51 protein-coding genes (2 of these 51 cut by a window edge) are annotated in these 56,806 nt (G+C 62.8%); 34 read left to right on the top strand and 17 right to left on the bottom strand.

Annotation, left to right across the window (positions count from 1 at the left end; genetic code table 11):
* Positions 1-140, bottom strand: the start of a protein-coding gene (locus tag AC3WJE_RS02770; protein ID WP_493729246.1) for a phasin family protein. It extends 244 nt beyond the left edge of the window; 140 of the gene's 384 nt are visible here — the first part of the coding sequence; it begins with the start codon at positions 138-140; its stop codon lies beyond the left edge, outside the window.
* 186 nt (positions 141-326) lie between these two features.
* A complete protein-coding gene (gene queD, locus AC3WJE_RS02765) occupies positions 327-680 on the bottom strand; it encodes a 6-carboxytetrahydropterin synthase QueD (RefSeq protein ID WP_493729245.1) in 354 nt (117 codons plus the stop codon).
* A 153-nt stretch (positions 681-833) separates the two neighbouring features.
* On the opposite strand from queD, the gene AC3WJE_RS02760 reads away from it, so the two are divergent.
* Both AC3WJE_RS02760 and AC3WJE_RS02755 read left to right on the top strand, forming a co-directional pair.
* Entirely contained in the window at positions 834-3,467 is a 2,634-nt protein-coding gene (locus AC3WJE_RS02760; RefSeq protein WP_493729244.1) for a TonB-dependent receptor, read from the top strand.
* Between the two features lie 28 nt (positions 3,468-3,495).
* Complete coding sequence (locus AC3WJE_RS02755; RefSeq protein WP_493729243.1) at positions 3,496-5,772, top strand: transferrin receptor-like dimerization domain-containing protein; 2,277 nt, start codon at positions 3,496-3,498, stop codon at positions 5,770-5,772.
* A gap of 219 nt (positions 5,773-5,991) precedes the next feature.
* Here AC3WJE_RS02755 and AC3WJE_RS02750 read toward each other — a convergent pair whose 3' ends face one another.
* On the bottom strand, positions 5,992-7,377 hold the full coding sequence (locus AC3WJE_RS02750; RefSeq protein ID WP_493729242.1) for a DEAD/DEAH box helicase: 1,386 nt from the start codon (positions 7,375-7,377) through the stop codon (positions 5,992-5,994).
* A gap of 430 nt (positions 7,378-7,807) precedes the next feature.
* On the opposite strand from AC3WJE_RS02750, the gene AC3WJE_RS02745 reads away from it, so the two are divergent.
* Positions 7,808-8,797, top strand: coding sequence for a fumarylacetoacetate hydrolase family protein (locus AC3WJE_RS02745; protein WP_493729241.1), 990 nt, complete (start codon positions 7,808-7,810; stop codon positions 8,795-8,797).
* A 14-nt stretch (positions 8,798-8,811) separates the two neighbouring features.
* Positions 8,812-9,465, top strand: a complete 654-nt coding sequence (maiA, locus tag AC3WJE_RS02740) for a maleylacetoacetate isomerase (RefSeq protein WP_493729240.1) — start codon at positions 8,812-8,814, stop codon at positions 9,463-9,465.
* Between the two features lie 135 nt (positions 9,466-9,600).
* On the opposite strand, the gene AC3WJE_RS02735 is transcribed toward maiA, so the two are convergent.
* Entirely contained in the window at positions 9,601-10,734 is a 1,134-nt protein-coding gene (locus AC3WJE_RS02735) for a PilT/PilU family type 4a pilus ATPase (protein WP_493729239.1), read from the bottom strand.
* A 117-nt stretch (positions 10,735-10,851) separates the two neighbouring features.
* Between AC3WJE_RS02735 and AC3WJE_RS02730 the strand changes: the two genes are divergently transcribed.
* From AC3WJE_RS02730 to AC3WJE_RS02645, 18 genes are all read left to right on the top strand, one after another.
* Positions 10,852-11,211: a DUF4398 domain-containing protein gene (locus AC3WJE_RS02730; RefSeq protein WP_493729238.1), complete on the top strand. Its 360-nt coding sequence runs from the start codon at positions 10,852-10,854 to the stop codon at positions 11,209-11,211.
* Positions 11,211-12,095 (top strand): hypothetical protein, encoded by an 885-nt coding sequence (locus AC3WJE_RS02725; protein ID WP_493729237.1) that lies wholly within the window; start codon positions 11,211-11,213, stop codon positions 12,093-12,095. Before AC3WJE_RS02730 ends, AC3WJE_RS02725 begins: the two co-directional genes overlap by 1 nt.
* Positions 12,096-12,441: 346 nt before the next feature.
* A complete protein-coding gene (locus AC3WJE_RS02720; protein ID WP_493729236.1) occupies positions 12,442-12,660 on the top strand; it encodes an HP1242/YdcH family protein in 219 nt (72 codons plus the stop codon).
* Positions 12,661-12,928: 268 nt separating this feature from the next.
* Positions 12,929-14,299 carry a pyridoxal-phosphate dependent enzyme gene (locus AC3WJE_RS02715; RefSeq protein WP_493729235.1) on the top strand — a complete coding sequence of 457 codons (1,371 nt, stop codon included), beginning with the start codon at positions 12,929-12,931 and terminating at the stop codon, positions 14,297-14,299.
* 103 nt (positions 14,300-14,402) lie between these two features.
* Complete coding sequence (locus AC3WJE_RS02710; RefSeq protein WP_493729234.1) at positions 14,403-15,590, top strand: cystathionine gamma-synthase; 1,188 nt, start codon at positions 14,403-14,405, stop codon at positions 15,588-15,590.
* Between the two features lie 179 nt (positions 15,591-15,769).
* The gene (locus tag AC3WJE_RS02705) at positions 15,770-16,564 is read left to right on the top strand and encodes an ABC transporter permease (RefSeq protein WP_493729233.1); all 795 of its coding nucleotides are present in this window, start codon (positions 15,770-15,772) and stop codon (positions 16,562-16,564) included.
* On the top strand, positions 16,561-17,859 hold the full coding sequence (locus AC3WJE_RS02700) for an ABC transporter ATP-binding protein (protein WP_493729232.1): 1,299 nt from the start codon (positions 16,561-16,563) through the stop codon (positions 17,857-17,859). Before AC3WJE_RS02705 ends, AC3WJE_RS02700 begins: the two co-directional genes overlap by 4 nt.
* 53 nt (positions 17,860-17,912) lie before the next feature.
* Entirely contained in the window at positions 17,913-20,198 is a 2,286-nt protein-coding gene (locus AC3WJE_RS02695) for a methyltransferase domain-containing protein (protein ID WP_493729231.1), read from the top strand.
* Positions 20,198-22,744 (top strand): glycosyltransferase family 4 protein, encoded by a 2,547-nt coding sequence (locus AC3WJE_RS02690; RefSeq protein WP_493729230.1) that lies wholly within the window; start codon positions 20,198-20,200, stop codon positions 22,742-22,744. The genes AC3WJE_RS02695 and AC3WJE_RS02690 overlap by 1 nt, the downstream gene beginning before the upstream one ends.
* A 120-nt stretch (positions 22,745-22,864) precedes the next feature.
* The gene (gmd, locus tag AC3WJE_RS02685; protein ID WP_493729229.1) at positions 22,865-23,905 is read left to right on the top strand and encodes a GDP-mannose 4,6-dehydratase; all 1,041 of its coding nucleotides are present in this window, start codon (positions 22,865-22,867) and stop codon (positions 23,903-23,905) included.
* Positions 23,905-24,816 carry an NAD-dependent epimerase/dehydratase family protein gene (locus AC3WJE_RS02680; RefSeq protein WP_493729228.1) on the top strand — a complete coding sequence of 304 codons (912 nt, stop codon included), beginning with the start codon at positions 23,905-23,907 and terminating at the stop codon, positions 24,814-24,816. The genes gmd and AC3WJE_RS02680 overlap by 1 nt, the downstream gene beginning before the upstream one ends.
* A gap of 204 nt (positions 24,817-25,020) precedes the next feature.
* Entirely contained in the window at positions 25,021-25,944 is a 924-nt protein-coding gene (locus AC3WJE_RS02675; protein ID WP_493729227.1) for a UDP-glucuronic acid decarboxylase family protein, read from the top strand.
* Positions 25,941-26,897 (top strand): glycosyltransferase, encoded by a 957-nt coding sequence (locus AC3WJE_RS02670; RefSeq protein ID WP_493729226.1) that lies wholly within the window; start codon positions 25,941-25,943, stop codon positions 26,895-26,897. The genes AC3WJE_RS02675 and AC3WJE_RS02670 overlap by 4 nt, the downstream gene beginning before the upstream one ends.
* Positions 26,881-27,279 (top strand): GtrA family protein, encoded by a 399-nt coding sequence (locus AC3WJE_RS02665; protein ID WP_493729225.1) that lies wholly within the window; start codon positions 26,881-26,883, stop codon positions 27,277-27,279. Before AC3WJE_RS02670 ends, AC3WJE_RS02665 begins: the two co-directional genes overlap by 17 nt.
* A complete protein-coding gene (locus tag AC3WJE_RS02660; protein ID WP_493729224.1) occupies positions 27,276-27,875 on the top strand; it encodes a hypothetical protein in 600 nt (199 codons plus the stop codon). Before AC3WJE_RS02665 ends, AC3WJE_RS02660 begins: the two co-directional genes overlap by 4 nt.
* Before the next feature lie 22 nt (positions 27,876-27,897).
* On the top strand, positions 27,898-29,958 hold the full coding sequence (locus AC3WJE_RS02655) for a hypothetical protein (protein WP_493729223.1): 2,061 nt from the start codon (positions 27,898-27,900) through the stop codon (positions 29,956-29,958).
* A gap of 34 nt (positions 29,959-29,992) precedes the next feature.
* A complete protein-coding gene (locus AC3WJE_RS02650; protein WP_493729264.1) occupies positions 29,993-31,318 on the top strand; it encodes a hypothetical protein in 1,326 nt (441 codons plus the stop codon).
* Between the two features lie 83 nt (positions 31,319-31,401).
* On the top strand, positions 31,402-32,568 hold the full coding sequence (locus tag AC3WJE_RS02645; protein ID WP_493729222.1) for a nucleotide sugar dehydrogenase: 1,167 nt from the start codon (positions 31,402-31,404) through the stop codon (positions 32,566-32,568).
* A gap of 59 nt (positions 32,569-32,627) precedes the next feature.
* Here the strand turns inward: AC3WJE_RS02645 and AC3WJE_RS02640 are convergent, their stop codons facing one another.
* Both AC3WJE_RS02640 and AC3WJE_RS02635 read right to left on the bottom strand, forming a co-directional pair.
* Positions 32,628-33,575, bottom strand: coding sequence for an electron transfer flavoprotein subunit alpha/FixB family protein (locus AC3WJE_RS02640; protein WP_493729221.1), 948 nt, complete (start codon positions 33,573-33,575; stop codon positions 32,628-32,630).
* A complete protein-coding gene (locus AC3WJE_RS02635) occupies positions 33,575-34,321 on the bottom strand; it encodes an electron transfer flavoprotein subunit beta/FixA family protein (RefSeq protein ID WP_493729220.1) in 747 nt (248 codons plus the stop codon). Before AC3WJE_RS02635 ends, AC3WJE_RS02640 begins: the two co-directional genes overlap by 1 nt.
* 223 nt (positions 34,322-34,544) lie before the next feature.
* On the opposite strand from AC3WJE_RS02635, the gene rfbB reads away from it, so the two are divergent.
* Genes rfbB through rfbD form a run of 4 tightly spaced genes read left to right on the top strand, consistent with a single transcriptional unit; the run spans position 34,545 to position 37,998 of the window.
* Positions 34,545-35,600: a dTDP-glucose 4,6-dehydratase gene (gene rfbB, locus AC3WJE_RS02630; protein ID WP_493729219.1), complete on the top strand. Its 1,056-nt coding sequence runs from the start codon at positions 34,545-34,547 to the stop codon at positions 35,598-35,600.
* 60 nt (positions 35,601-35,660) lie between these two features.
* The gene (gene rfbA / locus AC3WJE_RS02625; protein WP_493729218.1) at positions 35,661-36,548 is read left to right on the top strand and encodes a glucose-1-phosphate thymidylyltransferase RfbA; all 888 of its coding nucleotides are present in this window, start codon (positions 35,661-35,663) and stop codon (positions 36,546-36,548) included.
* Positions 36,545-37,102 carry a dTDP-4-dehydrorhamnose 3,5-epimerase gene (gene rfbC / locus AC3WJE_RS02620; RefSeq protein ID WP_493729217.1) on the top strand — a complete coding sequence of 186 codons (558 nt, stop codon included), beginning with the start codon at positions 36,545-36,547 and terminating at the stop codon, positions 37,100-37,102. Before rfbA ends, rfbC begins: the two co-directional genes overlap by 4 nt.
* A complete protein-coding gene (rfbD, locus tag AC3WJE_RS02615) occupies positions 37,099-37,998 on the top strand; it encodes a dTDP-4-dehydrorhamnose reductase (protein ID WP_493729216.1) in 900 nt (299 codons plus the stop codon). Before rfbC ends, rfbD begins: the two co-directional genes overlap by 4 nt.
* Positions 37,999-38,091: 93 nt before the next feature.
* On the opposite strand, the gene AC3WJE_RS02610 is transcribed toward rfbD, so the two are convergent.
* Both AC3WJE_RS02610 and AC3WJE_RS02605 read right to left on the bottom strand, forming a co-directional pair.
* Positions 38,092-39,495, bottom strand: coding sequence for a mannose-1-phosphate guanylyltransferase/mannose-6-phosphate isomerase (locus tag AC3WJE_RS02610; protein WP_493729215.1), 1,404 nt, complete (start codon positions 39,493-39,495; stop codon positions 38,092-38,094).
* A gap of 17 nt (positions 39,496-39,512) precedes the next feature.
* A complete protein-coding gene (locus AC3WJE_RS02605; RefSeq protein ID WP_493729214.1) occupies positions 39,513-40,859 on the bottom strand; it encodes a phosphohexomutase domain-containing protein in 1,347 nt (448 codons plus the stop codon).
* Between the two features lie 140 nt (positions 40,860-40,999).
* Here AC3WJE_RS02605 and AC3WJE_RS02600 point away from each other — a divergent pair, with 140 nt between their 5' ends.
* Positions 41,000-41,734 (top strand): CoA transferase subunit A, encoded by a 735-nt coding sequence (locus tag AC3WJE_RS02600; protein ID WP_493729213.1) that lies wholly within the window; start codon positions 41,000-41,002, stop codon positions 41,732-41,734.
* Positions 41,734-42,360 (top strand): 3-oxoacid CoA-transferase subunit B, encoded by a 627-nt coding sequence (locus AC3WJE_RS02595; protein WP_493729212.1) that lies wholly within the window; start codon positions 41,734-41,736, stop codon positions 42,358-42,360. The genes AC3WJE_RS02600 and AC3WJE_RS02595 overlap by 1 nt, the downstream gene beginning before the upstream one ends.
* A gap of 117 nt (positions 42,361-42,477) precedes the next feature.
* Here the strand turns inward: AC3WJE_RS02595 and AC3WJE_RS02590 are convergent, their stop codons facing one another.
* Positions 42,478-44,127 (bottom strand): electron transfer flavoprotein-ubiquinone oxidoreductase, encoded by a 1,650-nt coding sequence (locus tag AC3WJE_RS02590; RefSeq protein ID WP_493729211.1) that lies wholly within the window; start codon positions 44,125-44,127, stop codon positions 42,478-42,480.
* Between the two features lie 138 nt (positions 44,128-44,265).
* Here AC3WJE_RS02590 and AC3WJE_RS02585 point away from each other — a divergent pair, with 138 nt between their 5' ends.
* Positions 44,266-44,823, top strand: coding sequence for an alpha-ketoglutarate-dependent dioxygenase AlkB family protein (locus AC3WJE_RS02585; protein ID WP_493729210.1), 558 nt, complete (start codon positions 44,266-44,268; stop codon positions 44,821-44,823).
* Positions 44,824-44,917: 94 nt separating this feature from the next.
* On the opposite strand, the gene AC3WJE_RS02580 is transcribed toward AC3WJE_RS02585, so the two are convergent.
* The 4 genes from AC3WJE_RS02580 to AC3WJE_RS02565 all read right to left on the bottom strand — a co-directional run bounded on the left by AC3WJE_RS02580 (position 44,918) and on the right by AC3WJE_RS02565 (position 48,606).
* Positions 44,918-45,556, bottom strand: a complete 639-nt coding sequence (locus AC3WJE_RS02580) for an ABC-type transport auxiliary lipoprotein family protein (RefSeq protein ID WP_493729209.1) — start codon at positions 45,554-45,556, stop codon at positions 44,918-44,920.
* 5 nt (positions 45,557-45,561) lie between these two features.
* Complete coding sequence (locus tag AC3WJE_RS02575) at positions 45,562-46,488, bottom strand: MlaD family protein (protein WP_493729208.1); 927 nt, start codon at positions 46,486-46,488, stop codon at positions 45,562-45,564.
* Positions 46,489-46,553: 65 nt separating this feature from the next.
* Entirely contained in the window at positions 46,554-47,405 is an 852-nt protein-coding gene (locus tag AC3WJE_RS02570; RefSeq protein WP_493729207.1) for an ABC transporter ATP-binding protein, read from the bottom strand.
* Between the two features lie 88 nt (positions 47,406-47,493).
* On the bottom strand, positions 47,494-48,606 hold the full coding sequence (locus AC3WJE_RS02565) for an MlaE family ABC transporter permease (protein ID WP_493729206.1): 1,113 nt from the start codon (positions 48,604-48,606) through the stop codon (positions 47,494-47,496).
* Positions 48,607-48,758: 152 nt separating this feature from the next.
* Here AC3WJE_RS02565 and AC3WJE_RS02560 point away from each other — a divergent pair, with 152 nt between their 5' ends.
* Positions 48,759-50,018, top strand: a complete 1,260-nt coding sequence (locus AC3WJE_RS02560; RefSeq protein WP_493729205.1) for a threonine/serine exporter family protein — start codon at positions 48,759-48,761, stop codon at positions 50,016-50,018.
* A gap of 378 nt (positions 50,019-50,396) precedes the next feature.
* Here AC3WJE_RS02560 and AC3WJE_RS02555 read toward each other — a convergent pair whose 3' ends face one another.
* From AC3WJE_RS02555 to AC3WJE_RS02545, 3 genes are all read right to left on the bottom strand, one after another.
* Positions 50,397-50,828: an H-NS histone family protein gene (locus AC3WJE_RS02555; protein ID WP_493729204.1), complete on the bottom strand. Its 432-nt coding sequence runs from the start codon at positions 50,826-50,828 to the stop codon at positions 50,397-50,399.
* Positions 50,829-51,018: 190 nt separating this feature from the next.
* Positions 51,019-52,713: a proline--tRNA ligase gene (locus tag AC3WJE_RS02550; protein WP_493729203.1), complete on the bottom strand. Its 1,695-nt coding sequence runs from the start codon at positions 52,711-52,713 to the stop codon at positions 51,019-51,021.
* 285 nt (positions 52,714-52,998) lie between these two features.
* A complete protein-coding gene (locus tag AC3WJE_RS02545; protein ID WP_493729202.1) occupies positions 52,999-53,385 on the bottom strand; it encodes a DUF4124 domain-containing protein in 387 nt (128 codons plus the stop codon).
* A gap of 114 nt (positions 53,386-53,499) precedes the next feature.
* Here AC3WJE_RS02545 and pssA point away from each other — a divergent pair, with 114 nt between their 5' ends.
* The 4 genes from pssA to AC3WJE_RS02525 all read left to right on the top strand — a co-directional run bounded on the left by pssA (position 53,500) and on the right by AC3WJE_RS02525 (position 56,547).
* Complete coding sequence (pssA, locus tag AC3WJE_RS02540; protein WP_493729201.1) at positions 53,500-54,264, top strand: CDP-diacylglycerol--serine O-phosphatidyltransferase; 765 nt, start codon at positions 53,500-53,502, stop codon at positions 54,262-54,264.
* Positions 54,261-54,722: a hypothetical protein gene (locus tag AC3WJE_RS02535; protein ID WP_493729200.1), complete on the top strand. Its 462-nt coding sequence runs from the start codon at positions 54,261-54,263 to the stop codon at positions 54,720-54,722. Before pssA ends, AC3WJE_RS02535 begins: the two co-directional genes overlap by 4 nt.
* Positions 54,719-55,201 carry a ribosomal protein S18-alanine N-acetyltransferase gene (gene rimI, locus AC3WJE_RS02530; protein WP_493729199.1) on the top strand — a complete coding sequence of 161 codons (483 nt, stop codon included), beginning with the start codon at positions 54,719-54,721 and terminating at the stop codon, positions 55,199-55,201. Before AC3WJE_RS02535 ends, rimI begins: the two co-directional genes overlap by 4 nt.
* A 215-nt stretch (positions 55,202-55,416) precedes the next feature.
* Positions 55,417-56,547: a pectate lyase family protein gene (locus tag AC3WJE_RS02525; RefSeq protein WP_493729198.1), complete on the top strand. Its 1,131-nt coding sequence runs from the start codon at positions 55,417-55,419 to the stop codon at positions 56,545-56,547.
* 157 nt (positions 56,548-56,704) lie between these two features.
* Here the strand turns inward: AC3WJE_RS02525 and AC3WJE_RS02520 are convergent, their stop codons facing one another.
* Positions 56,705-56,806 carry the 3' end of a valine--tRNA ligase gene (locus tag AC3WJE_RS02520; RefSeq protein ID WP_493729197.1) on the bottom strand. 2,904 nt of this gene lie beyond the right edge of the window, so 102 of the gene's 3,006 nt are visible here — the last part of the coding sequence; its start codon lies off the right edge, out of view; it ends in the stop codon at positions 56,705-56,707.

Here is a 56,806-nt window from a genome sequence, read left to right as displayed (position 1 = left end):
GCGCTGACGTTCCGTTCCAGCACCTGCAATTGCAGGCCGAAGGCACTTTCAGCGTTTTCCAGGGCCAACTGGTTGGCGCGGGTCGCGAGGGCGGCGAACTGCTGGGTATAGCGGTCGAAACCTTCGAACTGCGCGGACATCTTCAACCCCGAGGGACTGTGTTTACCGATGTTGCGTCGCAGCATACTCGCTTTTTGCTGCGACGCAACAGGTTTTTGGCAAGTCCGTTCGACGGAGCCAATTTCCTTTATTCGTCAGTCAGTTGTATGACAGCGGGACGACGGTTTCGTGCCCGGTGCAGGCGCCGAACCGGCGATCCGCGCGGCTCAGCCGCGGTAGCGGCAGCCCGAGGTGCAGGTCTCGTGGACGACGATTTCGCTCAGCAGCGGCAGCGCGGGCTTGAGCCGGTCCCAGATCCACGTTGCCAGCCGTTCGCTGGTCGGGTTCTCCAGGCCTTCGATGTCGTTGAGGTAGTGATGGTCCAACTGGTCGTAGATCGGCCGGAACGCGGCCTTGATGTCGCCGAAATCCATCACCCAGCCGGTGTCCACGCCCGGCTCGCCGCTGACATGCAGCTCGATGCGGAACGAATGGCCGTGCAGGCGCGCGCACTTGTGCCCGGGCGGGACGTTGGGCAGCCGGTGGGCCGCTTCCAGGGTGAAGACTTTGAAGATTTCCATCGGCCAATTGTAAGGCGCGGGGCCGTGCGGCGGGTTTCGTGTCGCCTAATCGCACGACTTGTCGCTATATGACATATCGGTATGCGGATAGGTGATTTTCGTTGACAGCAGGCCCGTGGCCCACTTGCCGGCCCCCATTCACGGATGCCGCACGTGTCGTTGCCCAAGCCCCATCTGTTGTCGCTCGCGATCCCGCTCCTGCTGCTCTCCAATCTCTCTCATGCGCAGGACGGCGCCGCCGGCAAGACGCTGGCGACGGTCACCGTCACCGGCTCCAACATCAAGCGCAGCGACAGCGAAGGGCCGAACCCGGTGCAGGTGATCGAGCGCCAGCAACTGGAGCAATCGGGCAAGCAGACCGTGGCCGATATGCTGCGCTCGATCTCGGCCAACACCGGCAACGCCACCAACGAGACCACCAACAACGGCTGGGCATCGGGTTCGGCGGGCATCGGCCTGCGCGGTCTGTCGCAGAAGAACACACTGGTGCTGCTCAACGGCCGGCGCCTGGCCAACTACGGTTTCCCGGCCAACGGACTGGGCGACACCTTCGTCAATCTCAATGCGTTGCCGCTGGCGGCGGTGGAGCGGATCGAGGTGCTCAAGGATGGCGCCTCGGCGGTGTACGGCTCGGATGCAGTGGCGGGCGTGGTCAACATCATCACCCGGCAGAACTTCCAGGGCGCCGAGCTGGGCATCAGCGGCGGCACCTCCGATGAGGGCGGGCTGGACACGCAGCGCGCCAAGTTCGTTGGTGGCATCGGCGATCTGGAGCGCGACGGCTACAACGTGCTTTTCAGCTTCGATGCCTACAACCGCGACCGGCTCGACCAGGATCAACGCAGCCTCACGCGCTCGGGCATCTACAGCGACCAGCCGGGCGGTCGCTGGAACGGTTGGTCGGCCAAGGGCGCGCGTTATCTGGTGAATGGCGTGTCGGTGCCGATGCTCGATGCCAATGGCCATTGCCCCGAAGGCACGGTGTTGACCGCCAGCGCGCCGATCGACGGCCTGGCCGGCAACACCTGCGCCTTCAACCAGGCGCCGTACACCACGCTGATTCCTTCGACCAAGCGCTATCAGGGCTATACCACCGGCACCTTCCGCCTGAGCGACAACGTCGAGCTGTTCGGCGAGGGGCTTTACAGCCAGATCAAGGGCACGTCGATCTTCGGTTCCAGCCCGTACTTCACGCTGGAAGGCGGCCGCTTCGCACTCAACGCCGATACCGGTCTGGCCGAGCCGGTCTCCAACCTGTTGCCGGCATCGAGTCCATACAACCCGTATGGCGTGGCGGTGCCGATCGAGTACACCTTCTTCAACCTCGGCCAGTCGCTGAAGATCAACTACTCGCAGTCCTATCGCTTCCTCGGTGGCGTGCGCGGCAGTGGCGAGCGCTGGGACTGGGAAGCGGCGGCGTTCACTGCGCGCAGCGTCGAGGACGAACGGGTCGTGGCCGGCTTCGCCAATCGCTGGGCGCTGGCCGATGCCCTGGCTGATGGCAGCTACAACCTGTTGAATCCTTCGGCGACGCCGCAATCGGTGCTCGATGCGATCAACCTGAGCACGCTGCGGCGGGCGCGTTCGAGCTTGAGCGGGGTCGATGCCAAGGTGTCCGGGCATCTGTTCGAGCTGCCGGCGGGCGAGGTTGGCTTCGCTGCGGGTGCCGAGTGGCGGCGCGAGGAACTGGTCTCGCGCAATCCCTGGCAGATCGATGCCGGCCTGCAGATCCGCCCGGCGATCGCCGAGGTCGATGGTGAGCGCAAGGTCTCGGCGTTGTATGCCGAATTCAACGTGCCGCTGCTGCCCTCGCTGGAACTGCAACTGGCAGGTCGCGGCGACCACTACAGCGATTTCGGCAATGCGTTCTCGCCGAAGGCCAGCCTGCGCTGGCAGCCGTTCGACACGCTGCTGGTGCGTGCAGCGGCCTCGCGCGGATTCCGCGCGCCGTCGCTGTCGGAGAACTCGGCCAGCACCAACATCTCCTACGGCACCGTGGTCGATCCATACGACCCGGACGTGCCCGGTTCGCGCCAGAGCCCGACCTTCTTCACCGTCGGCAACACCAACCTGAGCCCGGAGCGCACCCGCAGCTACAACTTCGGCGTGGTGCTCTCGCCATGGTCCGACACCAGCCTGAGCGTGGACTGGTACAAGATCGAGCTGAGCAACCTGATCGGTACCGGCAACAGCACCACGATCGTGCAGAACAACGATCCGAACGATGTGATCCGCGATGCGCGCGGCAAGCTGGTGGCGGTCTACAACCGCTACCAGAACCTCAGTGAGCTGACCACGTCCGGCTTCGACGTCGAACTGGGCCAGCGCTGGCGCACCGATGGCATCGGCGATTTCGGCATCTCCAGCGCCTACACCCACGTACGCGACTACCGTCGCCCGGGCACCGTTGGCGGACCGCTGGTGGACTACGCCGGCGGCAACCTGCTCGGTGTCTCGTTGCCGCGCAACAAGGCCACCACCACGCTGGACTGGAACTGGCGCGGCTTTACCACCGCGATCAGCTGGTACTACACGGGTGGCTACGACCAGAAGGCCAGCGCTGCGGCTGCGGCGGTGCAGTCGCGGGTGGATGCGTACAACCAGTTCGATCTGTACCTGGGCTACAACGGTTTCGAACGCTGGAATCTGTATGCCAAGATCGAGAACGTGGCCAATGAGCAGCCGCCGTACGACGCATCCTTCCCCGGCATCCGCGCACCGTACGATTTCACCCAGTACGACCTGCGCGGGCGCTACTTCACGCTCGGCTTCGACTACCGCTTCTGATCCCGCCCATTCTTCAAGGAGCATCCCGATGACGCCTGTTCCCCGCGCGCTGCTGCTGGCGCTGTCCCTGGTTCCCGCATTGGCGGCCGCGCAGAGCACCGCACCGCTGCCGGGCTACGACGCCACCTCGGCCGAGGCCCAGCGCGCGCTGGAGGCGCGTTTCGACAGCCTGGTGAAAGAGGCCGACTACGCCGGCTGGCTGAAGCAGTGGTCGTCCAAGCCCAATCAGGTCGGCGCGCCGCACAACCTGGAGAATGCCCGCGACATCCAGGCGCGCTTCCGCGAATACGGCTGGGACGCGCGCATCGAGACCTTCGAGGTGCTGTGGCCTTCGCCGAAGTCCTCCGCGCTGGAGCTGCTCGGTGCACATCCCTACGTGGCGAAGTTGAAGGAGCCACCGCTGCCGGGCGATGCCACCTCGACGCAGACCGAGAACGTGTTGCCGCCCTACGTGATCTACGCCGGCAATGGTGATGTCACCGCCGATCTGGTCTACGTCAACTACGGCATCGCCGAGGACTACGAGGCGCTGGCGCGCAACGGCGTGGACGTACGCGGCAAGATCGTCATCGCCCGCTACGGCAAAGGCTGGCGCGGATTGAAGCCGCGTCTGGCGCAGGAGCACGGCGCGATCGGCGCGATCATCTATTCCGATCCGCGCGATGACGGCTTCTACCAGGACGTGGCCTATCCCGATGGGCCGGCGCGCAACCAGTGGAGTGTGCAGCGCGGCTCGGTGGCGAACTTCGCGATCTATCCCGGCGATCCGCTGACGCCGGGCGTGGGTGCGACCGCCGGCGCCAAACGCCTGAAGATCGAGGAGGCCGGCAGCATCCTCAAGATCCCGACCCTGCCGATCAGCTGGGGCGATGCGCAACCGCTGTTGGCCGCACTGCGCGGACCGGTGGCACCGGAGGACTGGCGCGGCGCGTTGCCGATCACCTACCGCATCGGCGGCGATGGTGCTGCGCAGGTGCACCTCAAGGTCGATGCCGACTGGGGCCGCAAGACGATCTACAACGTGATCGCAACCTTGCCCGGCAGCGAGTATCCGGATCAATGGGTGGTGCGCGGCAATCACCGCGATGCCTGGGTGTTCGGCGCGGCCGATCCGCTGTCGGGCACCACCGCGTTGCTGGCCGAGGCCAAGGCGATCGGTGAACTGGCCAAGCAAGGGCAGCGGCCGAAGCGCACGCTGGTGTACGCCAGCTGGGATGGTGAAGAGGCCGGTCTGCTAGGTTCCACCGAATGGGCCGAGCAACACGCCGATGAGCTGCAACGCAAGGCGGTGCTGTACGTCAATTCCGACGGCAATGGCCGCGGCTTCCTCAACGCGGGCGGCAGTCATGGGCTGCAACGGCTGATCAACGGTGTGGCGGCCGATCTGCGCGATCCGGATACCGGCGTCACGGTGCTCGACCGCCAACGCGCACGCGCGCAGCTGGACGCGCTGGGACCCAACGCCAAGCCCGCGCAGAAGGACATCGCCAGGAAGGCCGCGGCCGGCGAGGACCTGCCGATCAAGGCCTTGGGTTCGGGCAGCGACTACAGCCCGTTCCTGCAGCATCTCGGATTGGCGACGCTCGACCTGGGCTACGGCGGGCAGGGCGATGGTCGCGGCGTGTACCACTCGCTCTACGATTCCTACGACTACTACGCGCGCTACATCGATCCCAAGTTCGAGTACCTGCCGTTGTTGGCGCAGACCGCCGGACGCGCGGTGCTGCGGGTGGCGAACGCGCCCGTGCTGCCACAGCGGCCCGGTGACTTCGCCGATGCGGTGGATGGATGGGTGAAGGAGCTGAAGCAGCAGGCCGACAACGACCGCACGTCGGCCAAGACCCGGGCCGAACTGGTTCGCAGCGGTGCCTACCGTGCTGCCGACAATCCCAATCGTCCGTTGCAGCCGCCGGCGCTCAAGGCGGACGTGCCGGCGATCGATTTCGCGCCGCTGGAGCAGGCCGTGACGCGATTGCAGGCGAGCAGCAAGCGCTATGACCAGGCGCTGGCCGCGCACGGCGCGAGTCTGGACGCCGCCAGGCGGCACAAACTCAATGCCTCGCTGCAGCAGCTCGATCAGACCTTGTTGGCCAAGGAAGGGCTGCCGGGTCGGCCGTGGTACCGCAACCTGATCTACGCACCGGGTCTGGCCACCGGCTATGAAGTGAAGACCTTGCCGGGCGTGCGCGAAGCCCTGGAAGACCAGCGCTGGGATGACCTGCGCCGCTACATCGGCCGCACCGCGGCCGTGCTGGATGCCTATCGCGCCGAGGTGGAGCGCAACACCGCCCTGGTCGGCGGCTAACCAAGGCCCGGAAACACTGTAGGAGCGGCGTCAGCCGCGATGGGGCGTTCCCATCTGAATCCCCGCACATGGATGTGCGGGCATTTGCAGAAGGATCTGCATGCACGCCCCATCGCGGCTGAAGCCGCTCCTACAGATCAATCGATATCTCGTGTCATCCCCACCCCGGCGGATGACTGAGCGCCTTCGCGATACACGAAGGCGCTTCCAGCAGAGGCTTTACCGGCCAGCGCTCGGACGCTGCCCACCGCCACCACCACGCCGACGATCGCCCTGGCCTTGACCCTGGCCCTGACGGCGTGCGCCACCCGGTCCATTGCCACCGGCCGGACGCGCCGCGCCTGCATGCGCATGACGCGGTGCATCGCCGTGCGGACGACGTGCATGCTGCGCCTTGCGCGGCGGACGCTGCCCACTCGGCTGCTCGGCCTTGCCCGGAGCGCTGTTGCCCCAGCGGATCGGCACCTGCGGCTCGTAGCCCGGCACGTCACGGATCTCGACGTCGCGGTCGAGCATGCGCACGATCGCGCGCAGCAGCTTGGCCTCGTCCTGCGCGACCAGCGAAACCGCTTCGCCGGTGGAGCCATTACGGCCCGTACGGCCGATCCGGTGCACGTAGTCCTCGGCGACCATCGGCAGGTCGTAGTTGATGACCTTCGGCAGCTCGTTGATGTCGATACCGCGCGCGGCGATGTCGGTGGCCACCAGCACGGTCACCCGGCCGGCCTTGAAGTCGCTCAGCGCGCGCAGGCGCTGGCCCTGGCTCTTGTTGCCGTGGATCGCCGCGGTCTTGATGCCGGACTTCTCTAGGAACGTGGCCAGCTTGTCGCTGCCGTGCTTGGTGCGGGCGAACACCAGCGTCTGCATGCGCGAGTCCTGCGCCAGCAGGTGCAGCAGCAGATCGCGCTTGCGGCCGCCATCGACCGGGTGCACGCGATGGGTGATGGTTTCGGCCACGGTGTTCTGTGCGGCGACCATCACTTCACGCGGCTGGCGCATGAACTCCATCGCCAACTGCTTGATCGAATCCGGGAAGGTCGCCGAGAACAGCAGGGTCTGGCGGTTCTGGCGCGGCAGCTTGGCCAGGATGCGCTTGATCGAGGGCAAGAAGCCCATGTCGAGCATGCGGTCGGCCTCGTCCAGGATCAGTACCTCGATCCCGGACAGGTCCACGCTGCGGCGCTCCATGTGGTCGATCAAGCGGCCCGGGCAGGCGATCAGCAGGTCCACGCCACGACGCAGTGCGTCCAGCTGGTTGCCCATGCCGACGCCGCCGTAGATCACCGCGCTGGGGATGCGCAGGTACTTGCTGTAACCGCGCAGGCTGTCGTGGACCTGGGTGGCCAGCTCGCGGGTCGGGGTCAGGATCAGCGCGCGCGGCTTGCGCGGGCCGTTGACCGCCTGCGGCGAAGTGCCCAGGTGCTGCAGCAACGGCAGGCCGAACGCAGCGGTCTTGCCGGTACCGGTCTGCGCGCCGGCCAGCAGGTCGTGGCCTTCCAGCACCAGCGGGATCGCCTGCTGCTGGATCGGGGTGGGGGTCTCGTAGCCCTGTTCGGCAAGCGCACGCAGCAGGAAGGGCGCGAGGCCCAGTGATTCAAATGACATTGGATAACTCCGGTGTGCCCCGCGCAGGCCATGGGCCAGTACGCGAAAGGCGTGGGCGTCTCGGAGCGTTCCCGTGAACCGCGCTGCGAGGATCGATGGCAGCCAGCGCCAGCAGGCGTGACCGGTATGCATGAACGAAAGGCGTCGGGTGGGGCGGGCGAGCGGGAGAGAGTCCCTACACGCCGGCGGTCCCAAAGGGAAACGGACGGCCGCTTGCAGACTGGCGAACTATAACGAACTTTGTGGCGATGCACAAAAGGACATTCCTGAACGGGCCTGCTGGCGCCGCAAGCGCTTGTTTAGCCTGGGGATGCGAGCGGGCCTGATGTACATCATGTTTCATCTGAAACAATGTGGGCGGGCCGGTCGTACAATCGGGTGTTCATGCCGGGTGCTCGTGCCAGGTGCTCATGCCAATAAGGGTGGATCGATGAAGCTGGGTTCGTTGAAGGAAGGCGGTCGTGACGGCACCCTGGTGGTGGTCTCGCGCGATCTCACCCGCGCAGTGCGGGCCACCGGCATCGCCGCGACGCTGCAGCAGGCGCTGGAGCAGTGGGATCAGCTGGCGCCGCAGCTCGAGAAGCGGTTCGCCGCGCTGCAGGCCGGCCACGCCGAAGGCGCCTTCGAACTGGACGCCGCCGCACTCGCCGCGCCATTGCCGCGTGCCTACGAGTTTGTCGACGGCAGCGCCTACCTGCCGCACGTGGAGCGGGTCCGACGCGCCCGCGGCGCCGAAGTGCCGGCCAGCTTCTACAGCGACCCGCTGATGTACCAGGCCACCAGCGCCGGTTTCTACGGCCCGCGCGATCCGGTGCAGGTGCCGAGCGAGGACTACGGCATCGATCTGGAGGCGGAGATCGTCGTGATCACCGACGACGTACCGATGGCGGTATCGCCGCAGCAGGCCGCCGCGCGTATCCAACTGGTCGGGCTGGTCAACGACGTCTCGCTGCGCAACCTGATCCCGGCCGAGCTGGCCAAGGGCTTCGGCTTCCTGCAGTCCAAGCCGCGCTCGGCGCTGTCGCCGGTGTTCGTCACCCCCGATGAGCTGGGCGATGCCTGGCGCGACAGCAAGCTGCACCTGCCGCTGCTGACCCACGTCAACGGCGCCTGGTTCGGCGCGCCTGAAGCCGGCGAGGACATGCAGTTCGATTTCGCACAACTGATCGCGCACGCCGCCAGGACCCGGCCGCTGAGCGCCGGCACGATCGTCGGCTCCGGCACCATCGCCAACCATGACACCTCGCGTGGCGCCTCCTGTTTCGCCGAGCAGCGCGTGGTCGAGACGCTGCGCGATGGCAAGCCGAGCACGCCGTTCATGTCGTTTGGCGATGTGGTGCGGATCGAGATGCTCGACCGCGACGGCGCCAGCATCTTCGGCGCGATCGAGCAGCGCATCGAGCGCGCATCGGCCGCCTGAGCGGAGCAGCATCGATGACCGCGACGCTGGAACTGTTCTCCTACTGGCGCTCCAGCGCCGCCTATCGCGTGCGCATCGGCCTGAACCTCAAGGGACTGGCGTACACGCTGGTGCCGGTGCATCTGCTGCGCGATGGCGGCGAGCAACATGCACCGGACTATGCGCGGCTCAATCCCCAGCAACTGGTGCCGGCGCTGCGCCACGACGGCCACGTTCTGACCCAGTCGCTGGCGATCCTCGAATACCTCGACGAAACCTGGCCGGCCCCGCCGCTGCTGCCGGCCGATCCGGTCGGACGCGCCCGGGTACGCGCGCTGGCACAACTGCTCGCCTGCGATGTGCATCCGCTCAACAACCTGCGGGTAGTGCAGTACTTCGAGCGCGAATGGCAGATCGATCCACCGCGCCGCGAGGCCTGGATGACTCATTGGATGCGCGGCGGCTTTGACGCACTGGAGCAGTTGCTGCAGACCGGCCCGGAAGGGCGCTTCTGCCACGGCGACCTGCCCGGTCTGGCCGACTGTTGCTTGCTGCCCCAGCTCTACAACGCCCGGCGTTTTGGCGTGGATCTGTCCGCATACCCGGCGATCCTGCGCATCGAAGCCGCCTGCCAGGCGCTGGGGGCCTTCGATCGAGCCCGTCCCGAGAACCAGCCGGACGCGGCCTAGCCCACGTAGGAGCGGCTTCAGCCGCGATGGGGCTGTCCCTTTTGACCCCCCGTACATGGATGTGCGGGCTCTTGCAGAGGGATCTGCTTGAAAGCCCCATCGCGGCTGAAGCCGCTCCTACGGGCCGGTGTTAACTCAAAGAAAACCCTGGCTGATCTTCGGTGCGCCAACACTTTCATAGTCGGCATACGGGTCATGCTCGCCGGTCGAGCCTTCGGACAGGCGGAACTTCAACGCCAGGCCATCACGCGAATCGGCCGCGCGCAGCGCCTCCTCCTGCTCGATCTGACCGGTCTTGGTCATGCGGAACAGGCACTGGTCGAAGGTTTCCATGCCTTCCTCCAGCGATTCCTCCATCGCCTGCTTGATCTCGTGCACCTGCCCGCGTCGCAGCAGGTCGCGGATCATCGGCGTATTGAGCAGTACCTCGGCGGCTGGCCGGCGGCGCCCTTCCGTGCCCTTGACCAGACGCAGCGAAACCACCGCGCGCAGGTTCAGCGCCAGGTTCATCAGCACGTTCTTGTGCGCGCTCTCGGGGAAGAAGTTGAGGATGCGCTCGATGGTCTGGTCGGCGTTGTTGGAATGCAGCGTGGCCAGGCACAGGTGGCCGGTCTCGGCGAAGGCGATCGCCGCCTCCATCGTCTCCGCATCCAGGATCTCGCCGATCAGGATCACGTCCGGCGCCTCGCGCATCGCGTTCTTCAGCGCGTTGTGGAAGGCGTGGGTGTCCAGGCCGACCTCGCGCTGGTTGACGATCGACATCTTGTGCTTGTGCAGGTACTCGATCGGATCCTCGATGGTGAGGATGTGCCCGGTCGTGGTGCTGTTGCGGTGGTCGATCATCGACGCCAGCGAGGTGGACTTGCCCGAGCCGGTCGAGCCGACCACCAGCACCAGCCCGCGCGGGGTCATGATGATGTCCTTCAGCACCTGCGGGAGGTTGAGCTCCTCGATGCTGGGAATCTTGCTGCGGATCGCACGGATCACCATGCCGACCTCGCCGCGCTGCTTGAACACGTTGACGCGGAAACGCCCGGCGTCGGGAAGGGCGATGGCCATGTTAAGTTCCAGGTCGCGTTCGAACTGCGGTACCTGGCCCTCGTCCATCAGGGAGTAAGCGATCTTCTTGACCATCCCCGGCGGCAGGCCGGTGTTGCCAAGCGGATACAGCTTGCCCTCGATCTTGATGTACACCGGAGCTCCGGTGGTCAAGAACATGTCCGAGGCCTTCTTTTCGGTCATCAGCTTCAGGAAATAGCCGATATCCATGCGCAATGTTTCCCCAACGAACTGCCGCGTCCCGTTGCAAGCGCGCCGCAGGCTTCCGACAATGGCCGCGATCGATTTACTCGCTACGGCTCCCCTATGACGGCTAGCTTCGCACAAATGCCGCGATCCCTGTATGTGATCGCCTGCGCATTCGCACTCTCCGCACCGGCTTTCGCGCAAGTTGCGCTGCCGGAACTCTCATCCGCGGAGCAGGCCGTGCAGCAGGCCACCCAGGCCGACGCCGACCAGTACGCGCCGGACCTGGTGAATCTGGCCCGGCAGGAACTGATGCAGGCCCAGCAGGCTGCCCTGGATCGGCGCGAGCGCAAGCAGGCGCCCCAGCTGGCACTGCGTGCGGCTGCCGACGCCGATCTGGCCCGCGCCCGCAGCGAGGAAGCCGTGGCCCAGGCCCAGCTCGAACAGCGCCGCGCCGAGGTGGCCAGGTTGCAGAGCAGCTTGAATGCGGAGGGCAACTGATGAAGAAGCTCCGCTGTTTCCTGGTGGCCGGCCTGTTGGCGATGCCGCTGCTGGCCCTGGCCAAGGACGACCCGGAAGTGATCGCCCTGTCGAACCGGCTCAGCGCGCTGCAGGCCAACCCGCAGACTGCCGACGTCGCCCGTTTTGAGCGGTTGCAGGCCCAGCAGGCGATCGGCGCATTCGCCGAGGCCAAACGCCGCGATCGTGACGAGATGCGCTTTCTGGCCGATCGCCGGGTCGAAATCGCCGAGACCGCCGCCCGTGCCGCCGCTGCCCGGCGCCAGCTGGAGCAGGTGGAGGGCACCCGCAGCGAACTGCTGATCGAGGCCAGCCGCCGCGAAGCCGCGCGTGCGCGCCAGGAGGCCGAGCGCCTGCGCATGCAGTCGCAGATGCAGGCCGAGGAAGCCGATCAGCTGCGGCAACAGGCCGAGGCCGAGATGCTGGCCCGCCAGGATGCCGAGCAGGCGCTCAGCAGCGTCGCCAGCAAGCAGACCGCCAAGTTGAGTGCGGCCCAGCAGAAGGCGGCCCAGCTTGCCCGCGAGGAAGCCGAGCTGACCTCAGGTGCCAAGTTGCCGCCGTCGAAGTTCGATGCGCGTGGCGAGGTGTTTGCGGTTGCCGCCAGCGCATTCGATGGCGGCAACGCCACGTTGTCCAGTGATGGCGGCGGCCAGGCCAAGGCACTGGCGGACTACCTGCAGATCGGCAAGAAGGGCCGGGTCAGCATCGTCGGCTATGCCGGTGACGCAGCGGCTGCGCAGAAGCGTGCCGAGGCGTTGAGGGATGCCCTGGTGGCCGCCGGCGTGAGTGCCAGCCGGTTGCAGGTCAGTGCCGGCAAGGGCGCTGCTGGCAAGGGGCGATCGGCTGAAGTGGTCGTCGCTCCATAACGCTAATTTACTGATTCTTAATTGATTTTTAGCATTGTCATGGTGGCCGGGCATGCCCGGTCGCGATGAATGCGCGGTCGATGAGGAAAGTGTGCGCTGGACTATTGCCGGGACGTCGGGAGCGGCGTAGCGTCTGTTACCCAGGTGGCAGACCGGTCGCCTGGAACGAACGGAGGGCCGGGCTGATGAAGCAGTGGCACGCACCAGAGAACGAGACCCGTGGAGGTTGTGATTCCGCGCGGTGTTCCTGGTTTGGCATGCCGCCGCTCGTGCCCTCCCATCCAAGCAGCGCCCCGTGCCGTAACGGCCGGGGCGTTCTTGTTTCCAGCTGAAGGAGGCAACGCCAATGTTCGAAGGGCAACCGCAGTCCGAAATCGATGCTTTGATCAAGGCTGATCCGGAGTTCAAGCAGCTCTATCAACGCCACAAGTTTCTGGACAAGAAATGCATGGATGCCGAACTCAGGGTGCTTCCCATCGATGACGTGACGCTGGGGCAGATGAAGCGCGAGAAACTGCGTGCCAAGGAAAAGCTCACCCGCATGTACGACCAGATGACGCACTGAGCCGCTCTCGAAAATTCATAAAGTTCACCGTCGCGGGCGGTGGCGGCCTCCTCGTCGGCCAGCCACCGTCCGCGTCGCCTTTTGAGGGAACCCCGCGCGGTAGAGGGGTGTTCATATAAATGAATTCCAAGGGCGGATCCGCTGCGGTAGCCCGCGTATCGCAGTTGTGGACCTGCCACATCCACGCCGGGTCGAATGTACAGATGGGCTATTAGTGCTGCGTTCGTCGGATAATGGCGCACTCAGTCACCGCGAACCCCAGGTACCCATGGCAATCCACTACTCGGTCCTTGAGCTGATTGGCGAAACGCCGATCATCAAGGCGCAGCATCTCGACACCGGCGTCTGCGAGCTCTATCTCAAGCTGGAGAGCGCCAACCCCGGAGGCTCGATCAAGGACCGGATCGGCCTGTCGATGATCGAGGCGGCCGAGAAGCGCGGTGACATCGCTCCCGGCGCTACGCTGGTCGAGGGTACCGCCGGCAATACCGGGCTCGGCCTGGCGCTGGTCGCACAACAGAAGGGCTACCGGCTGATCCTGGTGGTGCCGGACAAGATGAGCCGCGAGAAGATCTTCAATCTCAAGGCGATGGGTGCCGAGGTCGTGCTGACCCGCTCGGACGTGGCCAAGGGGCACCCGGAGTATTACCAGGACCTGGCCGCGAAGATCGCCGCCGACACCCCCGGTGCCTACTTCATCAACCAGTTCGGCAACCCGGACAACCCGGCCGCGCACGAGTTCGGCACCGGCCCGGAGATCCTGCGGCAGATGGACGGCCAGCTCGACGCCATCGTGTTCGGCTGCGGCAGCTCCGGCACGATGACCGGCCTGTCGCGCGCCTTCGCCAAGGCCTCGCCCGGCACCGAACTGGTGCTGGCCGATCCGGTCGGCTCCATCCTCGCCGAATACATCAACGACGGCCGCCTGAACGACAAGTCCGGCAGCTGGCTGGTCGAGGGCATCGGCGAGGACTTCCTGCCGCCGATCTCGGACTTCAGCCGGGTCAAGAAGGCCTATGCGATCAGCGACGCGGAGAGCTTCCACACCGCACGCGAGCTGCTGTCCAGGGAAGGCATCCTGGCGGGCTCGTCCACCGGCACGCTGCTGGCCGCCGCGTTGAAGTATTGCCGTGAGCAGACCACGCCCAAGAAGGTGCTGGTGCTGGTCTGCGATACCGGCAACAAATACCTGTCGAAGATGTACAACGACTACTGGATGCTGGACAACGGCTTCCTGGAGCGCCCGCAGTACGGCGACCTGCGTGACCTGATCCTGCGCCCGTACAGCCAGCGCGACACCGTCGTGGTCGGCCCCAACGACCTGCTGACCACCGCCTACCAGCGCATGAAGCTGTACGACGTCTCGCAGCTGCCGGTGATCGATGGCGGCGAGCTGGTCGGCATCGTCGACGAGAGCGACGTGCTGCTGCATGTGTATGGCGACGAAGCGCGTTTCCGCGATCCGGTATCGACCGCGATGGTCAGCAAACTGGACCGGCTGGACGTCAAGTCGCCGATCGAGGCGCTGCTGCCGGTATTCGACCGCGGCCAGGTCGCGATCGTGATGGACGGCAAGCAGTTCCAGGGCCTGATCACCCGTATCGACCTGCTCAACTACCTGCGCCGCCGCGTGCAGTGACCCGCCCGAATGGCGATGCGGACGGCCATTTGTGTCATGCCGCGTCGCACAAACAGGTGGCCATGGCTTGATACACTTTGTGACTTTGCCGGGAGTTCCCCCGATGTCCGACAGTAATGAAAGCGCCCCGGATGGCGCCCGCGAGCTCTCGCTCGCCACGCTGGCGATCCATGGCGGGCAATCGCCTGACCCCAGCACCGGCGCGGTGATGCCGCCGATCTATGCGACATCGACCTATGCCCAGTCGAGCCCGGGCGAGCACCAGGGCTTTGAGTACTCGCGTACCCACAATCCCACGCGTTTCGCCTATGAGCGCTGCGTGGCAGCGCTGGAAGGCGGTACCCGCGGCTACGCCTTCGCTTCAGGCATGGCCGCGACCTCCACGGTGATCGAGCTGCTGGACAGTGGCGACCACGTCATCGCGATGGACGACCTGTATGGCGGCAGCTACCGCCTGTTCGAGCGCGTGCGCCGACGCAGCGCCGGCCTGGATTTCAGCTTCGTCGATCTGACCGACCTGAATGCGTTCGAGGCGGCGATCACGCCCGAAACCCGCATGGTCTGGATCGAGACCCCGACCAACCCGATGCTCAAGATCGTCGACACCGCCGCCGTTGTGACGATCGCACGCAAGCACGGGCTGATCGTCGTGGTCGACAACACCTTCGCCTCGCCGATGCTGCAGCGTCCGCTCGAACTGGGCGCGGACATCGTCGTGCACTCGGCAACCAAGTACCTCAACGGCCACTCCGACATGGTCGGCGGCATCGCGGTGGTCGGCCACGACACCGACCTGGCCGAGCGCATGGCATTCCTGCAGAACTCGATCGGCGGCGTGCAAGGGCCATTCGACAGCTTCCTCGCCCTGCGTGGACTGAAGACGTTGCCGCTGCGCATGCGCGCGCACTGCGAGAACGCGCTGGCACTGGCACAGTGGCTGGAGACGCATCCGGCGATCGAGAAGGTGATCTACCCGGGCCTGGCCTCGCACCCGCAGCACGAGTTGGCAAAGCACCAGATGAACGGCTTCGGCGGCATCGTCTCGATCGTCCTCAAGGGCGGCTTCGAAGCGGCCAAACGCTTCTGCGAGCGCACCGAACTATTCACCCTGGCCGAATCGCTTGGCGGCGTGGAGAGCCTGGTCAACCATCCTGCCGTCATGACCCACGCCTCGGTGCCAGTGGAGCGGCGCGAGAAGCTCGGTATCAGCGATGCGCTGGTGCGGTTGAGTGTGGGGGTTGAGGCGATCGAAGACCTGCGCACCGATCTGCAGTTGGCGCTTGCTGGATGAGGGGCGACGACATGCCTGTCTGCGTCCGGAGCAATCACGTCAGTGTTTGATACCGCTCTTCGTATTTGGATGGGGTTTGCCCGCATGTCGCTTTGGCTGCGCCGATACGCTCGGTGTCTGCGTCCCGTTTTAGTTAGTGGATATGCGGCCATCGGCTCCGCCCCCGGGAACCTTCCTGCATGAAAGACATGTTTCGGGCCCTATGGGCATATCGCCACTTCATCTTGTCATCGATCAACAACGAACTGCGGGCCAGGTTCGTTAGGAGCAAGCTTGGTGCCCTATGGATGATCATTCATCCGATGATGCAGGTGCTGATCTTCGCGACGATCCTGTCCGAAGTACTGTCGGCCAAGCTTCCGGGGGTCAACAGCAAATACGCTTATGCGCTGTACCTGATGTCGGGCACGCTGTGTTGGAGTCTGTTTTCGGAGACCATCTTCAAATGTGTTGGGTTGTTCGTGGACAACGGCAATCTCATGAAGAAGGTCGCGTTCCCGAGGATCTGCCTGCCTTTCATCGCCGGTGGAGCGATGCTCGTCAACAACGTCCTGTTGCTGGTCGCGATCTTCGTGGTGTTTGCGGTGCTCGGGCACTTTCCTCAGATACAGGCTCTCTGGCTTCCGTTACTGATTCTGCTCACATTGTGTTTTGCCATGTCGGTGGGATTGCTGTTGGGGGTGATGAACGTTTTCATGCGTGATATCAGTCAGGTCGTTCCAGTCGTGTTACAGGCCCTCTTCTGGTTCACTCCGATCGTATACAACATCCAGATATTCCCCGAAGGCGTCCGGCATTGGTTCCAGTTCAATCCGCTCTATCCGCTGGTAACCAGTTATCAGAACGTGCTGCTCTATGACACGCCGCCGCTTTGGGCCGATCTGGCTTGGATGATCGTGGCTACTGCCGTGTTGGCCTTTGTTTCACTCGTAATGTTCCGACGGGCGAGTGCCGAAATGGCGGATGCACTATGAGCGGCGAGTTGCATGTTGACGGCGTTGGCAAGTCCTATCGCGTATGGGGGAGCGAATGGTTGCGTATGGCTACCTGGTTCGGACTCTCGGCCAAGCCACGCGAAGAGCATTGGATCCTGCGCGACGTCTCGTTCTCGATCGGGCCGGGTGAATCGGTTGGCGTGGTTGGACGCAACGGTGCCGGTAAGAGCACTCTGCTGAAGTTGATCACTGGGACGACACAACCGACCGAAGGTCAGGTGCACCGGCGTGGCCGGATTGCCGCGATCCTGGAATTGGGCATGGGGTTCAATCCCGATCTGACCGGGCGTCAGAATGCCTACCATTCTGCGGGTCTGATGGGTTATGCGCAGGAGCAAATCGAAGCAGCGATACCGTTGATCCAGGAGTTCGCTGAGATCGGCGAATATTTTGACGAACCTGTCCGCACCTACTCCAGTGGCATGCAAGTGCGGGTGGCGTTTGCTGTGGCGACCGCATTTCGCCCCGATATCCTCATCGTGGACGAGGCGCTGTCGGTGGGCGACGCTTACTTTCAGGCCAAATGCTTCAAGCGCATCCAGGAGTTCAAGGAGCAGGGAGCCACGTTGATCCTCGTAAGTCACGCGATCGGTGACATTGTTAAGCACTGTGAGCGAGCGATTTTCATCAAGGATGGTGGTGTGTTTGCCGATGGACCATCGCGTGAAGTATCCAACCTCTATCTGGATGAATTGTTCGGGAAGAAGCGCAACGCCAAAGCGATAAGCGGAAAGGCTGACGCCGAACCCTCTGCCGTGACCCGTGCGCTGGATCAGGAGGCAATCGATGCTTACCACCTGCGTCCCTATTACAACAAGGGCGAGCATCGGTGGGGAGAGGGCGGTGCCAGGATAATCGACTTCGCGATCACGCGTGACGAGGAAGTATTTCCTGCACAACTGGTCAGTGGCGACGTTATCGATATCATGATCAAGGTCCAGTTCGACGCGGATGTCGACAGCATCGTGCCGGGTCTGCTCATCAAGACCCTGGAAGGCATCTTTCTTTACGGCACAAACTCGTTTCTATCGTCCAAAGGGCGCGAGCGGTTGGTGGGGCGGGCAGGAGAGATCGCGATCTATCGCTTCACCGTGCCGTTGACGCTCAATGCCGGACATTATCTTCTCTCGTTCGGGATCTCGTCCGGAGACCCGTTGCATGAGCTGATTCCGCTGGACCGCCGTTATGACTCGGTTCTGCTGGATATATCCAATGCGATGCCGTTCTGGGGCATCGTCGACATGCAGGCGGGGTTCGATGCCGTCCAGAGCTGACATGCGTGCAAGGGGTGCGCGACTGAGAATTTCCCCTATTCACGGATTTGACCATGACTGATATTCAAGCGTCGACTGAAGCCGGAATCGAGGTGCTGGTCGCTGCGTTGCCGGAAAAGTACCAGCCGATCTACGGTATGCCTGCGTTGTCCGATGGCAGTTCCCGTAGCTGCGAGGATCGTCTCGAGCAGATCCAGCAGGTTGCGGATGCACTGGAGGCTGAGCTCGGCCGGCCGCTGCGCGTGCTTGATCTGGGATGTGCACAGGGCTTTTTCTCGTTGAATTTGGCCGCCCGTGGATACAGCGTGCGGGGCATCGATTTCCTGCAGCAGAATGTTGACGTCTGCAGGGGGCTGGCGCGTCTGCATGAATTGGACGATGCAAGGTTCGAGTGCGGCATCATCGAGGATGCCATTGGTGGCCTTGTAGCCGACGACTATGACTTGGTGCTTGGGCTGAGCGTCTTCCATCATCTGGTTTACCAGCATGGTCTCCCGACTGTGGTTGCGCTGGTAACTGCGCTTGCTCAGAAGATCAAGGTGGGTATCTACGAACTTGCGCTGCGTGGGGAGCCGCTGTATTGGGCGCCGGCGCAGCCTGAGAATCCAGCCGAGATCCTGTGTGGTTACGCATTCGAGCGAGTTCTGTCGGTCCAGGGAACCCATCTATCCGGCATCGGCCGCCCTCTTTACTTCGCCAGCAACAGGTACTGGTACTTGGGGGGGCAGTTTCGTCCATTCGAATCCTGGAGTCGGGAGTCCCATGGCTTCGCGATGGGTAGTCATCAGAACACGCGTCGTTATTATTTCGGCGATGGGGTAATGGTGAAATGGCTATCGCTCGAGAACCCCGATCTCACCGTTCCCAATCTGGTCGAGTATCACAACGAGGTGGCCTTCCTCACGACAGGGGCGCCTGAGGGATTCAGGGCGCCTGCCCTGTTGTTCCACGAGAATGATGGGCGCAGCCTCTGGGTGGTGCGCGAAACGTTGCCGGGCGAGATTCTATCGAAGCTGATTTCGCAGCATGTGGCTTACGCATACGAAGACATCATCGACGGACTGCTGGATCAGTTGGTGGTCCTGGAAGCCGTTGGCCTTTATCACAACGACGTACGCTGCTGGAACGTGTTGATCTCCGATGAGGGGGTGTCGCTCATTGACTACGGTGCGATTTCCTCGAACGCCAAAGACTGTACTTGGCCAGAGGATCTCATCCTGGCGTTTCTGATCACGGTGCGTGAGATTGTTCATTCCCACTTGGTGGAACCGATCCCGATCCGGCGACCGCAGCTCAGCGTGGCGGTCTTGCCTGTGCGCTACCGCAATGCCTTCATCCGGCTGTTCGCGTTGGAGCGTAAGGAGTGGAGTTATAGCCGCCTACGTGAGTTTATTCGTGGAGATAATGGAAGCCCACTGCCGGTACCGACTTGGAACGAACTGGTTTCGACGATAGAGCGGGGGGCGGGCCGATTTGAACAGGCATTGGCATCAAGCCGTCAACAAGAACGCGATCTGATCGGTCGACTGGATGGCGGTGCGGAGCGTTGGCGTGCGGAATCTGCCAAGTTCGAAGCAGAAGCAGCTGCGCTCCGAGAAGGCCAGGCTTCGGCAGGGGCGGAGCTGGCTCTTGCCCGGCAGCAGGTTCGTGAATTTCAGGACGAATGTGCGAAGCTGCAAGAGCAGCAAGCCACTATGGCGGCTGATCTCGCAGAGTGGCAAGGACGTGCTGAACGTCTTCAGAGCCTGGCAGCGAACCTGAGACAGGTGCATGACCTGAGCACGGTGGAGCTTGAACTGTTCGAGGAAAAGACTCGAATGGCCAAGCGCATTAGCAATGAGGTGGATACAAAGGTGCTTGCATTGCAAGCCGAGCTCAATGCTTCGCTAAGTAACGCACACCATTGGTACCTGAGGTCTACCGAGTTCGAGCAGCAGCTGGGGCGGCTTTATGCCAGCAGCTCCTGGCGGCTCACTCGTCCTTTTAGAGGGGTATTCAGGGTGGTGCGCTATCCGCGCCATTACGCGCGGACGGGAATTATCGGTCTGATGCATCGCGTGCAGCGGCATCCGGCACTCATGCGAGCAGCGGGTCATCTGACGAAGTTGGTCCCGCCGCTCCATAGACGCCTCGTGGGGCTGGCTCTCGACAACGGTGTAGGGGGGGCAGTTGCGGCATATGTCGAACCCACGTTCGAGTCCCAGTCCCTGGGTCAAGTGGTGAATCTACAGGGGATGGAACCTGTTGAGGCTATGGAAATGCTCTCGATCCGTGGCCGTGCGCTATATGCGAAGATGAGAGAGGGCGGAGTGAAGGGCAGCAGTGGGGCGCAGGACTGATGCGTATTGTGATGGATCTCCAGGGGGCGCAATCAGAGAGCCGCTTCCGTGGAATAGGGCGTTACACCTTGTCACTGGCGTTGGCAGCAGCGCGATGCTCGCGCAGCCACGATATCCACTTGGTACTCAATGGCGCTTTCGCCGAGACTGTGCCGGCTATTCGTGATGCGTTCCGGGGCTTGGTGCCTCAGCAGAACATCCACGTCTGGCATGTGCCGCTTCCCGTTGAGGGCATGAACCAGGGCAATGTCGCTCGCATCCGTCGCGCCGAACTTGTCAGAGAGGCGACGATCGCTGCACTGGAGCCCGACCTGGTCCATGTGTCAAGCCTGTTCGATGGGTATGGCGATCATTCGGTGACGAGTGTTGGCCAACTGTTTGAGTTGCCGACTGTAGTTACGATGTATGACCTCATTCCACTTAAGAACCCCGGCACTTATCTGGATCCGGCTCCTGCCTACAAGGAGTTCTACCAGGACAAGCTCGCGTACTTGAAACGTGCGAACGGCCTGTTGGCGATTTCGGAGAGCGCCGCGACCGAGGCGGTCGATATGCTTGATGTGCCGGCACATGCGCTATTCAATATTTCAGCGGCGTGCGACACGACCTTCTTCCCGCTCTCTCCAGATGCCCCGATCATCGCAGAGGTTCGGGGGAAGTTTGGGATCGAGGCAGATTTCATCCTGTACTCGGGAGGTTCAGACGTACGCAAGAATCTACATCGGTTGGTCGATGCGTATGCGCAGTTGCGCTTGCGGCAGCGTAAGTATTGTCGGTTGGTTTTCGCTGGGCGTATCCCGCAAGCGCATGTTGATGAGCTGCTTGCGCGCGGTGCCGCAGCGGGCCTGGATGCCGGTGAGCTGGTGTTTACCGGTTATGTGACGGATGAGGAACTGCGTGCACTCTATAGTGAATGCAAGTTCTTCGTGTTTCCCTCCTGGCATGAGGGCTTTGGCCTTCCGGTTCTGGAGGCAATGGCGTGCGGTGCGGCGGTGTTGGCGTCGGATGCTTCCAGCATCCGTGAGATTGCCCAGTATCGGAATGCCCTGTTCGATCCCTTCGATGTGGACTCTATCCGCGAACGAATGGCTCATTATCTGGATAGCGATACTGAGCTTGCAGAACTGCGTGCCTATTCTCGTGAGCGTGCGGCTTCGTTTTCGTGGGAGCGCGTGGCGGAGGCATTCTGGGATGCATGCGAGCAAATTCATGCCGAGACGGAAAACAAGCTCCGGCTCAGTCGCGCGGAGGTCATGGAAGCATTGGAAGCGGGTCTGGTCCAGTATCCCGTCGAGACTGACTGTGAATTGATGGCGCTGGCCGATGCGGTTGACCGGTCGATCCCGCCACCGGAGCCCAAGATCATCATTGATGTCACCGAGCTGGCAGCAGAGGATCGGGGGACGGGCATTCAACGGGTCACTCGGGCCATTGTCGCCGAATGGGGCGAGCGCCCCCCGGAAGGCTATCGCATTCAATTGGTACGGATGGATAGGCAGCGTCGAGCCTATGTTTGTGCCAATGTCTATGCCAGCGGTCTGCTGGGATACGCTGAGGGAGACGCGGATGCTCCCTTGGTCTGCCACGCTGGCGATATCTTCCTCGGCTTGGACCTGGTCGGTGAATGTGTATCGCTGCTGCCGGAATGGTTCGAGTATTTCTCCAATGCGGGTGTCCGTATTGCCTTCGTTGTCTACGACATTCTGCCGATCCGCAATCCCGAGTGGTGGCCGGGCGAAGGATGGCGTCACCACGAACGTTGGTTGAGCGGCGTCATTGATGTTTCCGATGCGCTGCTATGCATTTCGAAGGCGACGGCTGACGATGTCTTGACATGGATGGACGAGAAGAATGTGCAGCATCGTCCGGTAATCGATTGGTTCCATCTGGGAGCCGATCTGGAGGGGAGTGCACCCAGCCGTGGTATGCCAGAGGAAGGGGCTGCGTTGATCCAGCGGTTGGAGGGGGCGGTAAGTTTCCTGATGGTAGGCACCATTGAGCCACGCAAGGGGTATGCTCAGGTGCTGGATGCCTTCGAGCGGTTATGGGCTGAAGGCGAGGATGCGATGCTGGTCATAGTTGGCAAGAAGGGATGGTTGGTTGACGATCTCTGCGACAGGCTCTCACGGCATCCCGAGCGCGGGGGGCGCCTGTTCTGGCTGAATGGTGTCAGCGACGAGTTCCTCGAGCATTTATATGGTGCCTGCAGCTGTCTGTTAGCGGCATCGTTCGCGGAGGGGTTTGGTCTGCCCCTGATCGAGGCCGCACAGCGCCGAATGCCGGTTCTGGCGCGTGATATTCCAGTGTTCAGGGAGGTTGCTGGCTCCTGCGCCAGTTACTTTGACGGGGCATCGCCCATCGGCCTGCACGACGCCATCCGGACTTGGAGTCTGTCCTTCCGCGAGGGTGTGCATCCGCGGACCGATGCGATGCCTTGGCTGACATGGCAGCAGAGTGCTGAGCGACTTACGCGGGCCATGATGGCTTCTGTCGGCAATGCGGGGCCGACGAGTATTGCCGGGCCCGAAGTAGGTAATGCGTTATGATGCGTTCCGGCCTATCTCTGATCCCCGCGCAAGGATGATGCAGGCGGCGGTTCGCGCCAGACTCGCCATGAATTGGTTTGGCATGGATTTCCTTAAAACCCAGTTTCGACGAGAAAAAGAATGAGCAAGAAAAGTGCAATTATTACGGGTATCACTGGGCAGGATGGTGCATACCTGTCGCAACTGCTGTTGGAGAAGGGCTATGAGGTATATGGCACCTATCGCCGCTCCAGCTCGGTGAATTTTTGGCGCATCGAAGAGCTCGGTATCGAGCGTCACCCCAATCTGCATTTGGTCGAATACGATTTGACCGACCTCTCGTCAAGCATTCGCCTGCTGCAGACCACGGGGGCCCAGGAGGTGTACAACCTCGCAGCGCAGAGCTTCGTCGGCGTATCTTTCGATCAGCCTCTCACGACTGCGGATATCACCGGCATCGGTGCGGTGAATCTGTTGGAGGCAATTCGCATTGTCGACCCGAAGATCCGCTTTTACCAGGCATCTACCTCAGAGATGTTTGGCAAGGTCCAGGCCATCCCGCAGGTAGAGGAAACTCCTTTCTACCCGCGCAGTCCTTATGGCGTGGCTAAACTTTATGCGCACTGGATGACGGTTAATTATCGTGAGTCCTACGGTATATTTGCGACCAGCGGCATCTTGTTCAACCACGAATCTCCGCTGCGCGCCCGCGAATTCGTGACCCGTAAAATCACCGACTCCATTGCCAAGATCAAACTTGGCAAGCTCGACTTGCTGGAGCTCGGCAATCTTGATGCCAAGCGTGACTGGGGATTTGCCAAGGAATACGTCGAAGGGATGTGGCGGATGCTGCAGGTGGATGAGCCGGATACATATGTTCTGGCCACCAACCGTACCGAGACCGTTCGCGACTTCGTGAATCTTGCGGCAAAGGCGGCGGATATCGAGATTGCGTGGAAGGGCGAAGCCGAGGCGGAGCATGGCTTCGATGTTGCTACTGGCAAGACGATTGTGGCCATCAACCCCAGGTTCTATCGACCCGCCGAGGTCGATCTGCTGATCGGTGATCCGGCCAAGGCCAAGGCCAAGCTTGGTTGGGAGCCGAAGACGACGCTGGAAGAATTGAGTCGGATGATGGTTGAGGCGGATTTGCGTCGTAACCAGCAGGGCTTTTCGTTCTGATGAGCGGTTTGTCCAGGCGTGTCCTGCTAACCGGAGCCAGCGGATTCACTGGCCGCTACATGCGGGCGGAGCTATTGGCGCATGGTTATGAAGTCGTCGGCACGGGTCGCCGTTCCGACGATGGTGCTGATGACGATGTGCGTTTGGTGCATGTGGACCTTTGCGATAGGGAAGCAGTTGCCTCGCTTGTCGCCGAGGTGCGGCCGGAGATCGTGATCCATCTGGCCGCTCTGGCGTTCGTTGGTCATGGCAATGCGAACGATTTCTACAATGTCAACTTGATCGGCACGCGAAATCTCCTGGAGGTGCTGGCGGCGATGGATAGCCCGCCGACTCGGGTCTTGCTGGCCAGTAGCGCGAATGTATATGGCAATGCTTCGGAGGGGACGCTCAGTGAGCTCACGCCGGCGGCGCCGGCGAATGACTATGCGGTGAGCAAGTTGGCGATGGAGTTCGCTGCACGTCTGTGGAGTGAGCGCCTGCCGATCATCATGGTTCGGCCCTTCAACTACACAGGGGTGGGGCAGGCGGAAAATTTCCTGGTTCCCAAGATCGTGGCGCACTATCGTCGACGTGAGGCGAGCATCGAGCTCGGGAACCTGGACGTATCGCGCGATTTCAGTGATGTGCGCAGTGTGGTCGAGGCATATCGGCGCCTGATCGAAGCGCCTGTGGCCGTTGGCAGAACGGTCAATGTGTGTTCGGGGCGCGCGCACTCGCTTCGTGAAATTCTGGACTTTTGCGCGACGATCACCGGGCATTCCTTGCAGGTGCATGTGAATCCGGCCCTTGTCAGGAGCAATGAGGTCAAGGTCCTGCGTGGTGCCAACGGCGCGTTACGTGACTTGATCGGGGCATGGGACTGTGCGCCGCTTTCCGAAACGCTCCAGTGGATGCTCGCGGCCGAGTGACGGTGCTCGATGCTCGAATGCCGAGCACTGCTCATGGCAGGTCATTGTTTGTGACGCCGCTGATGCACTCGTTCTGATATGCCATATAATCCCGGAATCTGTCACTGACTGGCGGTAGCGGTCATCCTGTATCGCAGGATGGGGTCGCAACCGTCCCGTGCAATTCTGAGGATCGATATGTCGGGGAATGGCTATAGGGTGCTAGTGACTGGCGGTGCCGGTTTCCTGGGTTCCCATCTGTGTGATCGTCTGATTGCCTCTGGGCAAGACGTACTTTGCGTCGATAACTTCTATACCGGCAGCAAAGACAATGTCATGGGGCTGATCGGCAATCCGAAGTTCGAGCTGATGCGCCACGACGTCACGTTTCCGCTCTACGTCGAGGTCGACAGGATCTACAACCTGGCCTGCCCGGCATCGCCGATCCATTACCAGTACGACCCGGTCCAGACCACCAAGACCAGCGTTCATGGCGCGATCAACATGCTGGGCCTCGCCAAGCGCGTCAAGGCCCGGATCCTGCAAGCCAGCACCAGCGAGGTCTATGGTGACCCGGAAATCCATCCACAGGTGGAAAGCTACTGGGGGCGTGTCAATCCCGTAGGCATTCGGAGTTGCTACGACGAGGGGAAGCGCTGCGCCGAAACACTTTTCTTCGATTACTGGCGCCAGCATGCGCTGGAAATCAAGGTCATGCGTATCTTCAATACCTATGGGCCACGCATGCATCCCAATGATGGCCGTGTCGTCAGCAACTTCATTGTGCAGGCGCTGAAGGGCGAGCCGATTACCATCTACGGCGACGGCACTCAGACGCGCAGTTTCTGTTATGTCGACGACCTGGTCGAAGGCATGCTGCGGTTGATGGAAAGCCCTGGCGATTTCACTGGTCCCGTGAACATCGGCAATCCGGGTGAGTTCACCATGCTGCAGCTGGCGGAAACGGTGTTGAAGCTGGTAGGGGGTACATCAAAGATCATATTTCAGCCATTGCCTTCTGACGATCCGAAACAGCGGCAGCCGGATATCAGTCTGGCTAAATCCCGATTGGGTTGGGAGCCCAAGGTCACGCTGGAAGATGGGCTCAAGGAAACGATCGCTTATTTCAGGAAGCGCCTCGAACAATGACTTCCCCTGCCACCCCCTCACTCGTCGTCGTTATGCCTGTCTTCGAGGATGTGGAGGCCTCAAGTCAGTTGTTCAGAGAGCTGGCCCGGACACAGGGGCAGGATGTCTACGTCGTGGCCGTCGATGATGGTTCGGTACGGCAGCCTTTGGAACCCGGTGCCATTGCAGTTGCTGGCCTCGATGGCGTGGTGATCAGATTGCGGCGAAACGTGGGGCATCAACGTGCCATTGCGATTGGGCTCAGCTATGTAGCTGACCACTTCGGCGATGAGCAGCGCGTGGTGGTAATGGATTCCGACGGGGAGGATACCCCTGAAAGCATCACCGAATTGATAAGAGGGCTGGATTCTCCGCAGGTTGATGTGGTTGTGGCGACGCGCAAGAGCCGCGTGGAGACACTAAGGTTCCGCACGTTCTACGTGGTCTACAAATGGCTATTTTCCCTGCTGAGTGGCAGGAAGATTGGGTTTGGCAACTTCATGGCCGCCAAGATGTCTGCGGTACAGCGTCTGGCCTCGATGCAGGAGCTCTGGACCCACGTGGCTGCATGTGTGTTGAATTCGAAATTGAGGGTTTCCACGTGCGCGCTGGACCGGGGGGCTCGCTATGCAGGGCGTAGCAAGATGAACTTCGTGGGGTTGGCGCTGCATGGGTTCCGGGCACTGATGGTCTTTGCCGAGGACGTTCTGGTTCGTGTCGGTATAGCATGCACAGCGGTTGCCGGTCTTTCGGTGCTGGGTGGCGGGCTGGCGCTGGTGCTGAAGATGCTTGGTTTTGCCACTCCCGGCTGGTTCTCACTGGTCAGCGGCATCCTGCTTCTGGTGTTTCTGCAGACCGCCGCTCTGACGTTAATCGTGCTGATGATGTCGGGCATGATCAGGAGTGGCGGAGTGCTGAGTACCGGCACCTATAAGGACTTTCTGGCAGAGGTTATGCATGTCCGCAAAGCTTGATGCCGAGCTTCGGGGGCAACTCGTCCGGTATCTCATAAACGGACTCGCTGCTACTGCGATTCACTACGGCGTGCTGAGTTTCAACATGGAAGTGTTGGGCATGCGTTCGGCAGGTGTGGCAAACGGGATCGCAGCTATCTTCGGGATCACTGTTTCCTTTATCGGAAGTCGTTATTTCGTATTTCGGGCAAAACAGGGGCGCCTGGCCAGGCAGGGAATGTTGTTCCTGGGGACCTATGGATGCATTGCGCTGTTGCATGCAGGAATTCTGCATGTGTGGACGGACGTCTATCACCTGCACTATGCGTTGGGTTTCCTTCTGGCTACTGGCATTCAGGTGATGTCCAGCTTCGTTGCCAACAAATTCATGGTTTTCAAATGAACAAGTTTATTAAGGCGATGCTAGCCACGGCGGCGTTCATAGTTACGCTGCTGATTGTATATTACCTCCATATGCGCTATTTCAAGGTGAATGTGGTGTTCTATGCCAGTATCTTGGATGGTGTTCTTGCTGCGCTATTGATTGGAGGGCTTTTCGCCGCTCTGCGTCTGTTCAGGGGATTCACCTCGCTTGAAATCACCCAGTTGCTGGTCATCTGGCTCCTTGGTGGTTACCTGTTCGCGATCTCGGTTCCCACCGTGCTGGATCGCTCGCTTTCGTTCTATATCCTCGAGAAGTTGCAACAACGTGGTGGTGGAATACGTGAGGACGCTTTCAGGCAGGTATTCACTGACGAATACGTAAGAGAGCACCATCTCGTTGAGGTCCGGCTAACCGAACAGCTCCAATCTGGCACGATCTATATCCATGACGGTTGCGTGAGGCTAACCGACCGAGGAGAGCGGCTGGCTTCGTTCAGCAGATTCTTCCGCAAGAATCTGCTGCCAACCCAGCGTCTGTTGACGGGCCATTACACTGATGCGCTGACAGATCCATTTCGCGATAGTCATATGAGCTCGGACTATCGTTGCCAGTGAGTCGATCTGGGAAAAGAATTGAATGATCGAGGGCAAAAGGATTCAACGCTACGGAGCCACATCACCGGATCGTTGGCGCTGGTTTGCGCCACTGGCTCTGTTTGCACTGGGTTTTGGTCTGATAGCGCTTGCGCATACGCACTATCTCGCTGGAGTGCCGGGCGATCTGGGAGATGCTCGATTCAATGGGATCATCCTTGAGTACTTCTATCGCTGGGTGAGCGGTAGCGGGGAGCAGTTGATGAGTCCCGGGTTCTTCTACCCGATGCCTGGAGCCCTCGCCTTCAGTGACAATCATTGGGGGAGTGCATGGATCTATTCGATCTACCGTGCGGTTGGAGCTGATCGTTACGTCGCATACGATCTTTGGTATCTCACGGGGTATGTCCTCAACTTCGTGTCAATGCACATCGTGCTCCGCAAGTTGGGATACTCTGCAGTTGCAGGTGCGGTCGGTGCGTTTCTCTTTGCTTTCGGCATGCCGACTGTCGCGCGTGCGGACCATGCGCAGTTGGTCTATTGTTTCCCCGCGCCATTGGCACTTCTGCTCTGGGAGCGCTTCCGGCAGCAGGCCGACCCCCGGTTGCTCGGCTGCATGGCGCTGGTGGTGGCCGTACAGTTCTACATCTCCATTTACCTGGGTTACTTCCTCTGTCTTGTACTGTTAGCTTGGGTGGCTGCCCAGGCGTGGCTGGAACGTACACTTCCCATTGCTTTGTTCGCTGATACGTACCGACGGTGTATGAATCACCGGGGGAAGGCGTTGGTGACCGCTGTGATGCTGCTTCTGGCGTTGCTCAGCATCTTGTTCCTGATGTATCCGTACATCTATTACTCCAAGTTGTACGGATTCTCACGTAGTCCGGCGGACATCGCGACTATGCTGCCACGTATCCGTAGCTACTTTCTCGCGGATGCCTCCAGCTTTTGGCACGGGATGAGTGATCGTCTGGCAGGAGGGCTGCAGATGCGTCACGAACATCAGATGTTCGTGGGCATAGGTGCGTTGTCGCTGGCGTTCGCGGCGCTGTTCATGGATCGTTCGAGACGGGTGCGCACGGCGGGTTTCTGCCTGGTGCTTCTGATCGCCCTGACATTGAGCTTGAAAAACCAGTCGTTCTATTTGTTCTTTGCGGATTTCCCCGGTGTCAACTCGATCAGGGCAGTATCTCGCATCATCTTGATGATGATGTTGCCATTGGCCATCCTAGTTGCGGCTGCGGTAGATGCAGCAATGCGTAAAGGAATGCAGTGGCGTGCACTGGTTGCAGTGCTGTGCATTGTGATGGTATCGGAGTCCATCACGGCAAAGGCGCGGTTCTACCAGATTGATGAGGGCAAGACGCGTGCGGAGAAGGTCGCTGCCAAGGTGCCCGTCGAGCTGCCGAAGGATGCGGTGTTGTTTGTCCCCCAAGATGGAACCGATCCGTTCTACATGTTGGAACTGGATGGAATGCTATTGGCGCAGGAGCGGGGTGTAGGCACCTTGAACGGTTACTCCGGGAATTTCCCGCCTGGTTACGCCAACTGGGATCCTGCTGTGCAAGGCTGTACGCAGGCCAAGGCCCGGCTGGATGCCGCACGTCGTTTCAACAGCGAGCGTATTCATCAAGAATCCAATCGTAATCAACGGGGTGCGCTGTTCGTTGTCGGAGCCGAAAGGTGTATCGACGATAATCCAGCGGAGATTCCGTTCGATAAAATCGACGAGATAACGATTCATGTCGACTCGGTTGTGCGCGCCGGGCCAGATGCATGGCAAATCCAAACGACAGTCACCAATCGTAGCGACTATGACCTGCTTGGGTTGCCATCGGAGCATCCTCTTCGATTGTCATGGCGGATTCGAACAAAGAATGTAATCGATGCGAATGTCGGATGGGAATCGAGGGTCGAACTTGGGGCCGGAGTTGCCGTAGCCGCAGGACAGAGCCGCACAGTTGGATTCCTGGTCCAGGGGTCGGAAAAACAGCCCGATACACAACAGGTACTGGACATATCCCTGGTACAGGAGGGACGGGTATGGTTCCACGAGCAGGGCTTGACTCCTGCCACTATCAGTTTGCAGGGCTCTGCACCTTGATCCGGTGCATTTTGAGTGTTTGAGGGAGATGAGAATGGCAGGTAGACGGGCGGTGTTCGAATGGGCACTCATTTGCGTCGGTTTCGTCGTTCTGCTAGCAACGCTGCATCCAGTGGTGGGTGGGGACGGCTTGGTCAGATTTGCTGCCGTGCAAGCGCTAATGGGGGATGGCTCGTCGTTATCGAAGTTCTCCCTTGTCCAGCCAGTGCTTTCCCTGCCGCTAGCTTGGCTTGCTGACGTTTGGGGCGTTGAACGCATCATCTTAGTGGCCTATTTCAATGTGATGCTGTTCGGGATATTCGCTGTTCTGCTCTATGGTGAACTCGCCGTCAGGTATTCTGCTCGCATTGGTCGGGTCTGGCTTCTGCTGATGGCCTCGGCTTCGATGTTCCCGCATCACCTCCAGAATTATTATGGGGAGGTGTTGACCTCTCTCTTTATGTTTCTTGCCGTGCTGTGGATCGATCGTCGACCGCTTGCTTCGGTGCTGCTCTTCGGCCTGGGTTGCGCGAACACGCCCGCTCTGTTGCCACCATTGCTGGGATTTTCGGTGGCCTGGTTTCTTCTTGAAAGGAAGAAAACTCCGCTAGTGGCTTTCGCTGTCGCGGTGACGCTAGTTGCCGCGGAAATGTGGTTCAAGAAGAGCGGTGTGAATCAGGGCTACTTTTCTGACAATGAGCACGGCTTTAGGACTATTCTTCCTTATTCCGGTGAGCCGGGTTTCAGTTATCCGCTGGCATTTGGTTTGCTATCCATATTGTTCTCCATAGGCAAGGGAATCATATTCTTCATTCCTGCGTTGCTTCTCGGATTCTCGGGGCGCTTGAGGGCCTTAATAGGTCTCACCAAGAGCGGTACGGTGGTGGCGGTCTTGGCATTGGCATTACCTGTTCTGATGTATTCAAAGTGGTGGGCATGGTATGGAGGGAGCTTCTGGGGGCCGCGCTTTTTCCTGTTCATGTGCGCACCAGCCTGCTTGTTACTTGCGGTGGCTCTAACCACACAGGAGCGCGAACGGAGCAACTCCATCTGGATCCTTCTCGTGCTGCTGCTCTCTTCATGGGTGGCGCTCGATGGTTATGTCTTCGCCCAGAACAACATGGAAGCATGTTGGTCCGAAAATTACTCCAGGGAATACCTGTGCTGGTATGTGCCCGAGTTCAGTGCGCTATGGCGTCCTTTCGTTACGGGGAGTATCTGGAGCCTGTTCGCCGACCCGCGATGGCCCTTTGCCCTTTGGCATTTCGTGGTAGTGCTCTATTTGGCTGTCGTCTCCATGCGTGTGCCATTGAATGTGCGCGGGATGCTGCCAGGCTGCGCTGGGGATGAGCTGGGAGGAGGAAAGGGAGCCGCTGGATGAGCATTGGTAAGTCGGCATTTAGACTGATATTACTGGGAACCGTAGCTTTCGAAATCCGAATGTCGATTCTTTATTGAGGCTCTATGAAAATCGCAATTGCAGGTACAGGTTACGTTGGACTTTCCAATGGGATATTACTAGCCCGTCGGCATGAGGTAGTGGCGCTCGACATCGTGGCGGATAAAGTCAATCTGCTCAATAGAGGGGAATCCCCGATCGTCGACAAGGAGCTTCAGGAGCACTTGTCGGGTGGTGGGCTGAATTTCCGGGCCACGCTGGATCCTCTTGAAGCGTATGGGGCCGCTGATTTCGTCATCATCGCCACGCCGACGGACTATGACTCCGATACGAATTACTTCAACACGCGTTCGATCGAGACCGTGATTGGGCAGGTGCTGCAGATCAACCCGAAGGCGACGATGGTGATCAAGTCGACCATACCGGTTGGGTACGTACAGAGGGTGCGCGAGCAGTTCGGTGTGGACAACATCATTTTCTCACCGGAGTTCCTGCGCGAAGGTCGCGCGCTCTATGACAATCTGTATCCGTCGCGGATCATCGTTGGCGAACGCTCTGAGCGCGCGCGAGTGTTTGTCGGGCTGCTGCAGGAGGGAGCCCTGAGGAAGGATGTTCCAGTGCTGTTCACGGAGCCGACGGAGGCGGAGGCGATCAAGCTTTTTGCCAATACCTACCTGGCGATGCGCGTGTCCTACTTTAACGAGCTTGATACCTATGCGCTGACCCATGGCTTGGACAGCCGCCAGATTATTGAAGGCATCTGTCTGGATCCTCGTATCGGTGGGCATTACAACAATCCTTCGTTCGGTTATGGCGGGTACTGTCTGCCGAAGGACACCAAGCAGTTGCTGGCGAATTACCAGAGCGTACCGCAGAACTTGATTCGAGCGATCGTTGATTCCAATACCACCCGCAAGGATTTCATTGCGACAGATATTCTCAGGAAACAGCCCAGGGTAGTGGGTATTTATCGCTTGATCATGAAGAGCGGATCGGACAATTTCCGATCGTCCAGCATCCAGGGGATCATGAAGCGAATCAAGGCGAAGGGCGTGGATGTGATCGTCCACGAGCCATGCCTGGAAGGAGCGGAGTTCTTTCGCTCGCGTGTGGTCAATAACCTTGAAGCTTTCAAGGCGGAAGCCGACGTTATCATCAGCAACCGGATGTCTGATGCCTTGGAGGATGTCAGGGAAAAGGTTTATACGCGAGATCTTTTCGGCGATAACTGAGCGACAACTGGCGTATTTTCATCGGGCACCCATGTAGGGGCCCGATGACTGTCGGGGGATCACCCCAACGCTGTCTCCAGCTCCGGCAGCAGCTTGAACAGATCCCCCACCAACCCGATATCGGCAATCTCGAAGATAGGGGCCTCGCCGTCCTTGTTGATCGCCACGATCGTGCCCGCATCCTTGATGCCGGTCAGGTGCTGGATCGCACCGCTGATGCCGACCGCCACGTACAGCTCCGGGGCGATGATCTTGCCGGTCTGGCCGACCTGCAGTTCGTTCGGCACGTAGCCGGCGTCGACGGCGGCGCGCGAGGCGCCCACGGCCGCGCCGAGCTTGTCGGCGAGCTGGTAGATGACCTGGAAGTTCTCGGCCGAGCCGACGCCGCGGCCGCCGGACACTACGCGCCTGGCGCTTTGCAGGTCGGGGCGATCGGATTTGCCGGCGGCCAGGCCGACGAAGCGAGTGTGGCCCGGTAGGGGGGCGGAGGTAGTGGCTGCCTCCACCGTGGCATTACCGCCCTTGGCCGCTTCCGGCCAGGAAGCGCTGCGCACGGTGGCGACAACGACCTGGTCGGTCGGGGCTTCGACAGTGATGATCGCGTTGCCGGCGTAGATCGGGCGCTTGAAGGTGTAGGCGCCCTCGACGGCCATCAGATCGGAAATCTGGTTGACGCCCAGCCGTGCGGCCACGACCGGCAGCAGGTCCTTGCCGAAGGTGGTGGACGGGCCGAACACGTGGCTGTAGCCGCCGGCTTTGACCAGTTCAGCGATCTGTGGGGCGAGCACCTGCGCGATGGCGTGTGCATTGGCCGGGTTGGCCACGCTCAGCACCTTGGCCACGCCCGCGATCTGCGCGGCCTGTGTGGCGATGGCGGCCGGGTCGGCGGCCAGCACGACGATATCGATAGCCGCGCCGTCGATGGCCTGTGCGGCGCTGACGGTCTTGGCGGTGGCGGCATTGAGCTGGCCGTTGAGGTGTTCGGCGATTACGAGAATCCTGCTCATTACAACAACCCCTTCTGCTTGAGTGCGGCCACCAGTTCGGCGGCGTCCTTGACCATCACGCCGCGGCTGCGCTTGGCCGGCGCGGCGTAGTGAGTGGTCTTCAGGCTGTCGTTGGCCTCCACGCCGAGATCGGCGAAGGCGAGCGTCTCCAGCGGCTTGCTCTTGGCCTTCATGATGTCGGGCAGCTTGATGAAGCGCGGCTCGTTCAGGCGCAGGTCGGTGGTGACTACCGCGGGCAGGTCCACATCCAGCGTTTCCAGGCCGGCATCGACCTCGCGGGTCACGGTGGCTTTGTCGCCGGCAATCTCCAGTTTGCTGGCGAAGGTGGCCTGCGGCCGACCCCACAGCGTGGCCAGCATCTGGCCGGTCTGGTTGGCGTCGTCGTCGATCGCCTGCTTGCCGAGGATCACCAGTTGCGGCTGTTCCTTCTCGACCAGCTTGAGCAGGGTGCGCGCGGCGGTCAGCGGCTGGATCGGGGCGTCGGTGACCACGTGGATGGCGCGGTTGGCGCCCATGGCCAGGCCATTGCGCAGATGCGCGGCGGCGTCCGCCGGGGCGATCGTGACGACCACGACTTCGGTGGCGATGCCTTTATCGCGCAGGCGCAGGGCTTCTTCGAGGGCGATTTCATCGAACGGGTTGGCCGAGAGCTTGACGCCGTCGGTGACCACGCCGGAACCGTCCGGCTTCACCTGGATGCGGACGTTGTAATCCACCACGCGCTTGTAGGCGACGAGGATTTTCATCTTGTACGAGATCCTTCAGCAGTTGCGGGAAGGCCCGGCCGCGGCGGCTGGCGCGGGGCAGTGTGTCAATTCTAGCGGGGGAAGCCTGACCATGCGATGGCGTATGGGGCGTGCCGGGTGGCGCATGTCCCGATTGGTCATCCATCCGGCACCGCAAGGTAAACTGAGTTGCTGGAACGTGCCTTGTTTCTTGCGGGGCAGATTAACGACTAGGGGATGTGCGTTGGCAACTTGGCTCGTGACCGGTGGTGCCGGTTTTATTGGCGGCAACTTCGTCCTCCAGGCGGTGGCACATGGACACCGGGTGATCAACCTGGATGCGCTGACCTATGCAGGCAACCTGAACACGCTCGCTTCGCTGCAAGGCAATCCTGATCATCTGTTCGTGCACGGCGACATCGGAGACCGCGACCTTGTGGCGCGTTTGCTCGCCGAGCATCAGCCCGACGCAGTCGTGAACTTCGCTGCCGAGAGTCACGTCGATCGCTCGATCGAAGGCCCGGGCGCGTTCATACAGACCAACGTGGTCGGTACGCTGGGCCTGCTGGAAGCCGTGCGCGATTACTGGAAGGCCTTGCCGGACGGCCATCGCGAGGCGTTCCGCTTCCTGCATGTGTCCACCGACGAGGTCTACGGCACGCTCGGCGAGACCGGCAAGTTCACCGAAACCACGCCATATGCGCCGAACTCGCCGTACTCGGCGTCCAAGGCCGCTTCAGACCACCTGGTGCGTGCCTTCCACCACACCTACGGTCTGCCGACGCTGACCACCAACTGCTCCAACAACTACGGCCCCTACCACTTCCCGGAGAAGCTGATCCCGCTGGTGATCGCCAAGGCGTTGGCCGGCGAACCGTTGCCGGTATACGGCGACGGCAAGCAGGTGCGTGATTGGCTGTTCGTCGCCGACCATTGCGAGGCGATCCGTACGGTGCTGGCCAAGGGGCGGGTAGGCGAGACCTATAACGTGGGCGGCAATGCCGAGCGTCAGAACATCGAAGTGGTACGCGCGATCTGTGAACTGCTGGACGAACGTCGTCCGCGTGAGGATGGTCAGCCGCGCGCCAGCCAGATCACCTACGTCACCGATCGCCCAGGCCACGACCGCCGCTATGCGATCGATGCCTCCAAGTTGAAGAACGAACTGGGCTGGGAGCCGAAATACAGCTTCGAGCAAGGCATCGCCTTCACCGTGGATTGGTACTTGAATAATCAGGACTGGGTGCGCGGCGTGCTCGATGGCAGCTATCGCCTCGAACGCATTGGCGCTGCGGCGTAGGTGCGAGTCTTTCGCAAGAGCCCGCGCCTGCGCGTGCGGGCCGTACAAGGATAAAGACCGATGACACAACGCAAGGGCATCGTCCTCGCCGGTGGTTCCGGCACGCGGCTGTATCCGATCACCAAGGGCGTCAGCAAGCAACTGCTGCCGGTGTACGACAAGCCGATGATCTACTACCCGCTCAGCGTGCTGATGCTGGCCGGGATCCGTGAGGTGTTGATCATCAATACGCCACACGAGCAGGCACTGTTCCAAAACCTGCTGGGTGACGGCTCGCAGTGGGGCATGGACATCCGCTATGCGGTGCAGCCGAGCCCGGATGGCCTGGCGCAGGCCTATCTGATCGGCCGTGAGTTCGTGGCCGGCCAGCCGAGCTGCCTGGTGTTGGGCGACAACATCTTTCACGGCCACGGTTTGACCGAGACACTCAAGCGCGCCGATGAACGCCAGGACGGTGCGACCGTGTTCGGCTACTGGGTGCGTGACCCGGAACGTTACGGCGTGGCTGAGTTTGATGCGCAGGGCAAGGTCATCGACATCGAGGAAAAGCCAGCACAACCACGCTCCAACTATGCCGTGACAGGGCTGTACTTCTACGACGGCAAGGCACCGGACTACGCCGCCGAACTCAAGCCATCGCCACGCGGTGAACTGGAGATCACCGATCTCAATCGGCGTTATCTCGAAGAAGGTACGCTGCATCTGGAAGCGTTGGGACGCGGCTACGCCTGGCTCGATACCGGTACCCACCAGTCGATGCACGAGGCGGCCAACTTCATCGAGACGATCCAGGCGCGCCAGGGCTTGCAGGTGTGCTGCCCTGAGGAGATCGCCTTCGGCCAGGGCTGGATCGATGCGGCTCAGTTGGAGGCGCTCGCCGCACCGCTGTTGAAGAACGGCTACGGCCAGTATCTACATGAACTCGCCAGGCGAGGAGTGATCCATTGAAAGTGATTGAAACGTCACTGCCGGGCTGCATGGTAATCGAGCCGGCTGTGTTCGGCGATGAGCGTGGGGTGTTCTTCGAGGCCTGGAACGCGGATCGTTTCCAGCAACACGGTCTGCGGGCTCACTTCGTTCAGAGCAACGTCTCGACCTCCGTACGCGGCGTGCTGCGCGGGCTGCACTATCAGTGGCCGCGGCCCCAGGGCAAGCTGGTCAGCGTGCTCGAGGGCGAGGTCTACGACGTGGCGGTCGATATCCGTCGCGGCTCGCCAACCTTCGGTCGCTGGGAGGCGGTGGTGCTGAGCGCGCAGAACCGGCGCCAGCTCTGGATCCCGGAAGGGTTCGCACATGGCTTTGCGGTGCTGTCCGAGCGCGCGGTGTTCAACTACCTGTGCACCGACGTCTACGTGAAGGAAGCCGATGCCGGCGTGCGTTGGAACGACGGCGCCATTGGCGTGGATTGGCCGATCTCAGATCCGGTGCTGTCGGCAAAAGATGCCAATGCCCCTTTCCTGGAGCAGATCGCGGAAGAAAGGTTGCCGGTGTACGTGCCATGAGGGTTCTGGTGTTCGGTGGCAACGGTCAGGTCGGCCAGGAGTTGCTGCGTGCGCTGGTCGGTCATGAGGTTGTGGCGACGACGCGCAGTGGTGTGCTGCCGGATGGCACAAGCTGCCTGCGTGCGGACTTCGATCAGCCGGAATCGCTGGTGGAACTGCTCGACGTCGAGCGTCCGGATTGGGTCATCAATGCGGCCGCCTACACCGCTGTGGACAAGGCCGAAGGCGATCGCGATGCCGCATTCCGGGCCAACGCGCAGGCATCGGGTGTCATCGCACGCTGGTGTGCGGCGCATGACGTGCCGCTGGTGCATTACTCGACGGATTACGTATTCGACGGCCAGGGCAAGCGTCCGTATTTGCCCGACGATGCGACCGCACCGTTGGGCGTATACGGTGAAAGCAAACTGGCAGGCGAAGAGGCGATTCGCGCGGAAGGCGGCAAGCACCTGATCTTCCGCACGGCCTGGGTGTATGCCTCGCATGGGAACAACTTCCTGCGCACGATGTTGCGGGTCGGTGCCGAGCGCGATGAGCTGCGTGTGGTTGCCGACCAGATCGGCACGCCGACCCCGGCGGCGTTGATCGCCGATGTCACCGTGCAGGTGCTGCGGCATCCGCAGCCGGTGTGGGGTAGCTATCACCTCACCGCTCTCGGCCAGACCAGCTGGCACGGTTTCGCCGAGGAGATCTTTGCTCAGGCCCAGACCCGGGGCTTGATCGCACGGATACCGAAGGTCGCGGCCATCACCACCGCGGACTACCCGACGCCGGCACGCCGTCCGTCCTATTCCTGTCTGGACACGACGTCGCTACGGGAGACGTTCGGAGTCACGTTGCCGGACTGGCGCGAAGGCGTCGGGCGCGTGCTAGACGAGTTGCCGACACGCGCCTGAGGTCGGATGCGCAGGCGACATCGTCCTCTCAGGCGAGAAACGAAAACGGCGACCTTTCGGTCGCCGTTTTCGCGAGTGGCTGCTACCGATGGATCAGGTACGGCCGTAGGTATCTTCGAAGCGGACGATGTCGTCCTCGCCGAGATAACTGCCGGACTGCACTTCGATCAGCTCAAGCGGCAGCTTGCCCGGGTTGCGCAGGCGATGGGTGACGCCGAGCGGAATGTAGGTGCTCTGGTTTTCGGTCAACAGCAATACCTCCTCGCCGCGGGTGACTTCGGCGGTGCCGCTGACCACGATCCAGTGCTCGGCGCGATGGTGGTGCATCTGCAGGCTGAGCGTGGCGCCCGGCTTGACGGTGATGCGCTTGACCTGGAAACGCTGGCCCATGTCGATGGAGTCGTAGGCGCCCCACGGCCGGTACACCTTGCGGTGCCAGGTCGCCTCGGAGCGGTTGTCCTGCTTGATCTTCGCAACGACGGCCTTGACCTCCTGGATGCGCTCGCCACGTCCGACCAGCACTGCGTCGTCGGTTTCCACGACGACCACGTCGTCCAGGCCGACCATCGCGATCAGGCGGCTGCCATAGGCGTAGGTGTTGCGGCAGTCGACCGCGATGACGTCGCCATGGTGAGCATTGCCCTGCGCGTCCTTCACCGAGACCTCGCGCAGCGCGGACCATGAGCCGACGTCGCTCCAGCCAGCGCTGAGCGGCACGACCACGGCCGAATGGGTCTTTTCCATGACCGCATAGTCGATCGAATCCGATGGCGTGGCGGCGAAGGCATCCTTGTCGAGGCGGATGAAGTCGGCATCGCGCTTGGCCAGCTCCCAGGCCTTGCGGCTGCCCTCGAGGATCGCCGGGTTGAACTTCGCCAGCTCTTCCAAGTAGCGCGAGGCCTTGAACAGGAACATGCCGCTGTTCCAGTAGTACTCGCCGGACGCGACATAACCCTGGGCGGTTTCCAGGTCGGGCTTCTCGACGAAACGCTCGACCGGACGCACCGACGTGCCCGTGGCCGCCTTGATGTAGCCGTAGCCGATTTCCGGACCGGTCGGCACGATGCCGAAGGTGACCAGTTTGCCGGCCTCGGCCGCGGCGACGGCTTCGCGCACCACTTCGCGGAAGCCGGCTTCATCGGTGATCACGTGGTCGGAGGGCAGCACCAGCAACAGGGCGTCCTGATCGTTGCGGGTTGCTTCCAGTGCGGCCAGTGCAATCGCCGGTGCGGTGTTGCGGCCGATCGGCTCCAGCAGGATCGCCTGCGGGCGTGCATTGACCTGCTGCAACTGTTCCGCGGCGATGAAGCGGTGCTCTTCGTTGGCGACGATGATCGGCGCGCGACCGGCGATCGCCGCCACGCGCTTCCAGGTCGCTTGCAGCATCGTGTGGTCACCGACCAGGGGCAGGAACTGCTTGGGATAGGCTTCGCGCGAGAGCGGCCACAGGCGGGTGCCGGAACCACCGGAAAGAATGACGGGCTGGATGTCGTTCATGGATTACGTCCTTGAGTTCAAGCGTTGATGAGGTCGGAGATTTCGCGTGTGCGCGCGTGCATCAGCGCTGCATCACCACGTGATTCGACGTTGAGTCGCAGCAAGGGTTCGGTGTTGGAGCTGCGGAGATTGAAGCGCCAGTCGCCGAAGTCGGCACTGACGCCGTCGGTGTAGTCCAGCGCTGGCGACAGGGCGGCGAAGTGCCCCATCACGCGCGCCACGGCGGTCTTGGCATCGGCGACCTTGAAGTTGATCTCACCGCTGCAGGGGAACTTCTGCATGCGGTCCTCGACCAGGTCGGCGAGGGTGAGGCCGCTGCGCGAGACCAGCTCGGCGATCAGCAACCACGGGATCATGCCCGAGTCGGCGTAGGCGAATTCGCGGAAATAGTGGTGGGCGCTCATCTCGCCGCCGTACACCGCGTTCTCCGAGCGCATCTTTTCCTTGATGAAGGCGTGCCCGCTCTTGCACAGCACCGGTACGCCACCGGCGGCTTCCACCATCTCCACGGTGTTCCAGGTCAGGCGCGGATCGTGCACGACCTTGCCGCCGGGCTGCTTGGCGAGGATGGCCTGGGCCAGCAGGCCGACCAGGTAGTAGCCCTCGATGAAGCGGCCGCTGTGGTCGAAGAAGAAGCAGCGGTCGAAATCGCCGTCCCAGGCGATGCCGAAGTCGGCGCCGTGTTCCTGCACTGCACGCGCAGTGGCGTCGCGGTTTTCCGGCAACAGCGGATTGGGGATGCCGTTGGGGAAATGGCCGTCGGGTTCGTGGAAGACGCGGACGAATTCGAACGGCAGGTGCGGGGCGAGCAGGTCCACGATCACGCCGGCGCCGCCGTTGCCGGCATTGACCACCAGCTTGAGCGGCTTGAGCGCGCGGGTGTCCACGTAGCTGAGCAGGTGCGCGATGTAGGCCGACTTGTCGGTCTGGCTGCGCTGCGCTGCGGTGGGCTCGGTGGCGGGCGCGGTGTCGGCGGCGACGGTATCGCGGATCGCGAACAGGCCGGTATCGGAGCTGATCGGCCGGGCCTGCTCGCGCACCAGCTTCATGCCGTTGTAATCCATCGGGTTGTGGCTGGCGGTGACCATAACGCCGCCTGCCGCGCCAAGATGATCGGTCTGGAAGTAGACCTCCTCGGTGCCGCACAGCCCGATATCGATGACTTCACGGCCGGCCGAACGCAGGCCGGCCGACAGCGCGTCCTGCAGGGCGGGACTGGCCAGGCGCACGTCGTGACCCAGTACCACCGGCCCCTCGCTTATCTGTGCTGCCAGTGCCACGCCGATGCGGCGGGCCAAGTCCTCGTTCAATTCGTCAGGTACGCGACCGCGGATATCGTAGGCCTTGAAGGCAGGCAGGGTCATGGGCGTCTTTCCTTTGGGGGAACCCCGAGTTTAACGGCTCGGCCACGCCCTGGCACCGCTGATGCGGGACCAAAGGGTGCGGCGACAGGCGCCAGTCAGTCATTACAATGCACTGCATCACATCAACGTGGAGGGCGTGGATGAGCAGTCCGGTGGTTTCTGGAGGGCAGGGCAAGCGCTGGCCCGACGCGGGGGCGGCATTGGCGGACATCGTGGCCGATGGCCAGACGCTGGCGGTCGGCGGGTTCGGCCTGTGCGGGATCCCCGAGGCGCTGATCACGGCGTTGCGGGATTCAGGCGTGAAGGACCTGACGGTCATTTCCAACAATGCCGGGGTGGATGGCTTCGGATTGGGCGTGCTGCTGGGCACGCGCCAGATCCGCAAGATGATTTCTTCCTACGTGGGCGAGAACAAGGAGTTCGAGCGGCAGTACCTGTCCGGCGAACTGGAACTTGAGTTCAACCCGCAGGGCACGCTGGCCGAGCGTCTGCGTGCAGGAGGGGCCGGGATTCCTGCGTTCTATACCGCCACCGGCTACGGCACGGTGGTGGCCGAGGGCAAGGAGGTGCGCGAATTCGACGGCAAGCACTATGTGCTGGAAACCGCGCTCAAGGCCGATGTCGCGCTGATCAAGGCGTGGAAGGCCGATACCGCCGGCAATCTGGTGTTCCGCAAGACCGCGCGCAACTTCAATCCGGCCTGTGCCATGGCGGGCAAGGTGTGTGTCGTCGAGGTCGAGGAACTGGTCGAGGTTGGCGCGATCGATCCGGACCAGGTTCATCTCCCCGGCATCTACGTCGATCGGATCGTGGTCAATGCCACGCCGGAGAAACGCATCGAACAGCGCACGGTACGCAGCAAGGAGAGTGTCTGATGGCCTGGACCCGCGATCAGATGGCGGCGCGTGCGGCTGCGGAGCTGGCGGACGGCATGTACGTCAATCTCGGTATCGGCCTGCCGACGCTGGTGGCCAACCACATCCCGGAGGGTGTGGATGTATGGCTGCAGTCGGAGAACGGCCTGCTCGGGATCGGCCCATTCCCGACCGAGGAGGAGCTGGATGCGGACCTGATCAACGCCGGCAAGCAGACGGTGACAGCGCGACCGGGCGCCAGCTACTTCGGCAGCCACGACTCGTTCGCGATGATCCGTGGCGGCCATATCGACCTGGCGATCCTCGGTGCGATGCAGGTCACGGATGGCGGCGATATCGCCAACTGGATGGTGCCCGGCAAGATGGTCAAGGGCATGGGTGGGGCGATGGATCTGGTAGCCGGCGTCAAGCGCGTGGTGGTGCTGATGGAGCACACCGCCAAGAACGGCGAGCACAAGATCCTGCCGGCATGCACGCTGCCGCTGACCGGCGTCGGCGTGGTTGATCGCATCATTACCGACCTGGCGGTGATGGATGTCACTGTGGAGGGGTTGAAGCTGGTCGAGCTTGCCGAAGGTGTCGATATCGACGCGCTGCGAGCAGCCACGGGTGTCGAGATTTCGTAGCGGCGCGAATCACCTCGCGAGAGACGTTGCAAAAAGGCCATGCGCAGTCCGCATGGCCTTTTCGTTTCTCTGTGATGTCTGCGGGAAAATCGCTCGTTCTAGATCCAGTTGCGACGATTACAGATTCTGGTAGTTCGGCCCCGAACCACCCTCCGGCGTCACCCAGTCGATGATCTGGTAGGGGTCCTTGATGTCGCAGGTCTTGCAGTGCACGCAGTTGGCGGCGTTGATCTGCAGGCGTTTGCCAGTCTGCGTGCTGGCGTCCTCGACGATCTCGTAGACGCCGGCCGGGCAGAAGCGGGTGCAGGGGTTGTCGTACTCGGTGGCGCAGCGGGTCACGCAGATCGAGGTGTCGTGCACGCGCAGGTGCACCGGTTGGTCCTCATCGTGCTCGGTGGCGGCGAAGTAGACCGCCTGCAGGCGGTCGCGTGGGGCCAGGTCACGCTGTATGTAGTCGCGTTTCGGTTCTTCGTATTCGCCGATCTTGTCGAGCGATGCCCAATCCGCCGTCACCTTCAGTGTCCACGGCGAGGCGCCCTTGACCGCGGTTTCCCAGGCGGCGTTGAGCAGGCCGAACCACAGGCCCTTCTTGAAGCCGGGCTTGATGTTGCGCACCTGCTTCAGCTCGGCCATCACCTCCGAAGCGCGCAGCTTGGCGTCGAAGCCCTCCGGTGCCAGTTGCGAGGCGACCAGGTGTTCGGCGGCGAGCATGCCGCTTTGGATCGCCTGATGGGTACCCTTGATCTTGGGCACGTTGAGCAGGCCGGCGCTGTCGCCGATCAGCAGTGCACCGGGCATTTCGACCTTGGGCAGCGATTGCCAGCCGCCGGTGACGATCGCGCGCGCGCCGGCCGAGACGATGTTGCCGCCTTCCAGTAGTGGTTTGATCAGCGGATGGTTCTTCCATTGCTGGAAGGCTTCCCACGGTTTGTACTCCGGATCGCGGTAATCCAGGCCGCTGACGTAGCCGAGCGCGATGCGGTTGTCGGTCAGGTGGTAGAGGAAGCTGCCGCCGTAGGTGTGGCTGTCGGCCGGCCACCCCATCGTGTGCACGATCTTGCCGGGCGTGACGCGGCCTTCGGGCACCTGCCACAGCTCCTTGATGCCGATCGAGTAGCCCTGCGGATCGCTGTTCGCATCCAGGTCGAAGCGCTTGATCAGGCGTTTGGTCAGGTTGCCGCGCGCGCCCTCGGCGAGCACGGTGACCTTGGCGTGGATGTCGATACCGGCGGTGAAACCGGGCTTGTGCGAGCCGTCCTTGGCCACGCCCATGTCGCCGATGCGCACGCCGATCACCTTGCCGCTGTCATCGTGCAGCGTCTCGGCGGCGGCAAAGCCGGGATAGATCTCCACGCCCAACGCCTCGGCCTGCGGCGCCAGCCACGCGCACATCGCGCCGAGGCTGACGATGAAGTTGCCGTGGTTGCGCATGCCCGGCGGCACCACCGGGAACTTGCGCGCGCTGTCCTTGCCGAGGAACCAGAATTCGTCCTCGCCGGCCGGCACGCAGATCGGCGGCGGGTTGTCGCGCCAGCCGGGCAGCAGGGCGTCGAGCGGGCCCGGTTCGATCACCGCGCCGGACAGGATCTGCGCGCCGATCGTGCTGGCCTTCTCGATCACGCAGACCGACAGGTCGGGATTGAGCTGCTTGAGACGGATCGCGAACGCCAGGCCGGCCGGACCGCCGCCGACGGTGACGACGTCGTACTCCATCACGTCTCGCTCAATGACTTCGGACGCGACTGCGCCGTCTCCCGCTACCGACATGTGTTCCGCTCCCGTTGGCTCGATGGCTGCGGCCATTTTCAGGGTTTGCGCCGAGCCGGGCAAATTCCGGACGCTGGCGTATGGCAAGCAGCAGCATGCTAGCGTGCGCCGATGCGGATCGACTTGTCCGGCGCGGACGTGACTTTGCTGCGCGGCTGGTTGCCGGCCACGCAGGCCGACGTGCTGCTCGCGCACCTGCTGGCCGGGATTGACTGGGAGGTGCATCGCATCCGCTTGTTCGGGCGCGAAGTGGATTCGCCGCGATTGAGCAGTTGGATCGGTGATCCGGAGGCGAGTTACCGCTATTCAGGTACGCGTTTCGAGCCCCGGCCGTGGCCGATGTCCTTGACGGCGGTGCGCGAGCGTCTTGCCGCCGAGACCGGGGTGGCATTCAACAGCATGCTGGCCAACCGTTATCGCGACGGGCGCGACGCGATGGGCTGGCATAGCGATGACGAGCGCGAACTGGGGGCCAAGCCGCTGATCGCGTCGTTGAGCCTGGGCGCGACGCGGCGCTTTGCACTTCGTCATCGCCATGAGCGGGCGCTGCGGCAGACGCTGGAACTGGCGCACGGCGATCTGCTGTTGATGGCGGGACGGACCCAGGCGCTGTATCAGCATGCGTTGCCGCGTACGGCAAAGCCGGTGGGGGAGCGGGTGAATCTGACCTTTCGCCGGATCGAAACGGTGTTGTAGGAGCGGCTTTAGCCGCGATGGGCTTTACCGGTAAGGCCCCCATCGCGGCTGATGGCCCGAGGCCACCCAGAGCCGCTCCTACAAGGGACAGGGCTTACTGTTTGGCTGGATACGCCTGCGCGTCCTGCTGCCCGGTGGTCAGGGTCCAGCCGACCAGATCGTGCGTGGTCTTCTGCAAGGCCTTCTCGAAGGCTGCGGCCACGGCCGGGATATCGGTCGATGCGGCCGGTTCGGCGATCAGGAAGGTGCGCGAGGCCGCGACCCGCTGGTCGGTGATATGCAGCAGTTTGGCGTTGAGTTCGATCGTGGCCGAGGGCACGCTGCCGCCGGCGTAGTCGGACTCGAACCGGCGCAGATCGATCGTCAGCTTGTAGTCGGCGCGGATGCCGGTGCCCAGCCGCGCCACGCCGGCAATCTTGCCGGAATCCTCGAAGGCGCGGACCAGCGTGTCTTCGAGGATGTCGGTCGCCGGCTGCGACCAGCTGACGCCGCGGTAGACCTCCAGTTCGCCGGGCGTCGGTCGTACGTTGATGCGCGGGCTGTCGACCAGGCGTGCCGCATTCGGTTTGGTGATCGCCAGTTGCCAGGCGACCTGCGGCCAGGTCGCGTCGGCCGGCACGCGCACGTCCGGTGCGTAGAGCGTCGCGGATTCCTTGCGGCCCCCGGTCAGCAGCGAGCAGCCGGCCAGCACGCACAGCGACAGGCCGAACAGCCAGGGACGGAGCTGGGTCATCGGCTTCATTTCGGTTCGAACTCCTTCGGTGTGTCGCGGCCGAGCAGGTAGCGCGCGGGGTTGTTCTCGAGCCGGTCGGTGACCTGGCGCAGATCGCGGGTCAGCCCGCGCAGTTCGGTCAGGGTCGGGCCGAGCTGGGCCAGGCCGTCGTTGGCGAAGCTGTTGATCGCCGAGCGGTTCTCGCCAAGGATGCTGTCGGCGTTGCCGGCGGCGGAATCCAGCTTGGCGAGGGTGGCGTCGAGTTTGTCGATGATCGGAGGCAACTGCTGTACCAGGTTCTGGTCCAGCCGCTTCATCGTGCCGTTGGTGGTATCGAGCGTGGCGTTGAGGTTGCGCGCGGCATCGCGTGCGCTGACCAGCAGGGCCTGCACGCCCTGGTCGCGGTCGGCGATCGAGCCGCTCAACGTCTCCAGGTTCCGCAGTGTGGTCGAGATCGCCGCCACGTTGCGATCGCTCAGCGCCTGATCGAGCCGTTCGACGATGCGGTTGGCGGTGTCGGTGATGTTCTGCAGCGCCGAGGGCGTGGTGAGGATGATGGGCGCATCGCTCTTGTCGACCGCGGTCAGTTCCGGCGCCTCGGGCGTACCGCCGCTGAGCTGGATGATCGACGGGCCGGTGATGCTGGTGATCGCCAGCTTGGCGCGGGTGTCGGACTTGATCGGCGTGGTCGAATTGATCCGCAGCCGCGCCACCACCTGGCGCGGGTCGTTCGGTGCCAGTGTCAGCTCGGTGATCGAGCCGACCGCGATGCCGTTGTACTGCACCGGACTGCCCACCGACAGGCCGGTCACGGCCTCGCGGAACACCACCCGGTAGTTCTGCCAGGTGCGGTCGGAGGAGTACTTCGCCGCCCACAGGCCGAACAGCAGCAGGGCGAGCCCGGCCACCAGGGTGAAGACGCCGATCAGGACGTAGTTGGCTTTGGTTTCCATGGGAGGGGGCCGGGAATGGGGAAATAGGGAATGGGGAATCGGAAGAGCGGCGTGTCCTGTCTGAGCTAAGGAGGAGGTGCGGGAACGACCGATTCCCGATTCTCCATTCCCCATTCCCGGCTCTCACGTGCAGCGCGTCCGCGTGGGCCGTGGAAGTACTCCTGGATCCATGGATGGTCGATCTTCTCGATCTCCGCGAGCGGCGCGTTGGCGATGACCTTGCGGTCGGCCAGCACCGCGATGCGGTCGCAGATCGTGTACAGCGTGTCCAGGTCGTGGGTGATCATGAAGACGGTCAGGCCCAGCGCCTGCTGCAGGGTCAGGATCAACTGGTCGAAGGCGGCCGCGCCGATCGGGTCGAGTCCGGCGGTGGGTTCGTCCAGGAACAGCAGCGGCGGGTCCAGCGCCAGCGCCCGCGCCAGCCCGGCACGCTTGCGCATGCCGCCGGACAACTGCGAGGGCAGCTTGTTGAGCGCGTCGGCAGGCAGGCCAGCCAGTTTGATCTTCAACAAGGCCAATTCGTAGTGCCAGCGCTCGGGGAAATCGCCGTGGTGTTCCTTCAGTGGCACCTGTACGTTTTCACCGACCGTCAGCGAGGAGAACAGGGCGCCATCCTGGAACAGCACGCCGGTGTTGCGGGTGATATGGCGCCGGTTTTCCGGATCTTCGGAAAGGGCATCGACACCGAGCACCTCGATCTGGCCGGCGTCAGGTTTGCGCAGGCCGAGGATCGAGCGCATCAGCACCGACTTGCCGGCGCCCGAGCCACCGACCACGCCGAGGATCTCGCCGCGACGCACGTCCAGATCCAGCCCGTCATGCACGAGCTGCTCGCCGAAGCGGTTGACCAGGCCGCGGACTTGGATGGCAGCTTCGCTGCGATCGTGATTGGGGATTGGGGATTGGGGATTGGTCAAGGCAAAAGCTCCCCGCAAGCCAGGGCAGCGCCTGTGCTTTTGCTTCTAACCAATCCCGAATCCCCAATTCCGAATCCCGGCTCCATCATCACCACCCCATCTTCATGAACCACAGCGCGGCCATCGCATCGATGATGATCACCAGGGATATGGTCTGCACCACGCTGGAGGTCGTACGTTCACCGACCGATTGTGCGGTGCCGCTGACCTTCAGGCCTTCCAGGCAGCCGATCAGGCCGATCACGATGGCGAATACCGGTGCCTTCGACATGCCGACCAGGAAATGCTTGACCTGCATCGTCTCGTGCATGCGTGCCAGGTACATCTGCGGCGGGATGCCCAGGTCGAACGCGCCGACCGTCACGCCGCCGGCCAGGCCGGCGATCATCGCGATGAAGGTCAGCAGCGGCAGCATCACCAGCAGCGCCACCACCCGCGGCAGCACCAGCAGGTCGACCGGATCCAGGCCCAGGGTCTGGATCGCATCGATCTCCTCGCGTGCCTTCATCGCGCCGATCTGCGCCGTGAACGCGCTGGCGGTGCGGCCGGCCACGACAATCGCGGTCATCAGCACCGCCAGCTCGCGCAGCGTGGCGATCGAGACCAGTTCGACCACGTAGATCTCCGCGCCGAAGTCGCGCAGGATCGTCGAGCCGAGGAAGGCGATCACCGCGCCGATCAGGTAGGACAGCAGCACCACCAGCGGCACCGCGTCCAGGCCGACCTGTTCCATGTGGCTCACCGTCGAGGTGAGGCGGAAGCGACGCGGCTGGCGCACCAGTCGCGCCAGCTTGACCAGGTTTTCGCCCAGGAAGCTGGCCAGCCCGACGATGTTCTCGCCGGTGGTGCTGACCGTGATGCCCAGGCGCTCCAGCGCGGCAGCGAAGCCGAGGTCGAGCTTGGGACGCGGACGCTCGTCCTTGATCTCTTCGATGGTGCAGACCAGCGCGCGATGTTCCTTGCGGAAGTCGATCGCTTCATCGTCCAGTCCCCGCTGCGCGACGAAGCGCAGCAGTTGCAGCACACCGGCCGAATCCAGTTGGGAGATCCCGCGTGCATCCACGCCCTGGATGCCGGAAGGAACCTCGCCCAGCAACTGGGCCGCAGGCAGTGCGGTGGCCAGCACCCAGCTCCCGGAGAGCTGTATCCGTGCCGGATCCTGCGCGTTCTGGTCGATGTGGGGAGGTTGGACTGTGGTCATGGGCGTTTCCGTGGCGCGAGCATACCGTGCACGGCGTGAGAGGCGAATGTGCTCGCGTGCGATGGCGCTGCCCCCGGACAGGTTGAGCGGCATACACTTGCACGACCGCCGGCGACGTCCGCACGGCCTTTCCAATCCTTGCCGATCCGCGCATGTCCGTCGCTTCTCCCGTCAGCCGGTCCACCAGCGCGACCTACGCGCAGCGGGTGGCGTTCGTGACCGAAATTGCCGGACGCCTGCATTCGTATGGCACCACCGCCCAGCGCCTGGAAGCGGCGGTGATCGGCCTGTCGCACAAGCTCGGCCTGGACTGCGAACCCTGGTCCAATCCGACCGGGATCATCCTGAGCTTCAGCGATCCGACCAAGGCGATCGGCTCGTCCGACATCACCCGCGTGGTGCGCTTGGCGCCGGGCGAGAACGACCTGTACAAGCTGAGCGTGGCCGACTACATCGCCGACGGCGTCGCCAACGGGCAGATGAGCATCGCCCAGGGCCATACCGCGCTGCGTCGGCTCGACCGCGAGATGAGCCGGCGCAGCCGGGCCATGCAGGTGCTGGGCTACGGACTGGCCGCGGCCGGTGTGGCCGGCCTGTGGAAGCTGCCCTGGCTGGACATCGCCACCGCCGGCGCGATCGGGCTGTCGATCGGCCTGTTGACCCGCTACACCGACCGTCGCCCCGCCACCAAGGAGGCCGGCGAGGCGCTGGCCGGATTGCTGGCCGGCCTCGTCGCCACGCTGGTGGCCTCGCTCGCCGGGTCGCTCAATCTCAATACGGTGATCATCGCCTCGCTGGTGGTGTTGCTGCCCGGCATGTCATTGACCAATGCGGTCAACGAGCTGGCCAGCCAGCACTGGGTCTCGGGCACCGCGCGGCTGGCGGGCGCGGTGACCACCGTGCTCAAGCTGACGGTGGGCGCGATGATCGCGGTGACGCTGGCGCAGTGGCTGGGCCTGGAGCCACAGGTGCGCGCCTCGCGGCCGCAGGCGCACTGGATGGAGTGGGCGTCGCTGCTGGTGGCGGCTTTCGCGTTCGCGGTGCTGTTCAAGCCGCATCGTCGCGACTACCCGTGGGTGATGGCGGCGGCGATCGCCAGCTATGTGATCGCGCGCTTCGCCGGGCAGGCCTGGGGCAGCCCGGCCGGCGTGTTCCTGTCGGCGATGACGCTGACTGCGGCCGGCAATCTGTTCGGTCGCGTTATCCAGAAGCCGGGTGCGCTGATCCGCCTGCCCGGCATCATCATGCTGGTACCGGGCAGCACCAGCCTGCGCGGGTTCCTCAATCTGGTGCAGCAGCAGAACGTGGACGTGGGGCAGACCGCGTTGCTGGCGGTCACGAATATCGTGATGGCGCTGGTGGCGGGTCTGCTGTTCGGCAATCTGCTGGTGCCGGCGCGCAAGAATCTCTGATGCCATCCGGCCGTCGCCTGGGGCGGTCCAGCGTCATCGGCCCGCGCGAATTTCCGGCTGGCAATGGAATAGGGATCACAATCTCCGCGCGCTGAGCTGTTTCCTGGCAGTCATTCCAATCGCGTCATTGCGGCGTGCTTTTTTTATCCAGCCGACTGAAGAGCAGAGCAGGTAACCACCGGACATGGCAGGTGCGAGTGACCGGATTCGCATGTGCCTGTTGTTCGGATGTAAATGTTCAAAAACCGTTGCCTGATCCGGTGGGGCGTCTTGAATTTCTGCCTGCGAACGGATGCTGTGATCCGAACGGTCCGTGGATCAAATAAACAGAAAACGCCGGCATTTCTGCCGGCGTCTCGAATACGGATCACCCAATTATTATTTGGCTTTTTTCGCGGCAACGCGCTTCTTGGCCGGCGCCTTGACTGCCTTGACTACCTTGGCCGCCTTGTTGATCAGGAAATCCTCGACCTTCTTGCCCTTGGCGGTCAGTTCGGCCAGCCAGCGCGGCTGCTTGCCGCGACCGGTCCAGGTTTCCTTGGTGTTGGCGGGGTTACGGTATTTCGGCGCTACCTTGCCGAGCTTGCGGCCAGGCTTCGGGCCGGGCTTCTTGGCGGCTTTGGTGCCGGTGCCGGACGCGCCACCGAAGATTTCCTCGACGGTATATCCCTCGGACTTCGCCAGTTTGATCAACTGTGCGCGGACCTTGGCGATCGGCGTGCGCTTGGCGACAACCGCCTGCCGCTTTCTCGCGTTCTTGATGAGGGCGCCCAATTGCTTGGCTGACAGGCTGCTGAGATCGATCGACATCACTACTCCGGAGTTAAATGGAAAGAAGTGCCATCCCCTGGCAGTGGTGCGCATCATAATAACGGATTATCGAGAACACAAATCCATCGGATATTTTTGGTGGATTCGGTTTGAATCCCCGCACGCGGGGTGCGGGTTTTTGCCGGGGACGGACTCCAATGAATATCGGAATCCGTGAAAATTACGTCAATCAGCCGGAAATACGCGCGAGCAGGGCGGTTTTGTCGAGATTTTCCGCCTCGCTGGCGCGGCGTGCCCGATATTCATAGGTGCCGGCAGCCAGGCCGCGTTCGGATACGACCACGCGGTGCGGGATGCCGATCAACTCCATGTCGGCGAACATCGCGCCCGGGCGCAGGCCGCGATCGTCCAGCACCGCCTCGATGCCGGCGGCGCTCAGTTCCGCCAGCAGTGCCTGCGCCGAAGCGGCGACGTTGGCGTCGTTCTTCGGGTTGATCACGCACACCGCCACGCGCCAGGGCGCCATCGGCTCGGGCCAGATGATGCCGGCGTCGTCGTGGTTCTGTTCGATCGCCGCGGCGACGATGCGCGAGATGCCGATGCCGTAGCAGCCCATCGTCAGCACCTGTGCCTTGCCGTTCTCGTCGAGCACGCTGGCCTGCAGCGCCTGCGCATAACTGCGGCCGAGCTGGAACACGTGACCGACCTCGATGCCGCGCGCGATCTTCAGCTCGCCACCGTCGGCGGCGCGGTCGCCTTCGCGCACGTTGCGGATGTCGACCACTTCCGGTTCGGGCAGGTCGCGGCCCCAGTTCACGCCGGCCAGGTGGAAGCCCGGCTCGTTGGCACCGACGACGAAATCAGCCAGCGCGGCGACCTCGCGGTCGGCGATCACGCGGATCGTCTGCCTGGCGTTGAGCGGGCCGAGGAAGCCCGGCTCGCTGCCCAGGTACTGGGCGATCTCGGCCTCGCCCGCCATGCGGTAGTCCGCCAGTCCGGCGACCTTGGCGAGCTTGATCTCGTTGACCTCATGGTCGCCGCGCACCAGCGCCAGCACGAAGGTGCCGTCGGTGGTGACCAGCGCGAGCGACTTGGCGGTGCGCTGCAGCGCGATGCCGAGCAGCGCCGCGACGTCCTCGCAGGTCTTCTGGGTGGGCGTGTCGACCTTGCGCAGCGTTTCGCTCGCAGCCGGGCGCGGCGCGGGATCGGCGGCGATGGCCGCTTCCATGTTGGCGGCGTAGTCCGAGCCGGTGGAGAACACCAGCGCGTCCTCGCCGGAATCGGCGATCACGTGGAATTCCTGCGAGGCGTCGCCGCCGATCGCGCCGGAATCGGCCTGCACCATGCGGAAGTCCAGCCCCAGGCGGGTGAACACGCGGGTGTAGGCGGCCTTCATGTTCTCGTACTCACGCACCAGATCGGCGTCGGTGAGATGGAAGGAGTAGGCGTCCTTCATCAGGAACTCGCGCGCGCGCATCACGCCGAAGCGCGGGCGGATTTCGTCACGGAACTTGCTGTTGATCTGATAGAAATTCACCGGCAGCTGCTTGTAGCTGCTCAGTTCCTGACGGGCGAACTCGGTGACTGCCTCTTCGGCGGTCGGGCTGTAGCAGAAGCCTTGTTCCTTGCGGTCCTTGATCTTCAGCAGCTGGCCGCCGAACTTCTGCCAACGGCCGGTGGCTTCCCACAGTTCCTGCGGCTGGATGGTCGGGACCTGCAGTTCCAGCGCGCCGGCGCGATCCATTTCCTCGCGCACGATCTTCTCCACCTTGCGCAGCACGCGCAGGCCCAGCGGCGACCAGGTGTACAGGCCGGAGGCGAGCTTGCGGATCATGCCCGCACGCAGCATCAACCGGTGGCTGACCAGTTCGGCGTCGGCCGGAGTTTCCTTGGTGGTGTGCAGGTGGAACTGGGAAAGGCGCATCGAGAGGCTTCGCTGAAGGCGGCTGAAACCCAATATTCTGCCTTGTGGGGATGCAGAAAGGGGAATGACCGGTCAGGGCGCGTTATTCATTCCCGGTCTGTTTGGGGTGAGGTCGGCGTTGGTCGTATCGATATTTGAGGACGCTTCCGGGTACGGCCCGTAACGGCCGATAGCGTCGGGTTGCAGCTATTTGCTCTTTCCCTTCTCCCGCAAGCGGGAGAAGGGAATAGAGGGTTCCCCTCGAAAAGAATCGGGCTCAGCTGAGGAGGCCCGACTCCGCAGGCCTCAGTGGCCGGCCGTCACCGGGGCGCAATACGCCTTCACCGCGGCATCGGCCAGGTTCTTCTGGGCGGCGCGCTGGCCTTCGTCCAGGGTGGTGTCGGGTTTGCCGTCGCCGTCGGTGTCCTGCATCACCGGGCCGCTGCCGCCGAGAACCTCCAGGTTCTTGCGGGCGGTGGTGCATCCGGTGGACTCGGCCTGTGCCGTGGGCGTTTCCGGCGGGGCCACCCCGGCGCGGGCGTCGATCCGGCGGGTGTCGTACTTCTGCCCTTCAGGCGGTTTTTCCGAGTAATGGGTGACGCCGTTGGCGTCCTTCCACTTGTACAGGTTGGCAGCGCCGGCCGCGGTGCTGGTCGCCAGCAGCACGAGGCTGAGCGCGCAAGACAGTTTCATTGTGATTCCCCAAGTCGATCCCTGGGCGGGATTGCAGCACCCCCCGGCGGGGCTGGCAAGTCGAAGGGCCTGTCAGGGAGGGGGGACAGGCCCTAAACTGGCCCGATGGAAGAAATGCGACCCACCCCGCGTTCGCGCACGATCTATCTGCTGCCGAACCTGTTCACCACCGCCGGCCTGTTCTCGGGCTTCTACGCGATCATCTCGGCCGCCAACGGTGACTTCGTGCAGGCCAGCATCGCCGTGTTCGTGGCCGCGGTGATGGACGGGCTGGACGGGCGCGTGGCGCGCCTGACCGGCACCAGCAGCGAATTCGGCGTTCAGTACGACTCGCTGGCGGACCTGGTCAGCTTCGGCATGGCGCCGGCGCTGGTGATGTACCACTGGTCGCTGTCGGCGCTGAAGTTCGACGGCAACGTGATGGGCCGGGTCGGCTGGGCGGTGGCGTTCCTGTACGCGGCCTGCGCGGCGCTGCGCCTGGCGCGCTTCAACACCCAGGTTGGCGTGGTCGACAAGCGCTGGTTCATCGGCCTGGCCAGTCCGGCCGCGGCCGGGTTGATGATGTCCTTCGTCTGGGCCTTTGCCGACGGCAACCTGGGCTGGAGTGGCGAGGAGCTGCGCTACGTGGCGCTGGCGGTGACGATCGTCTCGGCGCTGCTGATGGTCAGCCGGATCCGCTTCTGGAGCTTCAAGGGCGGCGCGAATGCGCCGCGAGGCGACCGTATTCCATTCCTGGCGCTGGCATTCGTGCCGATCGTGCTGGCGATCCTGGTGATCGACCTGCCGCGCACGCTGCTGGCGGTGGGCATCCTGTACGCCCTGTCCGGGCCGTCGCTGTGGTTATGGCGGCGTGTGCGCAAGGTGCCGGAAGGCGCATGAGCGAAGTGGCGGCCAACGAGCCGTTGTGGTCCGACCTGCAGCTGTCGTGGCTGCAGGCGCTGGGGCATACCGTGTACCTCGACCGCACCGCGGTGATTGCCGCACCGCCGGTGGTGGCCGATGCCGCGCCGGTGCGCGAGGTCGAGGCGGATCGGCCGGCACGTCCCGCCGCACCGGCGACAACGCCGGCTCCGGTACGACGCAGCGCGCCTTCCGCGCCGCCGCCCGAGGCCGTGCGTGAGGAACGTTCGGCGGCCCCCGCAGCGCGACGCCCCCGCGTCGGTCTGCCCGACCGGTTGCAGATCGCGCTGCTGCGCGCTTCCGGCTGCAATCCGAATGACCCGCAGACGCAGCAGCTGATGGCGTCCTGGCCGCTGGAGACGCTGCGCGCCGATCCGGCCGCCAAGCGCGCGCTGTGGCCACAACTGCGAGGTCTGCGTCGGAGCTCGTCGCGGTGAGTGCGGTCAGCGCACCGGCGCCGTTGTCGTTCCGTGCGATGCACGAGAGCGATCTCGACACGGTGATGGAGATCGAGCGCCGTGCCTATCCGTTTCCGTGGACGCGCGGGATTTTCCGCGACTGCATGCAGGCCGGTTATCCGGGGCTGGTGGTCGAGCAGGGGCGCGAGATGATCGGCTACGGCATGGTCAGCATCGCGGCCGACGAGGCGCATGTGCTCAACGTGTGCATCGATCCGGCGCGGCAATCGCGGGGTTACGGTCGCCAGTTGCTGCGCGTGCTGGTCAAGCTGGTGAGCGATCGCGGCGCGCGCCGGGTGTTCCTGGAAGTGCGTCCTTCCAATGTCGGCGCGGTGACGCTGTATCAGTCCGAAGGCTTCAACGAGATCGGCCGCCGCCCGCGTTACTACCCGGCACAGAACGGCCGCGAGGATGCGCTGGTGATGGCGATGGAGCTGTTTTTCGAAGGCTTTTCCTGAGCTTTCCTGCGCCTGTCCCGCGCTGACGCGGGACAACGTTTCTGTCTTGTTTTCCTGTCCCCGGGACCGTCCGTGTGATGGCTTCTGCACTCCTGTGTGCCCGCGCTTCTTTTGCGCTGTCGCATCACCAATAGTGCGCACGCCGTGACAGAGAGGGAGCGGCCGGGATGCCGCAATGGTGTCCTGCAACGTCAGTCTTCGAGGATGGATTCCCGATGAGAACGAAACATGCAATTGCAGCAACTCCGCTGGTGCTGGGCACCCTGCTTGCCATCGCGCAACCGGCCTGGGCGGATGCTTCGCTCGATGTGGCCACGACCGGTTGGGCCACGCAGAACGGCGGAACCCGGGGAGGTTCGCGTGCCGCCGCCGCTGATATCTACACCGTGAAAAATGCCGCGGAACTGAAGAACGCGCTGAAGGCCAGTGCCGGCAGCAATGGCCGCATCATCAAGGTCAGCGGCGTGATCGACATCAGCGAGGGCAAGGCCTACACCACCACGGCCGACATGAAGAGCCGCGCCCGCCTGGATGTTCCGACCAAGACCACGTTGATCGGCATCACGTCCAACGCGGAGATCCGCGAGGGCTATTTCTACGTCAAGGCCAACGACGTGATCATCCGCAACCTGACCATCGAGAATCCGTGGGATCCCGAGCCCGTGTGGGATCCGGATGACGGCAGCGCCGGCAACTGGAACTCGGAATACGATGGCATCACCATCGAGGGTGCGACCAATGTCTGGGTGGATCATCTGACCTTCACCGATGGACGCCGCACCGACGATCAGAACGGCACCGCCAATGGTCGCCCGAAGCAGCATCACGACGGCGCGCTGGACATCAAGAACAGCGCCAACTACGTGACCGTGTCCTACACGGTGTTCAAGCTGCACGAGAAGAACAACCTGATCGGCTCCAGCGACAGCCGCACCACCGATGACGGCAAGCTCAAGGTCACCATCCACAACTCGCTGTTCGAGAACATCTCCTCGCGCGCGCCGCGGGTGCGCTTCGGCCAGGTGCACCTGTACAACAACTACCACGTCGGCAGCACCAGCCACGCGGTGTATCCGTTCTCGTACGCGCACGGCGTCGGCAAGAGCTCGAAGATCTTCTCGGAGAACAACGCGTTCGACATCACCGGCGTCAGCAGCTGCGACAAGATCGCCGCCAACTACGGTGGCAGCGTGTATCGCGACTTCGGCTCGCTGCTCAACGGCAAGGCGCTGACCTGCAGCTGGAACAACAGCATCGGCTGGACCCCGCCGTACACCTACAACCTGTTGTCGGCCAGCGCCGTGGCTGCCGACGTCAAGGCCAAGGCGGGCGCGGGCAAGCTGTAAGAAGCGGTCTACGTGGTATGCAAAAGCAAAAGCCACCGGAGTTCATCCGGTGGCTTTTTTGTATCTGGCGGCTTTTTTTCGTAGGAGCGGCGTCAGCCGCGATGATTTTCTCGGGAAGGCTTCATCGCGGCTTACGCCGCTCCCACATTCAACCAGCTCAGAGCTTGGCGCGCTGCTCGCGCAGGCCATCGAGTTGGGCGCTCCAGTCGACCAGGCGCTGGCGTTCCTGCTCGACCACCGCCGCCGGCACCTTGTCGGT

Source organism: Pseudomonas sp. GW821-FHT07E12 (assembly GCF_058986605.1).
The sequence above is the reverse complement of the archived record's forward strand: the minus strand, read 5'-3'. Positions and strand labels throughout refer to the sequence as shown.

Coding starts and splice junctions, on each gene's coding strand:
- queD (WP_493729245.1), bottom strand. CDS start 680: ATGGAAATCTTCAAAGTCTTCACCCTGGAAGCGGCCCACCGGCTGCCC.
- AC3WJE_RS02755 (WP_493729243.1), top strand. CDS start 3,496: ATGACGCCTGTTCCCCGCGCGCTGCTGCTGGCGCTGTCCCTGGTTCCC.
- AC3WJE_RS02750 (WP_493729242.1), bottom strand. CDS start 7,377: ATGTCATTTGAATCACTGGGCCTCGCGCCCTTCCTGCTGCGTGCGCTT.
- AC3WJE_RS02745 (WP_493729241.1), top strand. CDS start 7,808: ATGAAGCTGGGTTCGTTGAAGGAAGGCGGTCGTGACGGCACCCTGGTG.
- maiA (WP_493729240.1), top strand. CDS start 8,812: ATGACCGCGACGCTGGAACTGTTCTCCTACTGGCGCTCCAGCGCCGCC.
- AC3WJE_RS02735 (WP_493729239.1), bottom strand. CDS start 10,734: ATGGATATCGGCTATTTCCTGAAGCTGATGACCGAAAAGAAGGCCTCG.
- AC3WJE_RS02730 (WP_493729238.1), top strand. CDS start 10,852: ATGCCGCGATCCCTGTATGTGATCGCCTGCGCATTCGCACTCTCCGCA.
- AC3WJE_RS02725 (WP_493729237.1), top strand. CDS start 11,211: ATGAAGAAGCTCCGCTGTTTCCTGGTGGCCGGCCTGTTGGCGATGCCG.
- AC3WJE_RS02720 (WP_493729236.1), top strand. CDS start 12,442: ATGTTCGAAGGGCAACCGCAGTCCGAAATCGATGCTTTGATCAAGGCT.
- AC3WJE_RS02715 (WP_493729235.1), top strand. CDS start 12,929: ATGGCAATCCACTACTCGGTCCTTGAGCTGATTGGCGAAACGCCGATC.
- AC3WJE_RS02710 (WP_493729234.1), top strand. CDS start 14,403: ATGTCCGACAGTAATGAAAGCGCCCCGGATGGCGCCCGCGAGCTCTCG.
- AC3WJE_RS02705 (WP_493729233.1), top strand. CDS start 15,770: ATGAAAGACATGTTTCGGGCCCTATGGGCATATCGCCACTTCATCTTG.
- AC3WJE_RS02700 (WP_493729232.1), top strand. CDS start 16,561: ATGAGCGGCGAGTTGCATGTTGACGGCGTTGGCAAGTCCTATCGCGTA.
- AC3WJE_RS02695 (WP_493729231.1), top strand. CDS start 17,913: ATGACTGATATTCAAGCGTCGACTGAAGCCGGAATCGAGGTGCTGGTC.
- AC3WJE_RS02690 (WP_493729230.1), top strand. CDS start 20,198: ATGCGTATTGTGATGGATCTCCAGGGGGCGCAATCAGAGAGCCGCTTC.
- gmd (WP_493729229.1), top strand. CDS start 22,865: ATGAGCAAGAAAAGTGCAATTATTACGGGTATCACTGGGCAGGATGGT.
- AC3WJE_RS02680 (WP_493729228.1), top strand. CDS start 23,905: ATGAGCGGTTTGTCCAGGCGTGTCCTGCTAACCGGAGCCAGCGGATTC.
- AC3WJE_RS02670 (WP_493729226.1), top strand. CDS start 25,941: ATGACTTCCCCTGCCACCCCCTCACTCGTCGTCGTTATGCCTGTCTTC.
- AC3WJE_RS02665 (WP_493729225.1), top strand. CDS start 26,881: ATGTCCGCAAAGCTTGATGCCGAGCTTCGGGGGCAACTCGTCCGGTAT.
- AC3WJE_RS02660 (WP_493729224.1), top strand. CDS start 27,276: ATGAACAAGTTTATTAAGGCGATGCTAGCCACGGCGGCGTTCATAGTT.
- AC3WJE_RS02655 (WP_493729223.1), top strand. CDS start 27,898: ATGATCGAGGGCAAAAGGATTCAACGCTACGGAGCCACATCACCGGAT.
- AC3WJE_RS02650 (WP_493729264.1), top strand. CDS start 29,993: ATGGCAGGTAGACGGGCGGTGTTCGAATGGGCACTCATTTGCGTCGGT.
- AC3WJE_RS02645 (WP_493729222.1), top strand. CDS start 31,402: ATGAAAATCGCAATTGCAGGTACAGGTTACGTTGGACTTTCCAATGGG.
- AC3WJE_RS02640 (WP_493729221.1), bottom strand. CDS start 33,575: ATGAGCAGGATTCTCGTAATCGCCGAACACCTCAACGGCCAGCTCAAT.
- AC3WJE_RS02635 (WP_493729220.1), bottom strand. CDS start 34,321: ATGAAAATCCTCGTCGCCTACAAGCGCGTGGTGGATTACAACGTCCGC.
- rfbA (WP_493729218.1), top strand. CDS start 35,661: ATGACACAACGCAAGGGCATCGTCCTCGCCGGTGGTTCCGGCACGCGG.
- rfbD (WP_493729216.1), top strand. CDS start 37,099: ATGAGGGTTCTGGTGTTCGGTGGCAACGGTCAGGTCGGCCAGGAGTTG.
- AC3WJE_RS02610 (WP_493729215.1), bottom strand. CDS start 39,495: ATGAACGACATCCAGCCCGTCATTCTTTCCGGTGGTTCCGGCACCCGC.
- AC3WJE_RS02605 (WP_493729214.1), bottom strand. CDS start 40,859: ATGACCCTGCCTGCCTTCAAGGCCTACGATATCCGCGGTCGCGTACCT.
- AC3WJE_RS02600 (WP_493729213.1), top strand. CDS start 41,000: ATGAGCAGTCCGGTGGTTTCTGGAGGGCAGGGCAAGCGCTGGCCCGAC.
- AC3WJE_RS02595 (WP_493729212.1), top strand. CDS start 41,734: ATGGCCTGGACCCGCGATCAGATGGCGGCGCGTGCGGCTGCGGAGCTG.
- AC3WJE_RS02590 (WP_493729211.1), bottom strand. CDS start 44,127: ATGTCGGTAGCGGGAGACGGCGCAGTCGCGTCCGAAGTCATTGAGCGA.
- AC3WJE_RS02580 (WP_493729209.1), bottom strand. CDS start 45,556: ATGACCCAGCTCCGTCCCTGGCTGTTCGGCCTGTCGCTGTGCGTGCTG.
- AC3WJE_RS02575 (WP_493729208.1), bottom strand. CDS start 46,488: ATGGAAACCAAAGCCAACTACGTCCTGATCGGCGTCTTCACCCTGGTG.
- AC3WJE_RS02565 (WP_493729206.1), bottom strand. CDS start 48,606: ATGACCACAGTCCAACCTCCCCACATCGACCAGAACGCGCAGGATCCG.
- AC3WJE_RS02560 (WP_493729205.1), top strand. CDS start 48,759: ATGTCCGTCGCTTCTCCCGTCAGCCGGTCCACCAGCGCGACCTACGCG.
- AC3WJE_RS02555 (WP_493729204.1), bottom strand. CDS start 50,828: ATGTCGATCGATCTCAGCAGCCTGTCAGCCAAGCAATTGGGCGCCCTC.
- AC3WJE_RS02550 (WP_493729203.1), bottom strand. CDS start 52,713: ATGCGCCTTTCCCAGTTCCACCTGCACACCACCAAGGAAACTCCGGCC.
- AC3WJE_RS02545 (WP_493729202.1), bottom strand. CDS start 53,385: ATGAAACTGTCTTGCGCGCTCAGCCTCGTGCTGCTGGCGACCAGCACC.
- pssA (WP_493729201.1), top strand. CDS start 53,500: ATGCGACCCACCCCGCGTTCGCGCACGATCTATCTGCTGCCGAACCTG.
- AC3WJE_RS02535 (WP_493729200.1), top strand. CDS start 54,261: ATGAGCGAAGTGGCGGCCAACGAGCCGTTGTGGTCCGACCTGCAGCTG.
- AC3WJE_RS02525 (WP_493729198.1), top strand. CDS start 55,417: ATGAGAACGAAACATGCAATTGCAGCAACTCCGCTGGTGCTGGGCACC.